This is a genomic window from Paenibacillus sp. An7, from assembly GCF_009870785.1.
GTDB lineage: Bacteria > Bacillota > Bacilli > Paenibacillales > Paenibacillaceae > Paenibacillus.
Window position 1 is genome coordinate 556,420 of the sequence record NZ_WTWX01000001.1, and the last position, 57,671, is coordinate 614,090.

Sequence of the window (57,671 nt, forward strand, 5' to 3'; positions counted from 1 at the left end):
TAACGAACTTTTGGTGTCCACTCTACTTTTCCGCTGTCTTTCAGCAATTTACCCGTTAAAATATTCATGAGTGTCGATTTGCCGACCCCATTCGCCCCTACAATCCCAACACGCTCTCCTGCAAGCAGGCGGAAGGAAACATTCTTAAATAATGTGCGATCTCCAAAATTGTGACTTACATTTTCAACAGTCAATAAACTCATATCTTGCGATTGGCTCCTATCTGTAAGGCAGTATGCCTATATGATCTTGTTCCTATTTCACTCTAATATGGTATCTTAGCACAAGACAGAGCTCCACCGAAACAAGGAGTTTGAATAAGCGCCATAAATTTCTTACGATTATATATGAGAATAAAACTAGAAACTGCCTTGTCCTTCATAACAAGTTCGCTCATAGTAACCAGAGGCAGCCGCTTCTTTCGCATTGTTGAACCTTTCTACCGGTCTATAGGGAAACTCACAACCACTTTTATAGTAATATTTAGAACCTGTCAATTCATCGATCGCACCGATGATCACATCTTTTTTTACTAACCTTCCACTTCCAAAAGCATAATTATTGTAATACTGATCACCCACAGGGATTCCCTGGATAAAAGCCATGACCCCCACATCATCAATCGTGTTGTACCACTCTTCTTGTGGAATGGCAGGAAAAGTGAACTGATATGCATTCCCATTACGGAGTACATGATCATTATGATAGGTAATGGCGCTCGCAAGATGCTCTTGAATTGTGCTGACGATGACCTGTCTTCTTACATTTTCAAAACTTTCTGCATCTTGCAGTAAAGGTACAGAAGTTAGAAATTGCAGCTCATTCCGGTAACCATCTATCCATTGATCTGCACCTTGAGCGTATACGTGTACATAATCATCCAGCGTAAATCGAAATAGGTTGCCATCGTCATCTTCATATACATACAATTTCTTCTCCGTCCAGAGATGCTTTTCTGCCTCATTTCCCGAAATATCCGTGTAAGCAGTCGAGCGATAAAGATAGAACCCGTCATAATCGATAATGAGCAGAGCGGGCAGGTAGGTAAGAAAAGCCTGCTGCGCAGGAAGGTCATTCCCAAGTCCGAAATTGATTGAAATAGTCTGCATGAATCGTTCCAGTAGAAGATCTTTATCCACCTTAAGCAGCTTGACTGAATCATAACTTGCTTCAAGTGATGGGTCCTCGTTTTGATGCATCATTTGACTTGCATCCTGAACCGCAGTCTGAATGGACTGGTTATACTTCTGCTCAAGCCTCATTACCATAAGGTCATCCGTCCCATGTAGAGAATAAACCCAAAAGAAAGGAAACATGATAATCACAAAAAGAATGGAATAATCAGTAATCCTCATTTAGCACCATACCCCCATAATTGGCGGTTACCCTGTTCACAGATTCAGTTCCAAAATGAAGCCACTCCTGAAAAATAGCGCCTGGTGTGCGGTTTGTATTCCATACTTCAACCCGAAAAGAATCACCGCTTGTCAAAAAATACTTCCGGCTAGGATCATCAATTGGAACTAAATTGTCCGGATATAAAACAGGCATAATCTGCTCATTATAATAGCCATCCATAACCGCATCGAATTCACCTGTAAAACCCTGCTGATTGGCGGGGTCATCATACGCTGGGACATATTTTTTATGAAGATGTTCAATTTGGGTGTTATATGTATTTCCAGTTAGAGATAATTCCTGTTGAAACTGGTTATACATCGTGGGAGTGATATATCCTTTTGTTCTCACTGCATCAACAAAGTTCGTGACCGTATTATATACGGTCAGCTGAGAGAGCTCATCCTGTCGATTGGCAGCTTCTGCCGCAGGATATATATAAAGCAAAAGTACAGCAAGCAGTGCGGCAAGCATTTTTGAAAGACTGTCTACCAAGGAGCCATTCCCTCCTTCCAAAAAGAGATCTGCTGAAGAACCCCTGCTGAATCTCTTTCGTACTCTATAAGGTATCTTGAATTCATTTCGATTGTCGCTTCTTCTAGTTCTAGACCATTCACTTTTATTTTGTAGGATTCATAGGACCCTCTGTTCTCCGTACTCCTCGCTTCATTGATAAGTGCATGTATATATCCTCCTGCAACGAATTCCGTCATGGATGATTCACTCACACTCACACTCACACTCTGAATTCTTCCATCTTCGATCGCATGGTGATTACGTCTTCCTTCTGCTGCTTCCTCCATACTGGATAGTAAAGAAAGTGTGAAAATGCTGGCGGCAAGACAAAGGCTAATGACTGCACTTAAAAACAGGATGTCCCGTGTATGTTCTCCCAGCTTGCTCGCCCCTTTTCATCTAATTATGATTGTGTAAATAAGAGTCCACGTACTACGTTGGAACTATCCTTTACCACGGTAGCTTTAAATCTTCCGCTTGGATTTACGTACTCGCTTTTACGTTCATTTAATGTATTTTCAACGGCACCTAATGTTGCCCCCTCAGGCGCTACTACTTCGCCATATGCGGAAGACTCTGTTGTTACATTAAGAGGATATCCGTACCACTGACCTGCTGCATTTTTACCTGTTTTAATGTAAATACCGAATTGGTCTTTTCCTTTGAATTTACGCAGTGCATTGGTTACTTGAGATCCGCTGATGGTCGTTCCGTCATAAACGGTAAACGATGTTTGTGATAATTCAGTCTGAATATCAGCAAAGTTATTTTGAGCCGTCTTGGTTGCCTCCTGAGCAGAAATAAAGAGAATGACGACAATCGTTATTAAAGCAATGGTAAGAAAAATACCTGCTGCTACTTTTAATGCGGAAGATGCGTTATTCATTTTTAGTGCCTCCAAGTTCTAATTTTAATTTTCATTTATATTTTTTGAATTTGTTCGTAATAAACATTCATTTGCGTAAAACTGACCACGATCAGCGGAAGCACCAGATAAAGAAAAATCAAAGCATACATCGGTGTAAAGCCAATGATACGGCCCCATTCTGCTTTCGTCTCGATCGTCTTCGCGTATTCTTGTCTTCTCTGTTCAAAATAAAAGGACATCTGATGATCCAAATCATCGAACGCTTCCTTTATTGTAATCGTACCGAGCGCTAGGATCAGCTTGTCTATAACCCTTTGAAACTCAGGCAAAGTTATTTCTTCCTTTAATTGTTCCAAAGCTTCTTCAGGACCATGTTCATAGTGAAGAAGGCATTTTTGCAGCGGAGTTTTGAAAATTACGGCGAAACGATTCAGCCATTCGAGTATCTCTTCAACCGACATTCGGTCCATATCCCGCAGAATCGAAATTACAGTCTGATACGGATATACTTCATGCCTCATATCCATTCTGCGGAAGCGTCTTTCGGTATAAAGAAGCAACAAAGGAAGATGGCAACCTATGTAAGCTACGATCAGACAAGACAACAGTTCCCACCAATGGAAGACTTCATGACTCCACGCCTCAAGCTTCTCTGCAATCCGGTGTGCTGACGAATTTATATCTTCTTGGAGCAACTTTTTATCCGAGTGACGACGCAAGGAACTCTCAATCTCTTCGTAGGTACTGCTCGCACTCATGTTCAAATCTTTCATTACTCTCTGGTCGAGAGTTGCCCACCAAAGCGAAATTTCCTTCTCGGCTTGCGGTAATTCTCCAAATACAGTAGAGTTCACAACAGGCTGATTTAAGATATGTTCTCTTTCAATATGATGCAAGATACCGACACTGCTTACGGCACAAATAAAACATCCGATAAAGCAAGTAATCCTTCTAACTTCGAACCACTCTAATCTGAGATGGGTATTCGTATCACGAAGAAGTTTCACAAGAGATGCATAGGATCTAGTACCCGTTTTCGGACCAAAAGCAGATGCTAAGTGCCGCATCCATTTCCACTCATACAACCTCTTTTCCCATATCCGCTTCCGGTCCCCTGCCCGGTAACCCGTCTCTTGTGTACGCTGAATCTGCTGCAATAAAGCATAAGAACCGATGATAATGACATAAATAGACAACAGAATAATAAATCCATGTTTGCTTTCATAAAATTCATTCATCGTAGGAAAACTGTTTCTCGCCCACTCTTCTATCGGTTTTGTGAAAAAGACAGGAGCGAGACTAATCACGTTAAGACCTTTTAATAAATAATCCAGCTTAGCAAGTCGTAATATCTCCAGATGAATCTCCTGTGTTAGACTTCCAATTCCCTTAAGATAGATGGAATCTTGTCTTGCCTCCTGATCTCCAAACTCCATTACCATATATGAAATTCCTGCAAATGCTTTTAAAAATCGATTAGGCGCTGTCTCATAATAACGTTCCAAAGCTTCATCTGGATGAACAGATGTTAGTGCAGCATAAATGTGCATCGCATGTCTCGCAGCCTCTCCCTTAGAGACCTCTGCTGCTTCATATAATGCTTCTTCCACCATGCCATGTTGATGGTATCTATGCCTGACTTCTGCAAATAACTCTACCATCTCAGATAAAAGTTTACGTTCTTGTCTAGCGACTGCCATATCTAGAAATAGACTGTTAACTACAATACCTACCAGCAACAACAACAGGAAGAAATGCAAGCCAGGCTGAATTATCATGAGAACGATACCTGAAACAAGGAAGGTAGACCATATCAGAAAAGTCAATTTCATCGTCTCTATACGCAGCAGGTATTCACTCATTCCGTATTGATAACTCAATTTCTTACGGACAAGTTGAATATATCCTGCGACACCAGGAACTTTAGCTGCATAAGAATAAGACTGAACTAGAAAGGTTTTCATGACAGCCCTGAGACTTTTGGGACTCCTAATTTTCTGGTTATCCATTCTATAAGGCGAAAAATGATGTTTACGATTCGTGAGCTGTAAGAAAACGTAAATAATAACCAGACCTAGGATGGATATCGTCAGGATCATGAATAGTACTTGTTTAAGAGACATGGCTGCTCCCCCAATAGGATGCTGCAAATTGTTCGAACCGTGAGGCATCTTCCCTGCTCATCTGCGAGATCATTTCCGTATGATTACGTGACGAAATCGGAGAGACCATATGATACATGCCAGCACGATACTCCACGATATTCCGGTAAGTAAAAGCTTCTCCACCTGAGCGAGATGAAGCTAGATCTGGGACACATTCGGTAATCCGCTCGATATATCTTTCTCCATCCGCATCTTTTTTCAGATGAATGTCAAAATTAAGCACACTCGCTACCTGTTCCTCCGCAATATGTTCATGTCTAAACATTCCTACTTTAAGAAGTGAGTTTCTCAGTGAAAAAATTAAATCAGGAAAGGTCTTCGCATGATGTGTAAACACGGTAAATAGACTGGCCACCTGTGACATTTGAATCATCCAGGCCGCCACTTCGTCACTTGCAACCTCGCCGAGGATATTAACCGTCCCGTCGGTCTTCTTTTGCAGATCGAGCCCCTGTTGACCTGAAATATGATCTGTCTCCCGGAAGCTCAAAATATTACGTTTGCTGTACAGCTTTCGTAAATGAAGTTCAAAAGCCATTTCCTGTACACGAAGGGTATGATAGGGATAAATATGCTCGATCATTGCCATTAACAAGGTTGTTTTCCCGGAGCCTTGCGCACCAGTGACCGATGTGATCCTACAACCTTTCATAAGGTAACGAATGAGTTCGATAACCATATCTGAATTAGCGCCCGTTATTAATTTCGGCAATGTCGCACTCGGTAAATCGAATTTACGAACAAAAAATGCCCACGATTCCGAAAAAGGAGGTCTAACGACTACAACCCTTGATCCGTCCTTCATTTCATTCACCTTATATCCTTTGGATTCTGATAACTGACCCGGATGATTGTACTTGTATATATTCTGACATACTCTTTTCAGCTCACGCTCTGAACCAAACGATAAAAATGATAAATGAATCGTTTTACCTTTATAGAAAATCCAAACACTTTCTGTACTGCGACTGACTTCAGATTCGATTTCGTAATCATGATCTTCCTTAAGAATATGAAGCGGTATATCGGGAATTGGATTTATCTCATGTCCTAATACTCCGCTCACCCCAGCACTCACCCCGTCAATCTGCTGATCCCGAATATCATCAACAACCGAGAATCCTTTATAATGCTGATAAACCCGTTGTACGAGAATATTTACTTTGTCTAAAAAATGCAGTTCGCGATACTCACACTCAAAAATATATATAATGTCTTTTGAAGTAATTTCGTAATATCCGCCTGAGTCTGATTCAGACTGACTTCTTAGTTCTGCCAAATCATATGTATCAATGAGCTTTGATAATGCTTCTACTCCAAATTGCTGCTGGTAAATATAAAATATAATCTCGAATTGATCCTGGATACTTAACTCGCCATGACGGTCAAATGGGATGGCTTCATTAATATTACGTTCTGTCAGTCCATAACTATGAATTAGTACGTCGGCAATTAATTTCTTCACATAATGTTTATCACTGAGGCTACCCGATATACAGTCTTTCAGTGCTCTTCTCATCTCTGCTCTTTGATTTATTTTCCGCTTATATTCCTCTTCGTGCAGTCCTGCATCTGCCAATTGACTATGACTTAACTCATGTAACGCCTGTTTCACATACTCTGTCACATGCTCTAATGTTGCTTCTTCTTCCTTCCCTTTCTTAGGGATGGACTCTGTGATTTTTCGGTTATTCCTTAACTTCATGAATAAGAGTAAGATACAACTGGCAGACAATATGAGCAGAAGGAAAATATTCATTACGCCTTCCCTCCCTCTGTTATGCTCCTCTTTCGAGCTGTTTTAAAATACTGCGTAAACCAGCACTCTCCGTAATCAATTTGGATAATTCACGAATACTCGCAGCAAGTTCTCCCATCTCTCCGGTCTTCTTATCCATATTTATGGTCTGATGAATGTAAGTACCGATATCTCTTCGATTCCATGCATCTCTATACGGTGAGCAATAAGGAATCGGTAAGATTGGATCTTTATAACCAAAACGACGTTTAATATTGGCTGGAGTACAATTAGAATCACGATCGTATAAACCGAGCGAAATAATGATCTTCTTCTGTTCCCATTCCTGCTTCCACTTCGTGTTTGTGAAGAATCTTTCTACTTCTCGCATATTCTGATTCAGATTAACAACTACAACATCACTATCTTTCATGATCTCTCTCTCCTTACTTTCTCCGTTTCCTGCATCCAGTAATATCAGGTCATACGCCGCATTCGCAATTTTAAAAATAGGTGATATCTGCTTCGGGCCTAGATCCAACTCTCCTGTAACAGGGAGTCTATATTTCCCTGGAAGTAAATCCAGCTGGTTCCTGAGAAGAGGTATCGTACAATCTCTAAACTTTTCTTTTGTTAAACTTCCACTGGAATACAAACGATACATAGCATCCCAGCCCGTTGTGGATAACTGATCCATTACAAAATCGGTATTCGTCTCGCGAACCGGCATCCCTAACTCACCGCTTTCTCCTGCATAATCCATATGCATGACAAGGGAACGTACACGTTCAGATAGTCCAATCATATAAGCAACTGACATCATGTTTGATGTGGTACCACTTCGCTTATATGGACTCCAAAAAGTAACAATACTCATGCTCTCTTCCTTTCTATCAGGGATAAGGCTTTTTTCGATTCCGCAAATGTCCATCCGGTAAGCAGTTCAAGCAATAGCGCAAGTGATTTCTTATATTGTCTAGATAAAGGCTTTACACGAATTTTTTTGATATGTTCATTTTCAATTTGCAGTGCCATATCCAGCTCATTCCAATAAATTGATACAGGTGTTCCGTGAAAATGTATAGGAATGTCATTAAAAAATTCCCACGCATACTGATCTATTGTCGTATCCATGATCTGCGTCCAAAGTTTATAAAAGTTCGGTAATTCCTCGACTTGTAGTCTCTCTTGAAGTTTATAAATCCATTCCTTGCCTCTCTCGAGATCCTGCCGACGATACGTACTGACCCACAGTCTTGCATCCGCTGATATCCACTCTTCTTTTGTTAAAAAATCGATCTTTTCAACATCAACCAGAATAAAATCATAATGAGTTATATCCTCATCCACACTAGATAAGTAATCTTCCATTCGCTTATAATTTGTAAACCCGCAAGCTACATCAAATCCTTCAAACTCAGTAATCCACTCCGGTAAAAAGATAGGATCAATGCTATATCTATAGCGTTCATATTCGGTTCCATCCACAAGCAGTACTTTAAAACCCATGTTCGCGAGGATCTTACTAAGATATAATGTTACGTCTGTTTTGCTTGCCAAACCTGCAAATATCCATGTTTTCATTGGTTAGCCCTTCACCCTTCACTTAAGGAGCTTTCGTTCCTGGCTGTGATAAAATTTGATTCTGCTCCGCTAACGGTCCATAAAATTCTTTAGAATTTTCGGGATCTTCAGACGCAGATTCTTTCCATATGTCTGCTTTGCTCAAATCTCCAGAACTTGTCTTGTTCATATCTTGATCTGTGTGCCATGATTCACCCGAAGAGCTTATACCTCCACCTCGTGAAGTCAAAAGATCCTGTTCAATTGATTCTGAAACTACGTTTGTCTGAGAGGAAGCGAGTGCACTTTCTAGTGTCCCTCTTAAGTGTTTTGCTAGAGCCTGTTCCGCATGTTCTACTATATTGGGATTTACCTCAATAAGCTGGAGTACTTTTTCGTTCGCTGGATATGTAGGAATCGCTCTTTCTTGAAACTCTGGTTCTACATAACTTAGTGAATAAAGCGATGCTTTATGTAAGTAGGCATCAACCATTGCACTCGACAAGGTCAGTATCTCTTCCTCCGTCAATGTGAACCACATGGTAGAACCGTTTAGTTTGTCTACCTTTTTCTTTGATAAAACAATATAATCTTGACCTGTGGGAAACTGAATACGAACATCGACCATTTCTCCTGCTGATAATACAGATGGCAGTTTAATGACTGAAATCTCACGGTTTCTTAGGTCAGCTGGTGTGGGTTCTTCTTGGTACACCATGGCTTCGGTAATGACTGTTCCTGTTTTTAGTTCTATTTTTGCAAATGTGCCTCTTATGTCTTCTAGATTATCCATTAGATTCGCTGGTGACTGGTCAGCAGGAATCTGAATCGCTTTTACATCCGAATTCTGAATTAACGTACCCGGCTTCACATCCCGTGCAGCAACATAACCTTTCTTGCTATTTTTCTGTTCACCCTTTAACTGCTGTGTAAGCTCGCCTAGCTTTATCTCATACTGTGCTTCTTGCTTATTCTTCTTCACATTGTCAGCATAAAAATCGTAGAACATGAAACTTCCGAGAAAAAGACTAGCAGCTCCTGCACCTGCAAGGCCGGCATAAATCATTTTTTTGCTCTGTCGTCTAAGTTTTGACACAAGTGAACTCCTATCTACACCCTTACTTTGAGTGCTGTTTCCTAATTTCTTTTTTTGAAAAAGAAGCTTTTTTTCTTCATCGCGGGAACGATGTTCTTAAGTATGTCTGATATAGCTTCATCGACATCATCTTCTTGATCAAATGGGTCTATTTGTAGTGGCAAACTGTATACATATTTTGAATTTAAGTTTTTTCGCAATCTTACTACCGTGCTTTTTCCGGCGAGAGGTACAACATAATTCCATTTTGCTTTCACAGCTGATTCATAACTTCGTGAGAATAAATAGAGATCTGACTGCTTCCACTCTGCTGCTCCTCCAACTACAATCGGTACATCACTTCGCTGCAGTTCTTCCATAGAATAGGGATGACGTTCACATCCTAGATCCAGAACAATATATTGATAATTGCTATTTAAAAGCTGAAGAACCTCTTTCTTGCTTGTTCGGCGAAAATAGTGAACCCCTGATATTTCAAACATCCGCCGTTCTTCTGTTACGCCATCCTCTCCATGAGCTATCGAATCTATTCTCGAAAAAGCCGTAGCTCGCTGAGAAAATTCGATAATGGCTACCTTGCATTTTAATCTAGCCAGATAATGAGCAATGGCTATGGAAGTATGAGTAACGCCGACGCCAGGTCCTGTGCCTATAACCGAGACAACACAAGTTCCGTGTGGAAACACCGCTCCTTGCTCTTGTATGCCAGGTAACGAGCGATGGGATAGTTTGAACATCTCTTCTCTAAGCTCTTCTACTGACTGATATCTGCTTCCTGGATCAGACCGAAGCAGTTTCCGGATGATGGGAATATAAGGACGAAATGCCTCATGTCGAAGCAGTTGCTCTACGCCCGGTATCCATTCGCTGTGTGCTCCCCTTGTTATCAAATATAAGAATAATGCTCCAAGACTATACAAATCGGACCTTACATCCGTCTGACCGCTGCCATACTGTTCAGGTGAGGCAAATCCAATGGTTCCGAGTTTCACTGTATCCTGCTGATGATTCTCCTTATAATTACGAGCAATCCCAAAATCGATAAGTCGAAGTTCTTCAGCCCCCGTGATCATGATGTTTCCCGGCTTCAAATCTCGATATATAATGGCCGGTGATCGGTGGTGCAAGTAATCAAGAACCTCCATTACCTCTTGGATCATCCGAATGATCTTGTCAAAGGGAAGTGTAAAATCATGTTTGCTAAGATATTCAGTGAGTGTTATTCCCTGGATATAATCCATCACTAGATAGGTATATCCGTTTGCATCGGGTTCAAAAAAATCTACAATCTGCGGCAAACGAGGGTGCTGAAGTTCAATCAGCATCTCAGCTTCTGTAACTACATTCCCTTGATATCCCGGATGCGCCATGCTTTCTTTGATTGCCCATTTCTTACCGGGTAGCCTTAAATCTTCTGCCATATATACATGACTCATTCCACCAGAACCGATACTCCTGACAATCTGGTATCTCCCTCCGAGGATAGAACCTCTTTCTAAACGCGAAGGAAATCGCATGATGACCTCCTTATGTACATAAAAAAAGAGAAAGCCCCCTATTGCTGAATTTGCAATCAATACTTGCAAATCCATACAACAGGGATGCTTTCCCTCATTTATCGTACTGGTTAATTTTGGATTCATTATATGACAGAAATGAACCAAATGTAAAGCACTTTTTAAATTGTTTTAAAATGTTCTTTTATAAGGTAAAAGGCATATGTTTATATAGACATAGACATGTCCTTTACCATCGTTTAATACTTAATCATATATAACGTAATCTCGTCCCGATTGTGAAATAGCTGCTTAGCACGCTGAATCTGCATTCGAGAATCTTCAAACATTTGGGTTACTTCCTTAATCAGCGCCATTGGTTTTTTATGCATTAGCTTTACAGTGACGACAGCGGTACCGCCAGGTCTTAAGCTGTAAAGTAAATCGGTAACTAATCTCGCCATCAGTTTGGGACTCCAGCTCATATCACATACAAGAAGATCAAATTCATTTTCCTTAAATTTTACATCTCCCGCATTTTTAGATACATATTTAAGATTAGGATTCTTAAGAAGAACGGGATTCATTTTGGCAGGATCAACTGCGGTAACCTTAAGCCCTCTTTCCAGCAAGAAGGAAGTCCATCCCCCTGGTGCTGCACCGATATCTACTGCATGATGAAACGATGAGAAAGGAATCCCTAATGTCTTTTCAGCCTCAAGCAGTTTAAATTTAGCTCTTGAGATCTGTCCCTCTTCCTTTTGAAAACGAACTGCTCCTCCATTCCAGTCCGACAGGTTATCTGCCGCACAGGACACACCTGCATACAAACGTTCCTCTGTAAGATATACAGATACGATAAGGTCCGCATCCTGCACCACGTGCTGCGCAGGGAGAAGTTCAATGCCTTGTAAGATATGCTGTTTAAATGCACCGGAAGTTCCTTCGTAATGGCTCTGTTCTGTTTTTCTTACCTGCAGACTGAATGTGCCTTCTTGCAGTGCACTATGATTCAGTAAAAACCGAAATAACTGATCATATGCATGGTCTTGATCGGCTAGTCCCACTTCAAAGTGAATAGGGAATAAATGCCTCAGAAAAATGGGAGGCGTGTGGTACAGAAGCTCTGTAACTTCTCCCTGAGGTGCTGACAAAGTAGCTAAAAACACTTCACCAGAGACAAGCATTGTACTTTTTACGGTTCCAAACATTCTCCGAAGTTCTTCTTGTGCATAAGGAGCAAATCCATGGTTTGCTGTACATATAAAACGGGTTGTGATTCCTTCTGCCGTCTGTTCTTGATTACTCAATTCTTATTAACCTCCACTGCATACTCGTATCCAAGGGCGTTCATGAAACCAATCCAGCTCCACAGAAATTCCGTACGTTTCCATTATTGTTTCTTTTGTTAGTACTTCTTTTTTAGGACCCGCCGCAGCGACCTTCCCATCTTTGATAAGCGCAATATGAGTAAATAAGGGCATAATCTCTTCAATATGATGCGTTACATACACAATCGCAATATCTTGCTTTCTTAGATTATCTACGGCCTGTAACATATTCTCCCGTTCGTAGAGATCTAGACCAGCGCAGGGCTCGTCCATAATCAGCAATTTTGGGCGGGCCATAAGCGACCTGGCCAGGAGCACCTTTTTACGTTCCCCTTGTGATAACGTTCCAAAAGGCTGCTGTGCCAAATGGGCAAATCCGATATCCGCAAGTTTGGCATGCGCTTCTTCTTTTACTTCATCCGGGATGTGCTGATAGAAACGCAAAAAAGCGTAAGCTCCGGTAGCGACTACTTCCCATACTGGATCTTTTAACGCCAGCTTTTCTATCAATGTTTGACTAATGTAGCCGATTTCTTTACGGACTTCACGGACATCACATTCTCCATAGGTATAGTCAAGTACATTCACTTTCCCTTTCGTAGGGAACAAGTAACCCATCATCATTTCAAGAATGGTCGTTTTTCCGCTTCCGTTTCTTCCTAAAATGACCCAGTTTTCATTTATACCCATTTGAATGTTTACATCATCTAGTATAAGCTTGTCTCCGCGCTGAAGTGATACATTTTGCATCTCAATCATGAAGATACCACCCTCCTGATTTGATTCAACAAATGCTGAGCCGATTCCATTTTATAAATGTGAGTCGGAAGCTGCTTTTCTCCGCTAAACAATAGTAAAGCAGGTACACTCGTAATCTGATATTGCTGAACCACGTTCTTTATATCTGCTATATTTGCTTCATAGAGGATCCCTTCTGGCAAGAGATACTCTGCCACTTCAAGCATCCGCAAACCCGCCTGACAAGTGCCACATAAAGGAGTATACACATACAGAGCAAAGGCTTTCCCTTCCCATGCCATTCGCAAAATTTCATTCTGTTCAATAGGTTTCATTGTTTGGTTCTCGATGTTTGCGCAATTTGTTCAAGCAGCTCCTGCGGCATAGGGCCATTATGAACTTCGGTACGGTCTGGCTTATTCATGTATAGTAATTCATACATTGCTCTTCGTCCAGCATCACTTGAAGTATGCAAATAAATTACATTCGGATACATCTGCTTATTCACGATAAATGAAGCAATATCAAGACCCGTTGGATTTCCATAACCTAGATCATAATCCAAGGATAAAATATTTACATCATATTCAATAAGAAGCAGCTTACACTCTTCTACATCCCTTGCAAGGGTAAATCCACGCGGACACGTTCGATAATCATCCAGAAATAAGTTCATTCTCCCCTCACCTTTCTAAAACAGCTTTCAAGTTAACCAAGTTCGAATTAACTCTATGTCTTCCTGATGAGTTCCATCTTCACCTGTTTCCGTTTCCAGTACCCATATCGAGCCCTTCACGTCTTTTTGCTGTAACAGCCAGGTAAGTCCTTTCTCCCCTATATATCCTTTACCCACTCGTTCATGGCGGTCTTTATTAGAACGATATCCATACTTCGAGTCATTCACATGAATGGCAACAAGCGCATCAAAATAACCTAGACTTTGTCCCTTTTCAAGCAGTTCTAGATCTTCTGCACCGTTCCAAAACCCGCTCGCATAGGCATGACAAGTATCTAAACAAAAACCAATCAATTCAGCGTAGCGGGACAAGTTACGTATTTGCACCATTTCTTCGATCGTCGTGCCCATAGGCCCATGATCCCCTGCTTGATTTTCGATTAAAATTTTAGATTCGCCTTCCCAGCCTGTTAGAACATCGTCTAAAAACTGAATAATATGACGATACCCAGCAAGCGGATCACTGATCTTTACATGACCAAAATGAACGACAACACCCGCTGAACCACAAGCTTCCGCTATGTGCAGATCATTTTGTAAAGAAGCTACCATTCCTTGATATTGACTATTCCCTTTGATAGGACCCAGAGCCGGATTTGTAGGATAGGGAGAGTGGGCGATAGATCGAAGCCCATGTTTTATACAGAAAGCTTTGCAACGCATTGCTTCTGCCATATCCAAATTTTTCACACGAAGTCCTCGAGGATTTTTCGGAAAGTACTGAAAAGCATTGGCTCCCATATCAAATGCTCTTTGAGCTGCTTTCGAATAACCCCCACGAGTACTTACATGACTACCTATATATAAGTTAGGGTTCAATGCTGACACACGGGGCAGAAAAAGGCTTTCTTCCCGGTAATCTCCACTTTATTAATGATCCCCTCATTACATCTCGTGCAGGTCTCTCCCTCTCGGTCGTAGATACGGCACTGTTCATCATACTTTCCTGTCAAGTCGTCACCTGCATACAGCGGCATTTCCATGTAACCCCCGCCTGCAGTCGCTTCCCGCAGCACAGATTGGATCGCATGATAGAGTCTTGATAAAGCATCCTCATTAAGAAGAACATCTTGGATTTTCGTATCAGGTCTTAGACTGGCAGCATAGGCGATTTCATCGGAATAACAGTTCCCAATTCCAGCAATGACACGCTGATTCACAAGAGTTGTTTTGATCGTACCTCTTCTACCTTTTAATCGTTCTTTGAACTTTTCTAACGTAAAACGATAGTCAAGAGGTTCTGGTCCAAGATCAGACATGAGCTCATCCGTCTCTTTAGCACTCAATAAGTGAAGATAACCGAGTCTCAGACCGATAAAATAAAGAACGATTTCACCAAATTCAATCTCGACTTGAGTTGACCGTTTCGGACGCTCTTGTTCTGTTCCGATATAAAGTATGCCTCCAAGCATGAGATGCAGTACAAGTCTTTTACCCGTACTCATATGAAAAATCAAATGTTTACCTCTGCGCTCGATATAAACAATGCGTTCATTTACAAGTTCTTTTTCAAAAACTTCTGGAGTTACATTTATTGATTTTTCTCGGCTAACGGTAACGTTCGTAATGGATTGATCCAGTATTCGTTCCGATAATAACTTTCGGTAGTTCTCCATCTCCGGTAATTCCGGCATATGAACCTCTTCCTTCCCTTGATGCTATATAAATAGTTTATTCTATGTTCTAGTTAGATGGTGGTTATCAAATTATGAAGATTTTTATGAATTTCATTTGGTTTAATGCCTGTCGCGCGCATATGAGTCTCTAGGTTAGCTTCCGTCGTCACTCCGGTTAGTACAAGAATGGAACGACATCCAGCCGCTTCTCCAGCAGCAATATCAGTTCGCATATTGTCTCCTATCACTGCAACCTCGCTAGCAGGAAGACCAAGACGATCAATGGCATGCTTCATTAGAATGCTGGAAGGTTTTCCGATCACGACAGGTTTCACACCCGATGCGGCTTCAATAGCCGCTCCCAGAGTTCCTGCGCCCGGTGTCAGACCATCGTCTGCTGGCAGCTGTAGATCAGGGTTAGTTAAAATGAATTTGGCCCCTCCCATAATCCAGCGAAGCGCTTTTGTCAACTTTTCATATGTAAATTCACGGTCAATACCCTGAATTACGTACTCTGGTGATTCTTCGGTAATATGAAGTCCTGCAGAGATTAGTGCTTGCTCCAGTCCATCTTCACCAATAAATGCAACCTTGGCACCAGGTGATTCAGAAGCTACATATTCAGCTGCTGCCACCGCAGATGTACACACTTCTTCTCCAGCGGCCTCTATTCCAAGAGATCTTAAATGTTCTGCTACTCCTTCAGGTGTTCTTGATGAATTATTCGTTACATATAGGTAAGGTATGTTGGAGTTTTTTAAATGCTGAATTAGCAAATCTGCTCCATCAATACGATGTTTTCCGTGATAGATTGTTCCGTCTAAGTCTAACAAGTAAGCTTTAGGTGAATTCATAGCTGTAGTACTCCTTTCAAAAGACAAGTTCCTATTCTTATATAAATAAGCATTATGCCCATCGTACAATCTTTTTAAGAGGATTGCAAAGCAGAAATAACACACAATTGCATGTCTTATTTTGCCAGTGTGACTTGTTTCCAAGCCTTATAAAATCAGATTTGGATTAACTCATGTTCCATAGCAAGTCTTGTATTTGGAAATACCGACTGTGCCTCCAAGAGCAGTGGCTCGAGATGTTCTGCATCTTTGTATCTTGAGCTGAAATGAGTCAAAATGAGACTGCTTGCACCCGCTTCTTTTGCCGCCTCAGCAGCTTGAAGGGCTGTACTATGATAATATTCGTGGGCTGTAGACGCAAGTTCATGCAAGAAAGTAGCTTCATGGACAACGACATCAGCACCTGCCGATAAAGGTACCACATTTGGGGTAGGTCTTGTATCGCCTAGAATAGTAATGACTTTACCTGGTTTCGGTGAGCCAAGTACATCTTTCGGATGAACGATAACACCATTTTCAAGTTCGATGCTTTCGCCGCGTTTGAGTCTTCCAAAAAGAGGACCCGGTTTGAGCCCGTGCACAGCAAGTTTCGAAGGATCAATGCTTCCAGGACGATCCTTTTCCATAATTCGGTAGCCATAACTATCAATTCGATGCTCAAGTAACGCCGACTCAACTACAAAATTATCATCTTCAAAAATAATGCCGCCCTCATGTTCCACAATGTTCAGCTCATAATTCACACGGGACTGACTTAACGCAAGTGAAGTCTCCACGTATTTACGAATCCCCGGGGGGCCATAGATCGTAAGCGGTGTTACACCGCCTTGGTAGGCTCTGCTTGACAATAAGCCAGGTAAACCAAAGATATGATCACCGTGTAAATGAGTAATAAAGATTTTTTCAAGCTTACTCAGTTTAAGGGGTGATTTCAAAAATTGATGCTGTGTGCCTTCCCCGCAGTCAAACAGCCACATCGACCGGCGCTCCTCCATCAGACGCAGTGCAATCGAAGTTACGTTGCGCTGTAGCGACGGTACGCCTGCATTTGTTCCTAAAAAATATAATTCCATAATATTACACCTCATCTTACTCTATGAATGATAAAAATCCCCCGATTTAGGATCGGAGGATTCCTTACTTTGTTCTACATTTTCACGCTTTTTCCACGTTAAAATATTGCGCCTCCGGATGGCTGAACACCATCGCTGAAACCGAAGCTTCCGGTTCCATCATAAATCCTTCGGTCAGTTCTACCCCAATATCTTCCGGGTGCATTAGTTCAAACAGAGGACCTTGATCTTCAAGATCAGGACAAGCCGGGTAGCCAAATGATACCCTGATTCCTTGATACCTGGCCCCTAGACGCTGTTTCATCGTCATTTCAGGAGGATCTGAGAATCCCCAAGTATCACGCATCATATGATGAATACGTTCTGCAAGTCCTTCTGCCACTTCTAATGCAATCGACTGCAAAGCATGAAATCTCAAGTAATCGCCTTTTTCTTTCCAAACCTGTGCGAGTTCCGAAATTCCATGTCCTGCGGTTACCACGAGAAAACCGACATAATCCATTGTACCGGATTCTACGGGTTTCAGAAAGTCTGCGAGACACAAATGTGGTTCGACCTTTTGACGTGGAAACTCAAACGTGTGTAATACTTGGCTATGATCTTCTGGGTTGTAGATAAAAATTTCGTTTCCTCTAGACTGAGCTGGGAAAAATCGATATATGGCATTCGCTTTAATAATCCCATCTCGTACAGCAAGGTCCATAATCTCATCAACCGTTTGCTTCAGCTGAACCGCCTTAGGGTCGCCAGCTGCTAGCAATTGTTCTACATTGCCTTTAAGCCCCAAATGATGACCCAGTAGCATCTGCATGTTCACATAAGGAAGAATATGTCCAATTGGATAATTACGAAGCGTGTGTCTTATAAGATCAGGTGGCTGATATACAGGAGCATCTGCTGAAATCTTAGAACTTTCAACCCGAGTAAGTTTAGGAAGAGAGACTACTTTATCTGCTGCAGTTGCTTCCGCTTCTTGTTCTCGCTTCATCTCCATAACCATTACTTCTCTGCTCGCAGGATCCATCAGTTTATTCGCAATATCAAGACCATCCATCGCATCTTTAGCATAGAGAACCATCCCATTATACTCAGGTCTGATCCGGGTTCTAGTAAATTTGCGTGTAAGCGCTGCGCCTCCGACCATAATAGGTACGTCAATACCCGCATTTCGTAAATCCTGTGCAGTCATCACCATTTGTTGTGCGGATTTCACAAGTAATCCCGATAGACCAATTGCATCCACTTTCTCTTCACGGAAAGACTCGATAATTCGTTCCGGTGGTACTTTTATACCCAAATTCACAATCTGGTAACCATTATTAGCTAGAATGATCTCCACTAGATTTTTTCCAATGTCATGTACATCACCTTTTACAGTAGCGAGCATGATTTTTCCTTTTACAGAAGTTTCGTTCTTCTGCATGAATTGTTCCAGGTAGGATACAGAAGCTTTCATCACTTCTGCGCTTTGGAGCACTTCAGCAACAATCAGCTCATTGTTGTTAAACAGTCTCCCGACTTCTTCCATCCCTTTCATTAAAGGGCCATTAATAATCTGAAGGGGGCTTAATTTCGCTCTCGCGAGTTCCAAATCGGGAATAAGGCCTTCTTTGCTGCCTTCAACTACATAAGTTGCAAGACGCTCTTCTAGGGAAAGATTCGAGATTTTTTCTTTTTTCTCTACTTTTTTATTACGAAAAGCCGCTACAAAAGCAGCTAACGTCTCGTCACTGGTCCGGTAAATCAGATCTTCTGCCAATTTTCTATCCTCTGGCGTAATCGAAGCATAACGTTCTACCTTCTCTGTGTTTACAATCGCATAATCAAGTCCCGCCTTTGTACATTCGTATAAAAATACAGAGTTCAGGACTTCTCTACCCGCTTCCGGCAGACCAAATGAAACGTTACTAACACCCAAAATCGTATGCGCTTCAGGCAGTGCTTCTTTGATCAGACGGATTCCTTCAATCGTCTCTCCAGCAGAACCGATATACTGTTCATCTCCTGTACCAACAGGGAAAACAAGAGTATCAAAAATAATATCTTCAGGACGCAGATGATATTTATTGACTAATAGATCATACGAACGCTTCGCTACTTCAAGCTTATCTTCACGGGTAATCGCCTGTCCCCGCTCGTCTATAGTACCTACCACGACCGCTCCGCCATATTTTCGTAGAATAGGTGTTACTTTTTCAAACTTTTCTTCACCATCTTCTAAATTAATGGAGTTAATAATAGCTTTACCCTGAGAGTACTGTAAAGATAGATCTATTACATCAGCATCGGTTGTATCAATCATTAACGGAACTTTCACTTTTTTCACAACCAACTCTAAAAACTTCCGCATATCCTCTGCCTCATCACGGTCAGGGTCTTGTACACATATATCAACAACTTGGGCTCCATTCTTAACCTGGGCGCGAGCGACTTCAGAAGCTTCTTCATACTTCCCTTCGACAATGAGTCGCTTAAATTTTCGTGATCCCAGCACATTTGTCCGTTCCCCTACCATATAAGGGCGATTGTCTTGTTCGATATAAACAGGATCAATTCCCGAGATTGCCGGAGGGTGTGTACCCGATAGCGGACGAGGTTCAATCAAATCCAGCTTGGTCTTTAATGCACGAATATGTTCAGGAGTGGTTCCACAGCATCCTCCGGCAATGTTAAGCCATCCCTGCTCCGCAAAGGCAGCAATTTTCACAGCTAAAGATTCAGGGGATTCATGGTAGTGACCATTCTCATCTGGCAGACCTGCATTTGGATAACAACTCACTGCAGCGCTTGACATAGCAGAAAGGGTACGGATGTGATCTCTCATGAATTCAGGACCTGTCGCACAGTTGAGACCAATCGATATGGGACTCAGATGTTCTAAAGAGACATGAAAAGATTCTATATTTTGACCTGCCAAGGTCGTACCCATAGGTTCAATAGTACCGGATATCATAATTGGCAGTGTTATATTACGAGCTTCAAAAGCATTACGAATTCCAATACTTCCTGCTTTTACGTTCAGTGTATCTTGGCATGTTTCCAGGAGAAGAGCATCAACGCCTCCATCAATCAGCGCTAGAGCCTGTTCTTCATAAGTAGCAATAAGTTCATTAAATGTTACTCCACCTGTTACAGATAAAGTCTTAGTGGTTGGACCCATGGCACCGATCACATAACGCGGAGACTCGGGAGTACTATATTTATCTACAGCCGCTCTTGCCAGCTTTGCAGCAATCAGATTGATTTCTCTCGCCCGATCTTGTATATCATATTCTGCTAAAACCACAGAAGTTGCTCCAAAGGTATTTGTTTCAATAAGATCTGCACCCGCTTCAAGGTAACGTTCATGTATCGTCTGGATGATGTCAGGCCTTGTAAGCACTAACATTTCATTGCATCCATCCAATTCTTCCCCGCCAAAGTCTTCCGAAGTCAGGTCTTCCTGTTGAATCATGGTACCCATAGCACCATCTAAGATCAATATTCGCTTCTGTAATGACTCTTGCAAACTGATTTTATCCACTCCTATACCTCCCGCCAAACGTTACGTCTAATTTTAGCAGAAAAGGTATTTTTATGAAAGAAGATTTGGAAGGCTAAGAACTGCGTCACAACAATGTTTTTAGGATAATAATTAGGATAACTGACAAAAAGTCAATCGACAAAAAGGTAAAGATTCGCTATAATATCAATTAAACCAAGTGGAAAAGAGGGAAAATACATGGCAGAAATCTTAATACGAAACACGAACGAAAGAATCACAGGCGAAGATAATGTTCGTTCCTTCCTCAAACAATATGAAGTGCTTTTTGAAAAATGGGATACTTCCAAACTTCCAGCTGAACTTCATCATAAATTTGTATTAAATGAAGAAGAAAAACAACAGATCCTAGATGTTTACGATACCGAAATTAAAGATTTGGCTGCCCGCCGAGGTTATCAGATTTGGGATATCATCACTCTGTCAGAAGCCACTCCTGATCTGGAAGAGAAGCTTGCCAAGTTTGAAGAAATTCATACACATTCAGAAGATGAGATCCGTGCCATCGTTTCTGGTAAAGGGATCTTTATCATTAAAGGTGACGAACAAACAGGCTACTTCAACGTAGAGCTTGAGCCAGGTGATGTTATTTCTGTTCCTGAAAATACCCCTCACTTCTTTACACTTATGGATAACAAACAAATCATCGCTGTTCGATTGTTTATTGAGCAGAACGGCTGGGTCGCAGATCCGTACCCAGATCCTAGCTTTATCAAGGCCTAACTCATATGATAAGCAAATATACCACCCTGAGAAATCACTCCTAGGGTGGTTTTTATGACTATTCTCCAGTAACTTCTACTTGTTTCGATGGCATGGAGTGCATTCCTCTTGCTGTTACATGAGAAGTAACTTTATATACTCCTTCAACCGGAAACTGATAAACTGCGGTATATTTTCCTTCCCCTTCGTATGTCGCCGCCACTTCAAGTCCCATACTGCCTTCTAACGAAATTTCAAACGTTACATCGTCTGCATCATCTATGTATTCATCTTGTTGAGTAACGATGGCTTCCAATTGTACAAGGTCAGCGACCGTTACTGCTTCCACTTCAGGAACAACAAGTTCTACGTTTATGGGCTGGGCCAATTCCATTTGCGTAAATTCGTTTTTTTCCTTTTGGCATCCGCTTAATAACATAAGAAAGATCATCGTAGAACATAGTAGTACAATGAATCGTCTCATCTTTATAAATCCTCTCTTCGATTTTTATGGTATGTAGATAAAAGAAAACCGCTTCTGTTTTAATCAAACAGCCAAGCGGTTCATGGAAGTAAAATCTAAAGTTGTTCTTTTATGATAATAGTTCGTAAATTTCAGTAAGATGTTTAATTTCAACATCAGGGTTAAAAGATTGGTCGTTTGTTTTTCCATTACGGTTAATCCATACTGCTTTAATTCCTGCGGAAAGCGCACCCTTAATATCAGTAGTCAGCTTGTCTCCGACCATTAACGCCTCCTCAGCGGACACATCAAGCTGGGATAAGGCATGATGAAATATCGAAGCATCCGGCTTCCCTTTACCAAACTGCCCAGAAATAATGATGTGATCAAAATAAGGGACCAAATCAGGAACACCATCGAGCTTCTCTTGCTGTAAAGAAGGACATCCATTGGTGAGAAGCAGCAGCTTCACTTTACCTTTCAGTTCGGTGAGAACTTCGAGAGTCTCATCATACATATAAGGACGAGATCTTCTCTCTTTACCAAATTTGTCGGCTAACTCTGCACCTAGTTCGCTATCATTCACACCAAGTGCCGCAAGACCGTTTGTCCAAGCGTCTTTGCGATATCCGGGTACTAATTGCTCGAGCTTTCTGAATTCTGGCTGTTCCCCGGCATTAAATTTCGCCCATAGTCCCTCAAAGGGATTGATGCCAATCATTTTCGTAAATGGATATGTTTCATAAGATTCATACAGCTTTCTAGCTTCGTCTCTTACCGATACTTCAAGTTCATGAGGATCTACACCGCATTTTTTTGAGGCATAGAGACATGTTTCGTAGAAAGCTTCTTCTACACTTTTTTCATCCCACAGCAGGGTATCATCCAAGTCGAACATTACTGCTTTAATTGACATCTTGCTCTCTCCCCCTAGAGTCGATCGATTTATTTAGCTTCTTTAAGAGCTTTCTTATCCTCTACTGGAATCTGATGTGTCTGTGCAAAGGTAATGAGTCTTTCGCCCATTGCATCAGTATCATACAAATTAAGCAAACGACTGAAAGCCCAGTTACTGCCTTTAGCATTGTGTTCAATAATAATTGAACCTTTATCTACCACAATGCGTTTGATGTCTTCTACACCAAGCGAACGTTCTCTGCTCAGCTTAATGGTCTTAATCCGTTTCTTACCTACTTTAAGATAAGGACGACGTAAGAAATACATTAATGCTAGTCCAATATATAGTATAAATACAAACCAATCAAACCCAGAGATACCGTCTTTTGTAACGCCACTGAGTGTTAGAAACATAAAAGCAAGTACGACGAGTACGAAAGGAAAGATAAACGCTCTTCCTTTAAAAATATCTTCATTTTCCATTCCGGAGCCAAGGACGGGTTGTCCCTTTTTTTTGCGATTCTTATTTACTTTGTGTTGATTCCTTTTGACTGCTCTTTCAAATGAACTTGCCATGTAAATCCCCCTTTAAAATCTGTACAATGCAGTTATTCTATCATGGTAGTTATATACTAACTTTCCACTCATAACTATGATTAAACCTATACTTTTATCACGGGAATCATATTAGTTTAGTATAAAGGAAGTTCTCTTCCTTCCTCTAAATTGCTCCCCTTAAAAAAGCACAATCTACTTAACTTTGCCATGTAAATAAAGGGTTGTCAAGGTATATACCTGTATGGCTGGACCTCGTTATGTAAACAACAAAAAAAGGACACAATTGTGAATTGCGCCCTTGCCGGTCGTCCATTAAAAAATGATATAAATAGCATAAAAATGAACTGTATGTGAAAGTGAACTGAATTAATTAACAGATAACATAGAGATAACATTCAAAAAATATAACGCATTCCCCCTACTCTACATGAGGTAAACTTAATACTTGGCCTGTTTGAATATCACTTGTTTCCATCACATTCAGTTGCTTAATTCGTTCTATATATTCTCTAGTATCCATGTGATACGGTTTATGTTCTAAAGCAATCGACCATAAGGAATCCCCTGTAGATACAACAAACTCTTGATAGGAAACAATTTTACTTGCATTAGTAAACACCGTCATAAAACCGGTTAGACATAAAAAAACAACACTAATAATAATGGCCAGACGAACCAAAAAACGTCTATTGTTAACAATTAATTGATGCAATAACTTACCAAACAAAGTATGATCCTGAGTTCCTTCAGTGTTGCTATAGATACTACTGTATGTACTGTATTTAAGCATATATATCGTCCTCCAAACATTTGTTCTCATTTCTATATTGATCACTATAACACGAACATGTGTTTTGGACAATAGCTTTTTAGAACAATTGTTCGTTCTATTTTTAGAACTAACGTTTGTACGAACGGAGGTTCTATGCTATAATTTTCCCAAACGTTATAAAGTGGAGTTGATACGGTATGTCGAAGGTGTCCAGCAGGCAATTAGCAATCTTGGAGTTTATACGAAATGAAGTTCGATTAAAAGGATATCCACCGTCCGTAAGAGAGATTGGTGAAGCTGTCGGACTCGCGTCCAGCTCCACTGTTCACGGACACTTGGATCGTTTGGAGAAGAAAGGTTTAATTCGCAGAGACCCTACGAAACCTCGTGCAATCGAGCTGTTAAGTCATGATGAGTTAGATGAGACAAGCCAGTTTGCTCAGACGGTTGTGAGAGTTCCTGTCGTTGGTAAAGTAACTGCAGGTATTCCTATTACTGCAACAGAGAATATTGAAGACTATTTCCCTCTCCCTATGCAATATGTTGGAGAAGAGAAAGTATTTATGTTGAATGTTGTAGGCGATAGTATGATCGAAGCTGGTATTGTCAATGGGGATTATGTCATTGTTCGTCAGCAGCAAACGGCTAACAATGGTGAAATCGTCGTAGCAATGACAGAAGATGATGAAGCTACAGTGAAGACTTTCTACAAAGAAAAAGATCATGTTCGTCTTCAGCCTGAGAATCCTACATATGAACCTCTCCGGCTTACAAAAGTAACGATACTAGGTAAAGTTATTGGTCTTTTCCGTGATTTTCATTAATTTTTAAAAAAATAAAATAATTTAATTTGCACTTATATTTTTAAAGCAGAGATCTTATAACGCAGATCTCTGCTTTTCTCGTTTTACTCCACTACTAATCAACAGGATCAACTTACCTCACATTGATAAATCCTTTTTCCCATTCCATTCTTAATTCATTTCCAAACTCTCTTACCTCCGTATCTGTTACATTCAGTCGGCAGTCTATTCTGGAATCATATAATCGTAATCGATATGTATTTTTCTCTTTCCGCTTTTCCCACTCCAATCCATAAAGGTGATTCTCAAAAGACATATATAAATTATTTAGTAAAAAATCGTTTAACATATCCAGCGGAAAACTCGATGTCACTTCAATGTAATTTTCAATGGTGATATTCGTCCAACCAAAGACGAAGTCATATACTTTTTCATGGTTTAGATAATACTTAAAATTCAGCTGACAACCTTCAAATTTCCCTGGAATACACTTAACAAAAGTAAATTCAACATCAGTACCATCGCTAAATATATCTCGTAAAATCGCCATTTTATTCCCCTTTACATTATTGGTCCGTGTCTAAGTATGGAGATCCCTTCATTCTGAAAGGGTTGTAGCTGTGATTTTATCAAACTCTTGCTTTCGAGTGTTAATGAAAAATAAAATCTGTTATCAATATCTACAAAAAAACCCTTGGCGCTTAGAGCGCCAAGGGTTACAAGTTTTAGTACAGCGTCAAATATTGATCGCGTTCCCATTGATGAACTTGTGTTCTATACATATCCCACTCGATTTCTTTCAATTCATAGAAATGAGCAAGTGCGTGCTCGCCTAGTGCGTCCGTAACTACTTCACTGCGGATCAATTCATGCAGTGCTTCTTTCAGGTCAGCTGGCAAGGAAGGAATGCCTTCTTCAATACGCTCTTCTTCTGACATGATGTAGATATTACGGTCAATTGGAGCTGGTAATGATAGTTCACGTTTGATACCGTCAAGACCTGCTTTCAGCATTACAGCAAGTGCAAGATAAGGGTTTGCTGCTGGATCCGGGTTACGAACCTCAACACGAGTACTTAGACCGCGTGATGCTGGAATACGGATCATCGGGCTGCGGTTACTTGCTGACCATGCTACGTAACAAGGTGCTTCATATCCAGGAACCAAACGTTTGTAAGAGTTCACCGTTGGATTCGTGATTGCTGCCATAGCGCGAGCATGTTTCAGGATACCTGCCATGTAATGGCGAGCTTCTTTACTCAGACCAAGTTCATCAGACTCATCATAGAATGTATTTACATTACCTTTAAATAAGGACTGGTGGCAGTGCATCCCTGATCCGTTCATACCAAATAGAGGTTTTGGCATAAAGGTTGCATGCAGACCATGCTGACGAGCAATCGTTTTTACTACGAGTTTAAAAGTTTGAATCTCATCCGCTGCTTTGACAGCTTCTTCATATTTGAAGTCGATCTCATGTTGTCCTGGAGCCACTTCATGGTGAGAAGCTTCAACTTCAAAGCCCATCTCTTCCAAAGTAAGTACGATCTCACGACGGCAGTTTTCACCAAGATCCATTGGAGCAAGGTCAAAATAACCACCTTGGTCATTGAGTTCTGTTGTCGGATTACCGTTTGCATCCGTACGGAATAAGAAGAATTCAGGTTCAGGTCCCACGTTCATGGAAGTGTAGCCCATTTCTTCCGCTTCTTTAAGTACACGTTTTAAAATACCACGCGGATCTCCTGCAAATGGAGTACCATCTGGCATATATACATCACAGATAAGACGTGCAACACGGTTCTCAGCAACCCAAGGGAATACAACCCAAGTGTCTAGATCCGGGTACAAGTACATATCCGATTCTTCAATACGAACATAACCTTCAATGGAAGATCCATCAAACATCATTTTATTATCCAATGCTTTTTGTAACTGGCTTACTGGAATTTCAACGTTCTTGATCGTACCGAGCAGATCAGTAAATTGCAAACGGATAAAGCGTACATTTTCTTCTTTTGCAATACGAATAATGTCCTCTTTAGTAAAACTCACAAAATCCTCTCCCTTTTCTTCATATAAGTTATCAGCTTCAATGAGTGCATGCAGGACAGCCGATCCGTTTTCTAAAGTAATAGCACGATTGCTATTGCTTTAGAAAATGTTGGTTCCCCATTCATTGTCACAGGCGCACTTCCACATGTCAAGAAAGTGAACCTGGAGTCCTATTTCAACTTATCACCTAAGTTTCGGCTCACGAAACTTACTTTTTGTTAAAGAAGCGTGACAACTCACCTTGAATTAAGGAAACCTGACCTGGACGTTTACCAGCAACCAGCTGTTGCTTGAGCATCCGGTGCAGCTGAGAATCCGATAGCTCTCTTCGTTTCACTTCGGTGTCAGGAGTAATAACCGTTGCTTCCTCTGATTCTTTTGTAACTGGGTTCATTACTTGCTTAATCCCCGCAATATTGACCCCTTTTTCAATTAAAGCTTTAATTTCAAGCAATCGTTCTACATCGTTAAAAGAGAAAAGACGCTGATTTCCTGATGTACGCGCTGGGACGATTAAATTATGCTGCTCATAATAGCGAATTTGTCTTGCAGAAAGATCCGTAAGTTTCATAACGATTCCAATAGGAAATAAGGCCATATTTCTGCGGATTTCATCACCCATGTCGTTCATCTACCTTCCAAGTATTCTATATACCATCATTGTACATTTATATGATATGAAGTGTCAATGATATGTAAGGAAAACTCACAGTAAACTACGATCTTTCATTGTTTGCAGTGCCATAAGAACGCCGTATTTCACATGAGAGTAAGTAAGACCACCTTGCATATATCCTATGTAAGGTTCTCTAATCGGTGCGTCTGCGGATAGTTCAAGGCTTCCACCTTGAATAAAAGTTCCTGCTGCCATGATCACTGGATGCTCATAACCCGGCATGTCCCAAGGTTCTGGTACCACATGACTATCGATTGCTGAAGCTTTCTGGATTCCTTGTACAAAAGCAATGAGATGGTCTGGGCCATCAAAAGAAACAGCCTGAATGAGATCGGTCCTCATCTCATGCCATGCCGGTTTTGTGATAAAGCCAACCGCTTCAAACATAGCCGCAGCAAAAATACTCCCCTTGATTGCTTGTCCAACAGTGGAAGGAGCTAAATATAAACCTTGGTAAATTCCTCTTGTCGTCCCAAGCATCGCTCCCACTTCTCCGCCGATTCCTGGTGCTGTAAGGCGGTAAGCAGCAAGCTGAACATACTTTTCTTTTCCGCAAATATAGCCACCGGTTTCGGCAATACCACCGCCCGGATTTTTAATCAGAGAACCTGCAATTAGATCAGCGCCTACTTCTGTAGGCTCCTTCTCTTCCGTAAATTCTCCATAACAATTGTCCACAAAAACAATGACGTCTTCTTTTAACGCCTTCACTTTTTGAACCATCTCTTCAATTTGTGCCACCGTAAAAGAGGATCTCCAGTCATAACCTCTGGATCGCTGAATACCGATCACTTTTGTACGTTCACCAATGGCTGCTTCCACCGCACTCCAATCAATGTTACCCTCAGCAGTAAGTGCAGTCTCCTGATACGTAATTCCAAAATCATGTAATGACCCTGTGCCATCTCCAGCTTTTCCTATGACTTTATGTAACGTATCATACGGTGTGCCTGTTATATACAGCAGTTCATCTCCTGGACGAAGCACTCCATAAAGCGCTGTAGCAATGGTATGTGTTCCCGAGGCAAAATGCGGCCGCACTAATGCTGCTTCTGCCCCGAAGACTTCAGCATACACTTCATCCAGCACTTCACGTCCGCGATCATTGTATGCATATCCAGTAGATCCTGCAAAATGATAATCACTAACTTGCTTCTTCTGAAAAGCTTCAATGACTTTCCACTGATTCTTGTCGATGATTCGGTCCACTTCTCTGAGTCTACCTTCAATCTTTTCTTCAATCTCTTGCCCTAAACGTACAATTTCTTCTGAAAAAACGGCCTTCATGTTCTTCTTCTCTCCTCATGCGTACAAATCTGACATGATATGCACTTTATTATGTTAGATGATATTCCAGTTAAATCACGTCAAATTATTAATAAATGAAATTTTAAACTTCAATAAAATCTTTTAGCAAGTATCCGTGCTTCTCATATTCCCCTTGCTGAACTTGTACTTCATATATAACATCACTTTCATCATATTCTGTGTTAATTACATCACCCACACGATAAATAACGGAAGTAATGTCTCCTCTTTCTGCAGGTACACGGAACTTTACCGTTTCTCCTGCCAGTTCCTCTTGGATCATCTCACGAATACTGAGTAAATCCGCTTCATCAAAGGCACTAATCTTCTTGTACCCTTTACCTGATGGCAGCATTTGAAGCTGTTCTGGTGTACACGCGTCTTTTTTATTAAATAGTACAATCTGCGGTTTATCCGCCGCTCCAAGCTCTTCAAGGATCTTATGAACTACTTTCATCTGGTCTTCTCTCATCTCGGACGATGCATCCACTACATGGAGGATGAGATCAGCCTCATTCACTTCTTCAAGAGTAGCGCGGAATGCAGCGACTAAATCATGCGGTAAATTTTGAATAAATCCAACCGTATCGGTTAGAACAATTTCCTTGCCGTTTGGAAGTTCCATCGTACGAGAAGTAGGATCTAGGGTAGCAAACAATTGATTCTCAATATACACATCCGCTGCTGTCAGTTGTTTGAGCAGGGTGGATTTCCCCGCGTTCGTATAACCAACAAGAGCAACCTGAATAACTCCGCTCTTTTTGCGGCGCTCTCTGTATAGTTTCCGATGACGCGTCACTTCTTCCAATTGACGTTTCAAATCGCTGATTCGATTACGAATATGTCTACGATCTGTTTCAAGCTTGCTTTCCCCCGGTCCACGGGTACCAATTCCGCCGCCTAGACGTGATAAATTCTTACCATGACCGGACAAGCGCGGAAGTAAATAAGAGTGCTGTGCGAGTTCGACTTGGATAATACCTTCTCTTGTGTTTGCTCTTTGGGCAAAAATATCAAGGATGAGCTGAGTACGGTCAATGATTTTGAGATCAAGGCTTGCTTCCAGGTTCCTTACTTGAGCACCCGAGAGATCTTGATCAAAAATAGCCGTAGTTGCCCCAAGCTCATCCGCGACGAGTCTAAGTTCTTCCACTTTCCCTTTTCCGATAAACCATTTGGTATCTGCTTTTTCCTTGTTCTGCGAAATTACACTGAGTACTTCAACTCCAGCTGTCTCAGCCAGTTTAACAAGTTCCTCCAGAGAATACTCTGGGTTAATCCCGCTTTTTTTTACTTGATCTGTCACAAGACTAACCAAAATTGCTTTATCTTTAATATCCATATTTGTTTCGTGCGTGGAGTTTGCCATCATGTTTGCTCCTTATTGTTCATATCGTTTGCTTGTATTATTGCCTTTGTATTTATTTGGTCTCCAGTTTTAAATCCTCTGTTCGTATCGTCATCAGCTCAAGCTTTCCTGGGCTTCCTGATGAATATTGATTTAGCAGCCGAACCGCCTGATGACGAATGGACTTTTCAATAATATTCCGAACATATCTTGCGTTGCTAAAAGCATGAGAGGTATCATTCTTTTCCTCTAGTAAATGTTGTTTTAACTTGAGTATGGACTGCGGCATTAAAATATAATCCCGTTCTTTCGCCATAAGTTCTGATATTTGGATCAATTGATCAAGGGAGTAGTCAGGAAACTCAATCTGAATGGGAAAACGAGAAGGCAAACCAGGATTGGTTTGCATAAAAAAGTCGATTTCCTCTGAGTATCCGGCCAGGATGAGGATAAATTGATTTTTGAAATCTTCCATTCCTTTTACTAATGTATCAATCGCTTCTTTACCAAAATCTTTCTCTCCACCGCGAGCGAGACTATAGGCTTCATCAATAAATAAAATACCACCGAGCGATTTTTTCACAAGATCCCGCGTTTTTTGAGCGGTATGTCCAATATATTCACCCACAAGATCGGCCCGTTCTACCTCTACTAAATGTCCTTTGGTGAGAACCCCCATCTTCTGAAATAGTTTCGCAACAATTCGAGCCACTGTTGTTTTACCTGTACCCGGATTTCCTTTAAAGACCATGTGGTAAACATGAGAACCGCTAATAAGACCCGCCTCGGTCCTCATTTGTGCAATTTGCAAAAACGCATAGATTTCGAACACAAAATCTTTTATGCTATCAAGTCCCACAAGTTCGTCTAACTCTTTTTGAATATCCTGGTACATGGCGAATTGAGGATTATCCTTGATCTGAGCCTGTGTTGTATCCACCTCCGCTGCTGGGCCGCCCTGTACACTATACAAATCGGTGTGATTACGAAGTACCACATTAATTTGCCGGGAAGGTCTGCCTTCCTGACCCCCTCCAGCTGCCATCGCTCTTCCATTCATCAAACGCTCACCTCTACTCTTCAGGGGCTTAACTTCCTCTACTTAAGGTATTCTAGCGAAGCGGATGTTATTAGAAGTTTTGCGAAAGTAGGTTGTTAGAAAGAGAGCATAATCTGATCCATCTTCCACTTCGAATAAGCAAGAGTTTCTCTTATTTGGTTAGGCCAAAATGGCATGGCAACGGATTCAGCTAGTGAAATCATGGGTTGATCATAATCAAGGAATGCAGCTATTTCAAGTGATCTCATACCATGAAAATCATGAGTAATAATGACCGAAGAATGGAAGCCATGTTCATTCATGATACGTTTGCTGTATAGTAAATTCTCGTACGTACTCGTAGCTTCATTTTCTAAAAGAATGTACCTCGGGTCTACTCCCTGCCGAACAAGATACTGCTGCATCCCTTCAGCTTCCGTGTATCTATGCTCAGAACTATCAAGCCCTCCGCTCACGATGAAATAAGTAAAAGTCCCTTTTTCATATAACATCAGCGCATGGTCCAATCGTTCCTGCAAACCAGGACTCGGTACATCTCCCCAAAGCGAGGCTCCAAGTACAATTCCGACATCTACCTTTTGTCCGCTTATATTTGTTTCGCTTGGCGTAAGGATTCTCCACTGGGTATACCCGATCCAAATTATAAAGAGAACAGCAAGCAGAAGGATTGTCTTAAAAAATCGCTTTCTAGCCTTCGTGGCGTAGATAACCTCTTTTAATCTTTGTCTCTTACTTAACTTCTCTATCTTCATGTTTACTCCTTAAAGTCACCATTTTCAAATAAATTTGCCCGATCGTTCAAGGACATTTTGAAATAAGGAAAGGAATGAGCATCGATCGTCTGAAGAAGATACTGAGCCGTTCTCGTTGATAATTCATAATCTGCTGTTGTAATGTGACCTTTCTCCAGCGCATCATCCAGTTCATCTTCATCCAGTAAAAATATTTCTCCATCTTTGAGGACAATCACATCAAGATATAAATCATCAAACCAGGGTACTCCTTGATCCGTAATCCCCTGATTACGACACGTATCAATGTACCATTCAACAATTTGGTCCTCATCATCAAACATAGCTGTCACAACATAGTGTTCATCTTTTGGAAAATACTGAAGCCAAGAGTAACCTTTATCTGCCGTACAAAACGTATATCCGCCGTAAGTCTTCCACAGCGGTTCCTTCAAATCATGAATCGTATAAAGGGATAAATATCCTGTGAATTCTTCGCTCTCCACATAGCGGCAAGCAAATTGCCGATTGGTAATTCTACGCCAATTGGCTCGATCTCCGAATTTTCTTTTCATCCTCATCCCTCTTCATTCATTACTCACATCCTGGCGGATGCCTTTCATTATGGATAAAGTGATCCCTTCACTGCATCCAAGTTCTTAATTTATATCATTTCGTATTCAATCAAGAACGATCTACAAGGTATTTACAGCTTACCATATTTAAGATATACACTCAAAGCCGCTTCCCATAGAACAGAAAGAAGCCAGCAGGTGTCATTACCTGCTGGCTTCTTTTGAATTCAAATCATTTATTTAGGGTGTAGTTCCATCTTGTTTATTGGTATCGGCTTGAGGGGTTGTGGCTCCATTCGTAGAAGGAGGGGTTTCACTAGCAGGAGGAGCCGTTTCCTCTGGAGCGGTAGTTTCATTTCCCCCACCGGAATCGTTGTTTTCACCACGATCAGGGGTTTCCGCTTCACCGCCGCCGCTTTCATTTCCTGCATTATTTCCATCACCATTGGCATTCCCATTGCCGTTGCCCGTGTTGCCATTTCCGCTGTCATTACCATTTCCTTCATTAGAACCATTACCCGTGCCATTTCCATTACCATTTCCGTTATTGTCACCATTATCATTACCATTCTGGTTTTCGCCAGAGTTTTCATCTCCCTCATCAGGAGTGGCTTCTGGCTGCTCTGGTTCTTCTGGTATTACCTCTTCTGCTTCAATGAAGAGAGTAACCGTATTCGATGGAGCGGAGTCTTCTCCGTTCACTGGGTTAATGGCTGTTACATAGTACTCATAAGTGAGCCCTGGTAATGCTCCCGTATCGGTCGCACTTGTTTCTGAGATTCCATCCAGGATTCGGGTAAATGAACCTTCTGAAGATTCTTTACGATACACGCGGTACTTCTCACCCTCCGCTGATGATCCTTTCCAGCTAAGAGATACCGCTTTTTGGTTAACATCATACGAAGCACTCAGACCGCTGACGGATACATTTACTTCCGGTTCTTCTACCGGAGGAGCCACTGGCGTGTCAGGAATTTCATTCTTTGGTGTGAAGAATTCTTTCCGTTCTACCCCTTCCAGTGCCTTTTCCATAACCGTACTAAAGAAAGTTGCAGCAAGTTTACTGCTGTTTTTCAGCATGTGTTTTGCATCTGGATTATCATATCCCATCCATACGGCTGCCGTATATTCCGGTGTATAACCAACAAACCATACATCACGGTTTGCACTGTTTCCAGAAATACCGCTTTGAGTCGTACCTGTCTTACCAGCAACGGGACGGCTCAGTCTAGCACTTGTACCCGTACCGCTGTTCACAACTTCTTGCAACATCTGGGTCATTTGATAAGCTGTTTCTTCACTCATCACTTGTTCTTTATCATCTTTATGCTCATAGATTGTTTTGCCATCACTATTTACGATCTTCGTAATTGCATAACCTTCCTGGTACTGACCGCGGTTAGCAAATGCGCTGTAGGCTGCAGCCATTTCAAGTGTATTCGTCCCTTTGTTCAGACCGCCAAGCGCCATCGAAAGGTTACGATCATCTTCGGTCATCGTAATACCAAGCTTTTTAGCAAAGTCGTAACCTGTACCTACACCAATTTGGTTAAGCAACCAAACTGCTGGGATATTCTCTGATTTTGTAATCGCATCTGCCATTCCAATCGTGCTGGAGTATCCATGTAAGTTCTTCGGACAGTAATTACCAAAACATTGCTGTTCATTACTCAAACTAGAGTTTTTCGTAAATTTCCCTGTCTCAAGGGCTGGTGCATAGGATGCAATCGGTTTAAATGCCGATCCTGGCTGACGATAACTGCTTGTTGCTCGGTTGAAGCCTTGACGCTGATAATCGCGTCCTCCTTGAAGAGCAACGATACTTCCTGTCTCATGATCCATAATCACCATGGATCCTTGAACTTTCTGATCATCAGGACTATCTTCAAACAAGTTATCGTTTTTAAAAGCTTCTTCGACCGCTTCTTGAGCCTGTGTACTCATCGCTGTATAAATTTGATATCCGCCAATATTCAAATCATCGGTAGTTTTGCCTGTTACCTCTTCGGCTTCTTTCAGCACATAGTCGACATACGAATCATATTTACGTTCTTCTTTTGGTCTTTCGTATGTGTATTCAACTTCCTTCGCTTCTTCCATCTCTTCCTTCGAGATATATCCTTGCTCATACATCAGGTCAAGAACTACACCGCGACGAGCTTTGGAATCAATGGGGTTCCCTGAAGGATTATAAGCAGACGGTCCTTTTGGAATCGCAGCCAGTGTCGCTACTTCCCATAGTTCCAGTTTTTCCAGATCATCTTTACCAAAATAAAACTGCGAAGCTGCTTTAATTCCATACTCCTGATATCCAAACCATACCCGGTTCAAATACATGGTAAGAATCTCGTCTTTGGTATACTTCCGTTCAATCGCGAGAGCAATAGACACTTCTGTAGCTTTACGGAAGAACGTTTTATCCCGAGTTAAGAATACGTTCTTCGCTAACTGTTGGGAAATTGTACTGCCCCCTTCTACTAATGAACGAGCCATGACGTCTTTTACCGCAGCACGGGCAATGGACCAAAGGTCAACCCCTTTATGTTCATAAAATCTGCGGTCCTCTGTAGCAACAAATGCATCTTTTACAATCTGGGGAATTTCTTCTTCTGTAGCCGGTTCCCAGTTTTCTATTGACAGCTCACTAATTTCATTACCTTGTGAGTCATAAACTTTCGATGTTTCGTTCACGGTCATTTTATCCAGATTCGCAGTTAGAATGCGTTCTCCGCTAACCATAATGAACAAGTACCCAGCCAGTGCAATGAATATGGCAAAAGCTGCTGTGAAAAACAAAGTCCATCCTACACGTTTACCTGTAATTTTTTTCTTCTTAGATCCGGCTTTCTTATCGCTTGGTTTCTTTTTATTATTCTTATTGTTGCGATTGCCGGATCTGGACAGTGTATCGTTTGACATGATACCTCCCTGACTCCTTTTTCGGTACGCATGGTGCATGCTACCTTCTGTCTTTTTCTTTACCTTTTGTAGAAACATGGAAAAATACCGCAGGAAGTAAAAGAACAACCTTTACAGGTTGCTCCGCCAATTCCTTATCACTATTAACATTTTCATTTTAAGAAAGTTTCATGCTTTATTCTTCGTTGTTTCCATTTTGCATCAGTGAAATGTTGCGCTGAGGTGTAAATGTGGATATGGCGTGCTTATAGATCATTTGCTGGCGTCCGTCACTATCGACAACTATCGTATAATTATCAAATGCCTTTACCGTACCTCGAATTTGAAAACCGTTGACTAGAAATATGGTTGCTGGAATGTTTTCTTTCCGCATTTGATTCAAGAACGTATCCTGGATGTTGATGGACTTAGTCATTTAGCCGTACCCCCAATAATTCTATTAGATTGTTTTGAAGATGATGTTACTTCAAATTCAGCTTTTCAGCTATTATATCACGTATCATAGCGAAACTCGTAGGAAAATTTGCTGTATCCGTCATATCTACCCAGTGAATATCTTTCATATGTCTGAACCAGGATAGCTGTCGTTTGGCGAAGCGACGCGTATCTCTCTTCAGTTCACTTACTGCGGTTTCTAGTGGAACTTCTCCTCGAAGATAGGAAGCAATCTCTTTATAACCGAGACCTTGCATAGAAATGCAGCCTGGTCCCACACCATGGTCTAGCAGCGCAGCTACTTCCTGTACTAAACCTTCTTCCATCATTTCATCTATACGGTCTTCAATACGTTTATATAGCATTTGTCTATCCATTGTCAAACCGACGATACACAGATCATACGGAGATTCCTTTTTTTGTGCTGCAAGCTGATCGGATTGTCTTGTGCCTGTCATATGATAAATTTCAAGTGCTCTGATCACACGTCTTACATCATTAGGATGTAATCTTTCGGCACTCGGTGGATCAATTTCTCTTAATTTCTCATGGAGTTTCTCCGGTCCGTGTACATCCGCATAATCAAATTGTTCCTTACGGAACTCTTCATCAGAGCCCACTTCCGAGAACTGAAAATTATAACACACGGATTCCACATAAAGGCCTGTGCCTCCTACGATAAAAGGCAACTTTCCTCTCGCATGAATATCTTCGATCAAATGACGGCAGTTCGCCTGAAATTCTGCCACCGAATAAGGATAGTCCGGCTCATGAATATCAATAAGATGATGAGGAATTCCATCCATTTCTTCTGGTTTAATCTTCGCTGTCCCAATGTCCATCTGCCGATATACCTGCATAGAATCACCTGAAATGATCTCGGCATTAAATGTTTTGGCCAGTTCTATACTCATTTTTGTCTTTCCCACCGCTGTAGGGCCTACAAGGACAAGCAGCTTGGGCTTATTGCTCATTGTCAAGTTCAATCACTCCGTACACTATTTTCGACCTCGAACGATCGGGTTTTTGAAACCCAAGTCTTGTAAATTCACCGCTTCCGGCTTTTTCTTTCAATACGATTCGCTTTCTTGCGACCCTGCGCGCCTCTATTATACTTTCTAACTGCAGCGCAGCACGATTTGCGAAGGGGCGAAGCGGGTTTATACCGCTCGAATCCAGCATCGGCTGACGAAACATAGGATCGAAATAAATAACGTCAACACTTTTATCTTCCATCTGCTTAAGCAAACTCAGGTGATCACTATGTTTTAGTTCAATCGATCTTAATGCCTCATTTACCTCAGGCTTGCCTGTACGGTAGTACTTCATTCCTTCAAGTAATAATGTATATAAGGAATGCGAGCTTTCACAAGCAATCACGTGACCGCTTTTTCCAACAGCTACAGCAAAAACCAGGGCATCCGAACCTAACCCGGCTGTACAATCAAGTACGGTATCCCCTTCCTTGATGTCACATGCCGTGAGCATTGGATCACTTTCCCCCCGTAAAATACGCCTTGCCCTGACATAACCCATACTCGGGTGAAAAGAAAGTTCTGGCTCATTTTGACGGCTGAGACGTGCTCCATCTTTTACGACGACAACAACCTCATCATCCTTATACTCTTTTGCAATGAGGGCTATAGACGTTTTATTTCTTGGGACATATAAGGATCCAGTAGCTTCTGCCAGCTGCATTGCTCTTTTCACTAGATCCCCATTCACTGTTTCCCCCGTTGTAATTAACATAACTTCTCCGTTCCTTATACCAATTTACATAACTCTTTTAAACATTTTTTCTAAATCATACGTTGAAAAGGAAACGACAATGGGTCTTCCATGTGGACATGTGTATGGCTGCTTACACGCTGCGAGTCTTTCAAGCAAGACCTCGGCCTCTTTTTCAGTCAATTTCTGATTTGCCTTAATTGATGCCTTACATGAACACATAATAGAAGATGCTTCCCGCAGTTTCGATAAGTCAATGGACCTTTCCGATAACACCCATTCTGCCATTTCTAGTATGATTGATTCTTCACTTCCTTTTGGAAACCAGTAAGGGTAGGAAGTAACACGAAAAGTCTGCCCTCCAAAATGCTCGAGATAGACACCTGCTTTCTCAAACCACGTCAGCTTCGTTTTCAGCTGTTCTGTTTCTGAAGGGGTAAACTCAAGTGTGATCGGAAGCAGCAGTTCCTGAGATGCCTCTACTGGATTACCAAACTGCTTGTAATAAAACTCATAATTTATTCGCTCATGAGCAGCATGCTGATCGATCAAATAAAGCCCGCTGTCATTTTGCGCAATTAGATACGTTCCGTGATGCTGACCAATCAGAGAAAGTTCAGGAAACTCAGGAAGCTCTGGACTCTCCGAAGACTGATGATGAGCATCATTCGGCTTGTTACTTTTCGATGCAGCGATATCGCGATAATAGTCTTTAAATGACTTATTTAGCTGAGATTGTCTCCGTTGTTGACGCTCATTTCTCACTTCTGAAGAAGTCTCTGAATAGTGAAAGGGTGAAGGAGTCTCCTGCTGCCCATCCGGCTGAATGTAGTCTTCATCCAGATCATCTTTTAAACTCTTAGAAGGAAGTACCTGATCCTTAGCCCGATCCTGCCCATCATAGGCAACCACGCGCTCTCTCATTTCAGTAGCAGGTAACTCTTTTTCTTCAGTTATAGGCAATTGCTTCGCAAAAGAACCCGAGAACTGTTTGGTTTCTGCACGATCTTCAATCTTACCTCTTGGAAAATGGAATTGTTCCTGCACTGTAGAAGTGCTGCCCGGTTTTCCAATCGTTTGCTTAACCACCTGCGGTATTAACACTTCCTTCCGCAGAGCAGCATGTACAATTTCCTCTACAAAAGCGTAAAGTTCAGCTTCCTTACTAAACCTTACTTCAAGCTTAGCCGGGTGCACGTTCACATCAACCAGCGAAGGGTGCATCTCAAGCTGCAGTACGGCAAGCGGAAACCGATTAATAGGCAGCAGGGTATGGTACGCTTTAAGCAGCGCTTGATTCAGTCCATAGTTTCGAATATATCTTCCGTTTATAATCGTTGATATTCCGTTACGGTTGGCTCTTGTAAAATCGGGCCGGCTCACAAATCCGCTAATCTTATAATCGAGGTTTTCTCCATTTACCGGAAGCATCGTTTTGGCCGCAGAAGTTCCATATATAGCAGCAATCACCTGAACTAAATCTCCGTTCCCAATCGTTTGCAGCAGCATATTCCCATTATGTCTCAGGGTAAATGCGATATCGGGATGCGATAACGCCATTCGGTAGATCGCATCCGAAATATGACCAAGCTCAGTCTGAATGGTCTTCATATATTTCAGTCTTGCGGGTGTATTATAGAACAGTTCTTCTACTGTAAAATCAGTGCCTTGAGAAGCGGTAATATCCTCATGCCGGATTAATTTACCGCCTTCAATTACAATCTCTCTTCCCCGCCCGTCATCCTTATTTGAGCTGACAAGACGAACTTTAGACACGGCAGCGATACTCGGAAGTGCTTCTCCTCGAAATCCTAAACTCGTAATTTCAAACAGATCTCTGCCATTCTCGATTTTACTTGTTGCGTGACGGTAAAAGGCGGTCTCCATATCATCGGGATCTATGCCGCCGCCGTTATCCGTGACACGAATCGTTTGAAGTCCCCCTTCATAAACAGAGACGTCAATTCGAGTACTGCCTGCATCAATCGAATTTTCTACAAGCTCCTTTACTACAGAAGCGGGTCTTTCTACTACCTCACCTGCAGCAATCTGGTTTGCAATATGTTCATCCAGGACATGAATTTTAGCCACCTTTTAACCCTCCCTTTACTTCAAACTATATTTGAAATTATAAATCATTTACTTTCTTTTTTAGGTCATTCACAAACTGCATCGTTTCCAGCGGGGTCATATTCATTAAATCCGCTGTTTTGAGTTTCTTAATGATTTGCTTCACAGCTGGGTCTACCTCTGCGTGGGTTGCTTTTTTCTTCGGAAGAATGTCTTCTTCATCAAAAATCGAGAGCTGAACTACTCCCGTATCTTGCGTACTCACTACAGCTGTCTCGAAGATCGGTGATTCCATGACATATTCATCTGTCTTACGTCCATCCGACTTGGAGGATAGACTAGAATGCGTATTATCCTCAATAGTTGCCGCCTCAGTAGTTGCCGCGCTTTGTGCTCTGCCAGCAGCAGCCTCTGCCCGTGCATTCTTCTCATGATCATGCTTGTCCATCGTACCCACCGTCTCATGAATGAGACCTTTTGCCCGCTCGATAATCGAGTCAGGCAGACCTGCAAGTCTAGCAACGTAAATACCGTAACTGCTGCTCGCAGCTCCCGGAATTAATTTGCGCAGGAACTGCACTTCATCTTCTTTTTCCTGAACAGCCATCGAGTAGTTGCGAAGAGAAGATAGACTATCCTCGAGATGAGACAGCTCATGAAAATGAGTCGATACAAGTGCCTTACAGCCAATATGATCATGCACATATTCAATCACAGACTGAGCAATGGCCATTCCTTCACTTGTAGAGGTACCCCGGCCAAGCTCATCAATAATAATCAAACTCCGCGGTGTTGCTTTTTCAGTCATGATCTGAATATCAGCCATTTCCACCATGAATGTACTTTGACCTCCAATGAGATCATCACCTGCGCCAATTCTTGTAAAAATCCGGTCCATAATCGGAACTTCTGCCGATGCAGCAGGTACAAATGAACCCATTTGCGCCAAAATGGAAATCAATGCAACCTGCCGCATGTAGGTGCTTTTTCCTGCCATATTAGGTCCAGTGATTAGCAAAATACGCGGATCTTCTTGTTCCATCACCGTATCATTAGCCATAAACGATCCATCTCTCATGACGGATTCTACGACCGGATGTCTGCCTTGCGTAATCTTCATATTAAATGCATCCGTAATAACTGGCTTTACAAAACCTCGCTCTGCACTCACCGTAGCAAGGGATTGATAGACATCAATCTCTGCGACTTGTTCGGCAAGACGCTGAAGTCTTTTTATTTCACCTGCCAGCTTATCCCGGAGTTCAATGAATAGAGAATATTCGAGTCCTACCATTTTTTCTTGGGCTTCCAGAATCAGTGACTCCTTCTCTTTCAGCTCCGGAGTAATATAACGTTCCGCATTCGCAAGCGTCTGCTTCCGCTCATACCTTCCTTCAGGCAAGGAAGCGACATTTGATTTGGTCACTTCAATGTAATAACCGAATACTTTGTTGTATCCAATCTTAAGAGAACGAATCCCTGTTGCTTCACGCTCTCTCGCCTCAAGCTCAGCGATCCAGCGTTTCCCGTTCACACTCGCATAACGCAGCTCGTCAAGATGCTCATGATACCCTTCACGAATCATTCCCCCGTCCCGTACGGAAACAGGCGGCTCATCCACAATAGCTTCCTCGATGAGTTCCTTTAGGTCAGAACAGTGATCTAAGGAGCCCGCGATCTTTTGCAATGTTTCAGATGGGGAGTTCAGACATAATTCAATCAAAGCAGGAACCCTGGCAAGTGATACTTTTAGTGCATTCATATCCCGGCCATTCGCATTCCCAAATGCAATCCGTCCGACAAGACGTTCGAGATCATAGATTTCTTGCAGTTGATCCCGAATATCCTGACGTAAGATAAACTGATGATACAGCTTGTCTACCGCTTCTAGACGCTCTTCAATTTTGCTTTTTTGCAAAAGAGGTTTATCAATCCAGCGGCGGAGCATTCTCGCGCCCATGGAGGTCTCCGTCTTATCAATGAGAGACAGCAGGGAGCCTTTCTTCGACCGATCACGCACGGTTTCTACAAGTTCTAGATTCCTTCTAGTAAAAGGATCAAGGATCATATAGTTATCAGGTTCATACGTCGATACCTCTGTAAGCTGACCAAGAGAGCGTCTTTGCGTCTCATGAAGATACGAGAATAAAGTCGCGAGACAGTGCTGGCGTTCTTCACCGAGTCTAGCCCATACCGTTTCTCCAAACTGTTCAATAACATAGTCAGCTTTATTCTTTTCATATTCTGTATAGGTAACTGGACGATTTCCCGTCATCAGTTCACTCTTTACCGTATGAAGAAGGGCCGCATCACCAAGAATCTCTGACGGTTCATAAATCCCAATCTCGTCTTTTAACCACTTCTCAGAATAAAGAGCTGATGTTAAATAAAGTTCGCCCGTAGATAGATCACATGCAGAAATGGCGATCATTCCGTTTTTCTGTGTGAGGCAGACCATATAATTATTGCTTTTATCACCTAGCGTCTTGCCTTCCATTACCGTTCCCGGCGTAATGACACGCACAATTTCTCTGCGTACCATCCCTTTTGTTGTTGCTGCATCTTCCATCTGTTCACAGATGGCTACTTTATACCCTTTTTCAATCAGACGATGTATATAGTTATCAGCAGAGTGATAAGGCACTCCGCACATCGGTATTTTTTCGCCAACTCCGCCTTCCCGGCCGGTAAGAGTGATTTCTAGTTCCTTAGCCGCAAGTGTTGCATCATCAAAAAACATTTCATAAAAATCACCTAAACGAAAAAAAAGAAACGCATCCTGCGCTTGTTCTTTTACTTTCAAATATTGCTGAATCATCGGCGTATATTGTGCCATGATATTTATCCACTCCTGCTACACGTTGTAAAGCTTACATATCTTTGATCTAAGATACGGCTTTCTATCGTTCAGATCTCTATTATAACAAAAAGACTAAGCATGTCATGGCTCTAGCGGAATATTCCACAAGGGCCGGATATCTCTTGTTTCATCCCACGTCTTTCCTTCGTATAAAGCAGACACTAGCGGACTTATATATTTATGAAACCTGCGGTAGTCAGGAAGGAGAATCATTTCTTGCAAAAGGGGCTCCATAACAGATCGGAGCATGACACGATCCCCTTCATAAAAGGCGGCATGGATTTCTGGCTGATCGAGCGGCCGCAGGTTTAGTCTGCGGTACTGAGAGGCAATAAGTCCTGCCATAGCCACGACCCCTTTTGCGATCATGGGAGAGATTAGAAAGCTTGGCAGCGTACGATATTCAAATCCTCCGTAGGGCTGAACTCGAAAATCTCCCAGGTATCCATAACGCGGCCTTCTCCCGGCACTTCTCGGATCTTCTAGTATAGCAACAGGCAGTGCTAAATAATTGTCGAGTGCTCTTAGGAGCTCAAAGCTCAGCATCACCCGGCTAAAATGCACGTGTCCTCCTAGAGGAATCCCTTTTACAGGCATTCCTCCTGCACACCAAATTAAAGAACGATCGGTGATTAGAGAAGACGCCGTACGAAACGCATGCATCAGGTGTGTTATGAGTTCTCTCGGTTCCGCACTCGGATTTGGGCGGAGTTCGGCTACAGGATAGATCCTTCTTCCATCCCGAGAAATAGAGTCGCATCCCGCTTCTCCCTGACGATCCAAGAACTGAGAAGCAGGCACCATAGATCTGTCTTCACGTAATAGTAGAAACTCAGGGTCCATACCAAGTACCGGTACAGTGCCCGCTTTTACTTCTGCTTCCAAAGCGAGTTCTGTTTCCCTTACATCCTGTTCGTACATCAGACGGATGTCATCATTTATGAGCCAAGGGTAATCGTTGACACTCGTGATGACAGCTCCTTTCTCCGATGCTTCCAGTACAATCTCGGCGTGCACTAAATTCAGCGCATAGGCTGCCTTTACGGCGGCACGTTCAATTCTTCTATAACGGGACGTTTCTTCTATTCTTAATACGGACGTCTCTTTCACTTGTTTTATCCCTGTGTATACGATCTTCCGAACTCGCACTGCCTTCAGCTGACTAACTAGCACTTCATAATATACTTTAAAATGATTTTCTTGCTCTCTATGTAGAGAGAGGGTGGAACCGAGACCCGAACGTTTCAGTCTTGCAGTTCGTTCTGCAATTGACATCTGCTCATATAGAGGTATATTCCGGATTACTGCCATCCCGCTTCCACCCTTCTCCTTCAGGCTAAAAAAATAAAAAAAAGGAGGGCTGCCGCCCTCTACGCCGAAGAGTTCGGCGCATATGATGCACTATACAGATCGGAAAAGCAATTACAGTTCATCATCCAGTGAGTCTGGATCTAGTTCATCAAAATCGGCTTCGATTGTACCAAAATCATAATCTTTGTCATCGTCCCCACAGCCATGAGGACTAACAAGCACATTGACTTTGGTTTCGGCAATCAGTTCGACAGCGAATTCGCGTTCCACCCGAATAAGTACACTCTCCCCATTTGAAGATACACTTGCTTCTACGCAGCTCGGCTCCTGTGTTGACTCCGCAGAAACCTCTACTGTAGAAGCACGGTGTTTCGGATCAAGGTACGAAAGTGGAACATTCTCTACATAAGACACTGTTTCCTTAGCAACATCGGTTTGAGAGTTTTGGTCATAAGAATACCAAATATTGATATCGTAAGTACCAATCACTTCAATTCCGTCACCAGCCGCAACCGCCTCGTACTCGTGATTTATAATCCATGCACCTAAAATACTGGTAGGATTATGTGGCGGAGTCACAGTATGTGTTACGGTAGAGAACTTACGACCTTTGCCGCAGATCGCTTTCGTTATAATCTCTCTACATTGTTGTTTATGACCTAATGACATCTTTGAACCTCCTCCATACAATCATTCCATTTATATGTATGCAGGACATGGGCATTTGTTGATTGATTAAGTCACTTATTTTTTCTATTAATAAAAGATTTATTTATAAAAAGCTATTCTCCTTTTGCTGACACGGAAAAGGAGCTTTATCTTTTTTCGCAATTTTTAAATATAATCCAAGTTCTCTGCACAGTTGTCTAATCGCTGAACGGAGTTCAAATTCCTCCCTTGTAGTTGGGAGGTCCATTACGCGAAACTGCTCTTCCATCTCTTGCAGCAGTTTTTCGGTACGTCCCGTATAGAACTCGGTATGAACATCGGCGCTTAGCTGATCAAATAATTCTGCTACCATCTCGGCATGTGTCATCGTTGTATATACTTGTGAGATCAGATGCATCATATGCTGAATGGAATCTAGCTGCGCCTTTCGCATGTAAAAATAAACCGTCCATTCTTCGTTTGGATGAATAACCTGATTTTCAAGATACATTTTAGAAGCTGCAATTCCGCTTAATATCACTTTTTCTGCTTCAATAATCTCTTTCCCATCCCAAACATAAGAGGGGTCTTTCAGGGTGTTAGCAAATTCATTGAAAATCACAGAAAATAATGCGTCAATGTCGTGTCTTATATTTAACAGTTTATTATCCGGTTTCGGCATGTAAGCCATATTCACAACCATAGCCGAACCGAGACCAATAATAAGCATCAGAATCTGAACTCCGATAACTTCAAGGCTCATTTCCCCTCCGCTAAATACCCGAAATACAACAACGGAGCCGGTGACGATTCCTTCTTTAAACCCTGCTCGTACAATCGCAGGAAAAGCGGTCAGTATATATGCAGCCAGCACCCAGTAGTGAAATCCAAAAACTGCAAACAGAACAGATGCAAAAAGAAGCCCGACTACCGACGCGAAAAAACGTGCCGAAATGGTTTTCAGGCTTCTTTTGCGAGTTACGTCCACTCCAAGTATGGCGAGTAGACCTGCCGAGGTCGGACTATGCAAGCCCGCCGCATCAGCAATCAGAACAGCCATAAGAGCTGCAATAGCTGTTTTAATAACGCGAAACCCCATGTATGATATCTCTCCTCTATCTCTATCGGATCGTAGGTATTTATCGTACATGATTTTTGTTAGCCAAACAATGTAACTTATTCGGGTGACGCTAAATCTACACATTTTCGTGTCTTTTTTACATTATTTGTTCCATTCGTGCTATAATTCACGCCCTCCCATCAGTTTACGTTCAATCCAGGCTACAAGTTGGTACATCACCGTAGCAACAACAGCGATAACGATAAGACTCGACATGACGAGTGTAAAGTTAAACACCTGGAAACCATATATAATGAGATATCCAAGTCCTTCCTTTGCAACAAGAAATTCTCCGACGATAACCCCGATCCAAGCAAGCCCCACATTCACTTTTAAAGTAGAGACAATTGCCGGAAACGAAGCAGGAAAGATAACTTTTCGAAAGATTTGCTTGCGATTCGCTCCAAAAGTACGAACAACCTTCACATAATTCGGATCTACTTCATTAAAGCTGTTATACACAACGAGCGTTGTAATAATAACGGTAATGGAAATGGTGGTCATGATGATTGCGGTAAAACCCGCACCAAACATCACGATAAAGATCGGCCCGAGAGCTACTTTGGGCATACTATTAAATACGACGAGGTATGGATCAAGAACCTTGGACAAGAAAGGGGACCACCAGATCAAGATGGCAATGAGCGTTCCTAGGATGGTACCTAGCAGAAATCCAACCACCGTCTCAAAGACAGTAACGGATAAGTGACTCCAAATTTCACCGCTGGCTACATCCTTACCAAGCTGTCCAAAGATTTTCGAAGGATAACTGAAGAGCAGTACATCAATCCATTTCATTCTTCCAGCGACTTCCCATAATAGAAACATCATAATGAGAATACCAATCTGCGTAAGACTGACTTTACGGCGTAAGGATTTTCGTTTGCGACTATACTGACTGTGAATTTGCGTAAGCCAGTCCTGCCCTTGAGATGGATTCAGACCTTCTTGCTCCTTCATCTGTTATCCTCCTTTCCATCTGTGTCTTCAAGTTCTTTCCATATCTCATTAAATAGTTCATTGAACCCAGCCTGTTCTCGTGCATAAAAAGGCTGCGCCTTTCTGATTCCGTCCGGAATTATAAATATTTTGCGAACTCTTCCCGGATTTTTATCAAGTACAATCACTTTATCACTTACAGCAATCGCCTCAGATAAATCATGTGTCACGAGAATAGCCGTCTTACCCTGCGCTCGAAGTGTGTCAGAGATCAGATCTTCTAGCTGGAGCTTCGTTTGATAGTCTAGTGCTGAGAAGGGTTCATCCAGCAGGAGCAGGTCAGGGCTTGTTGCCAACGTCCGCACAAGGGCTACCCGCTGCCGCATCCCCCCTGATAAGGAGGAAGGGTAGAGGTTTTCTGTCCCTGCGAGGCCCATATTTGCGAGCATCTCGCTTGTTTTTTGTGCGGAATCCTTCGTAAGCTGTCCTGTAATTTCAAGACCAATAAGTATATTCTCCTTAATGGTCCGCCAAGGGTACAAGTAATCCTGCTGCAGCATATATCCAACCTTGGGGGAGGGGGACTTGATTAGATCTCCAGATAACCTGACTTCTCCTTTTGTAGGAAAAAGAAGGCCTGCGATCATCGAGAGTAACGTTGTTTTGCCGCAGCCGCTCGGACCGACAAGACTAATGAACTCGCCCTCATTTATCTCTAAATGAAGGGATTCAATCGCGAGCTTTGCTCCTCTCTCGGTCACATATACATGGGTAATATCTTTCATCTCTATTAAATTCATTTACTCACTTCCTTTGATAAAAGGGCTTCACTTGGAAGAGATAACGTCATTTGCAAAATCGTTATTCACAATGGCAGAAGCGGGAACTTCCTCTTTCAGCTCTCCTGCATTTTTCATAACTGCAAGCAAGTTATTCCATTCTTCCTCATCAATGACTGGGTCAGTGGCATAAGTTTCTTGAGCTTTATAGCGCTCTATACTGCTGGTAACTATCGATGGATCCGCATCTTTAAAATAAGGCATGATCACTTCCGCAATTTCTTCGGATGAGTGCTCGTTCACCCAGGTCTGTGCTTTATGGAGACCTCTGGTGAATTTGGTTACCGTCTCTTGGTTCGCCTTGATATAGCTTTGCTTTGTCATAAATACCGTATAAGGCAAATGCCCGCTCTCCACCCCGAAGGAAGCCACTACTTTCCCTCTACCTTCCTTTTCAAAGATGGATGCCTGCGGTTCAAAGAGCTGCACATAATCTCCGGTTCCTGAAGCAAAAGCGGCTGCAATGTTTGCAAAATCGATATTTTGGATGAGCGTCAAATCCTGGTGAGGATTGATCCCTTTTTTACCTAGTGCAAACTCCCCCGCCATCTGCGGCATCCCGCCTTTTCTTTGACCGAGGAACTCGCTGCCTTTAAGCTGCGACCAGTCAAAGTCACCTTGCTGATCTCTTGCGAATAAAAAGGTTCCATCGGTTTGCGTTACTTGAGCAAAATTGATGACAGGGTCTTCTGCTCCCTGTTGATACACATAGATCGACGTTTCCGCTCCCACCAAGGCAATATCAATGGACCCTGCCAAAAGAGCAGCCATGGTTTTGTCTCCACCAGCGGTCGTTTGAATCTCTACATCAAGTCCTTCTTCCTTAAAAAAACCTTTAGCGACAGCTACATATTCTGGTGCATAGAATACGGAACGAGTAACCTCTCCTACCCGTACCTTTACATCCCCGCTGCTTTTACCGCCCGTACACCCGCTCATAACGACACTCAACAGGAGAACCGGCAGCAAAAGCAGCTTCCACCATCCTTTTCCTTTCATCTTAGAACCCTCCCCTAAGTAGCAATGCAATTTATGAGTATACGTATGCAATGAACCTACAAATGGTTAATGAATTCGGGGAGATCACCCGCCCGTTTCCATATATTTTACATGTTGATGTGAAAAAAGCTGACAGATCATAATGACCGTCAGCTTTATCTTCTATCTTTTGAAAAATGACATGAATCGATTTATATAACACATTTCGTTGCCTTAATTTCATCTGGAACACAATTCAAGTATATATCTCTCTATCTAAATTCTATAAAGAATAAATTTCTTTATATTTTCCCTCTAAATAATCGGCAAGATAATCTGGATTCAGTTCCTCTCCCGTAATTGCGAGAATAAGTTCGGATGGTTTTCGTGATTTACCGTACTTGTAAACTTTTTCGGTAAGCCATTCTTTAATCGGTGAAAGATTTCCTTCTCGAAGATGACGATCAAATTCCGGCATTTCTTTTCGCATCGTGTTAACGATCTGCGCAGCATACATATTCCCCAGTGAATACGACGCAAAATAACCAAAATCTCCGCTCGACCAGTGTACATCCTGTAAAACACCCAATCCATCGTGAGGAGGTGTCACACCGAGGTACTGTTTATATTTATCATTCCATACGGCAGGAAGGTCTGAGACTGATAAATTCTCGTTAAATAACATCTTCTCTATTTCATAACGGATGATGATATGCAAGTTGTAAGTTAGTTCGTCTGCCTCAATACGGATCAGTGAACTCTCTACTTTATTAATTGCGCGGTAAAAAGATTCGACACACACATCTTTCAGCTGCTCTGGAAAATAAGACTGTAATACCGGATAGTAGCGCTCCCAGAAAGGAAGACTACGGCCAATCATATTTTCCCAGAGTCTCGATTGAGATTCATGAATTCCCATGGAAGTTCCTTCTGCAAGAAGGGTGCCTGCAAGTTTTGGATCGATATTTTGTTCATATAGCGCATGACCGCCTTCATGAAGTGAGCTGAATACGGCGCTTGCCACATCTTTTTCATAATAATGCGTGGTAATACGTACATCCCCTGGATTAAGCCCTGTAGCAAATGGATGTACGCTTTCGTCGAGTCTTCCGGCTTCAAAATCGTAGCCCATTTCCCCTAGAATATAGCGGCTAAATTCTTCTTGTTTCTTGATATCGAAAGACTGATCTAGAAAGGAAGTATCCGGTTTATGTACGGAATTTTTGATTTTTTCTTGCAGGGAAACAAGGCGCGCTTTTAGTCTACTGAATACTTCATCCAGTTTTGCTACCGTGAGATCCGGTTCGAACATATCAAGCAACGTATCGTAGCGCGTATCTTTCACACCGAAATAATCTATGAATTCTCTCTTCATTTCTACGATTTGGGATAAGTAAGGTTCAAATGCAGCGAAATCTCCGTTTTCTTTTGCACTCTCCCACTGCACTTGTGATTTAGGCGCAAGCACGCTGAATGCCTGGAATTTATCCGGCGGTACGGACTGCATACGATTCATTTCCAGCTTTACATCCTCAATCAGACGCTGATCTTGCTCTTGAAGCTGCTTAAATACATCCTCGTTCGTTAAATAAGTGATGAGTTCTTTCATTTCATCTGAGATCGAAATTTTGAATGCTTCCGTTGCCAGCATACCAATGGTCTCAGAACGTGTATCTACACCCTTACGTGGGGCCCCCGTAGCTAAATCCCAATCAAGTAGTCCGATAGCCTCGTAATAACTTTTTATTTTTCGATTCATATTCAAAAAGTGTTCAAACTTAGCCTGGATATCGTGATTCATTTCAATGCACCCCATTTACATTATTATCTCTTCCTATTGATCATACTTTTTGTAAGTCGTATAATCAACTTTACAAAGTTGATTACTTATCTTGTGGTATAGGAGGGAACGAGTGACTATGAAAATCAAAGTAAACAAGGCTGCAGAAGAGCTTCTTAAGAAAAAGCTTGATGACAAGCCCGGTGTCATTCGTTTGTTTTACGACACGGAAGGCTGCGGTTGTGTAGTAAGCGGCGTTCCTGCATTCCATATTGTTTCAAAGTCGGAAGATTTGGATATTACAATTGAGAGCAACATCCCGGAGCTCACCTTTATACTTGACAGCTCAAAGGCTGTTTTTTTTGAGGATGAACTTATTTTATCAACAGATCCTGGTGATCGTTCTTTGAGACTATCCAGTAACGGACAACATTATGGGATGTATCTGTTTCCGAAGGATACTCGTTTACAAAACCAGGACTAAGCAGTTAAACCCTATTTCAAGCTCGTAATTACTAAGGAGGAAGTAACATGGACAACATCAAGGATATGCTGGAACATAACAAGCAGTTTGTAGAAAACCGGGACTATGAGGCCTACATATCAGATAAGTTTCCTCAAAAGAAAATGATGATCGTTACTTGTATGGATACACGGTTAGTCGAGCTTCTTCCTAAGGCTATGAATTTCCGTAATGGAGATGTAAAAATCATTAAAACAGCCGGTGCTATTATTTCTCATCCATTCGGCAGTGCAATGCGCAGTATTCTTGTTGGCTTGTACGAGCTTGGCGCAAAAGAAGTCATTGTTGTTGGGCATCATGAATGTGGTATGGCAGCACTTAATAGTGATGATATGCTCCATCACATGACGGAAAGAGGAATCTCCAATAAGGTTCTTGATACAATTGAACATTCTGGAATCAATCTAAAAAACTGGCTCCGCGGATTTGATAACGTACAAGAAGGATTGATGGAAACGGTAGAAATGATTCGCAACCACCCTCTCCTTCCTTCCGATGTACCGGTTCACGGTATGATTATCGATCCTAAAACAGGTGCGCTGGATCTCTTAGTCGACGGAAATAAAAATCTGGCAGTAAAATCTTAAATTTATAGAGAAATCTTAAATTTATAAAAAAACAAGACCCTGTGCATTGCATTTCGTAATGTACGGTCTTGTTTTTTTATTACATTTTCGTGACATACCTTATACAATCTTCTCTCTTAAACCGAAGAACGGTTGTCAAACCATACAGTATTAGTGTACACTTTTATTCATATTATAGTTATAGAAAACGCTTAATTCCATGTTTGATGTAGCTATAACTTAGTAAAGGAGACATGTCCACTTGAACATACTGTCCTATGGTTTGCTCGGGTTACTCACACGTGACGAATCTTCCGGTTATGATCTTATGCTAAGAATTCAGCCGCACTGGCAAGCAAAGCATAGCCAAATTTATCCCATTCTGTCCCGAATGGAAGAGGATGGACTATTATCGGCTCGGTGGGTTGAACAAACAGACAAACCGGATAAAAAAATGTACCGTGTCACAGACAAAGGTATTCAGAAATTATTGGACTGGATGTACACTCCCGTGTCCACCCCTGCTTTAAGAGATGAACTCAATCTTCGTATGATCTGCTTTCAAGTCACGAACCCGATTGTGATGAAGCGATGGGTAGATGAACGCAGAGATTGGTTTGAGTCCCGGCTTGCATACTATGAAGCATTGCTTGCAAATTTACCTGAAGAAGCAGTACAGCCAGGCAGCCCTTACTTTGGGGAATATATTGTCAATACGAAAGGAACCATGACGGCAAAAACCGGTATTGAATGGTGCCACTGGGTTAACGGCCTCATGAATGCTCATTTTCAAGAACGCCAAGCAACCCATACACATTGATGTTCAAAAAAATGAAACCAATATTTTTCTCAAACGTAAATAACTTATGTCACAAAAATTACATTCCAGGAGGGTTTTTCACTCATATGAAAAAATGGTTCAGCACGAAACGTCTATTAATGGTAATGATGGCTTTTACACTGATTTTCTCTACTCTTGCAATTCCGGATCATGCCGATGCACGCCGCGGTGGATTTAAATCAGGTACCAAGTCCTACCAAAGCAATCCTACCCGTTCTAATAACAGCACGAACTCAACTACTAAAAGCACTACTGCAAATAACTCTGCAAATACAGCAGCCAAGAAGCCAGGATTTTTCGGTGGTGGATCATTGATGAAAGGTCTAATGATTGGTGGTCTTGCAGGTATGCTGTTCGGAGGTCTTTTCGGTAACATGGGATTCCTTGGCGACATCCTAGGACTTGCAATTAACCTCTTAGCAATCTATGTTATTGTTATGCTTGGAGTAGGTATCTATAGATCTATTAAGAAACGCCGTTTGGAGAATGAAAGATCAGGTAATAACAACGGCGGAAACGGACGGTATTAAGAAGTATGGTTATTACAATGGATGAGATCGTGAATGCAATATGCATCCACACTGCAGAACGTAAACAAATTAAGCCAACAGATGTTCAAGTCGAACTTAGTTGGGATGAAGATACTGGTTACAGTGCAGAGATATGGGCTCAAGGTCGCAGCCAGTTCATCGTTGAAGCGAATATGATTGAAGCCATCCTGCGATATGTTCACCAAGAATATAACATTCGTGCTTATCGTGAAGATGTTACCCTTGAACTTGATGAAGAAATTACGGCTACGATTCGTACTTAGTCAGGACAAAGCAGTATCATATACAGTAGAAAAAGCGGTCTTAGCGTCATTGACATGACACGAAGACCGCTTTTTTTATTTTACATCACTGACTTCTTAGTGGAGCGAACATTCTAATGGAACCACGAACAAAAAAAACGATTCTTACCAGCTAGAGAAAGCTAGTAAGAATCGTTAAGTTCTTGTGTAGGTAAATCAATTTCATAACTCATTTAGAGAGTCATGAAATTGATTTAAGTAAAAGATATTTATGTATGTTAGTTATTATCAGTTGTTATTATCTACCAGTGTACTCAGATCCATGATCAGCTAGATCCAACTGGATTGGAGTGTAACTAAAAGTTACTACTGCTAGACCCAGCAGGAGTGCTACGGAAAGAAGGGCTTTTTTCATCGGATAAGTCTCCTCTCATAATGATATCGTTTAATATATCATAACACAGCTTTAACTGAGAAACACTACCAAATTTTCTAATTACTTCAAATAACGATATTGCTTTTTTAAAATATTTATCATTGCCTAACTGATCCGCTGCAAAAAGAATATGCAAAGTTAGATCAATCGCAGCAGAGTGTTCTTGTCTTCTGTGTCTATACAAAGCTAACTGATACTGATAAGCCAAGTAATGCGCTGCCTTAACCTTCTCTTTGTAGTGAGTATAGTCTTTTATATGTTGACTTAACTGATTAATTTCTGTTTCCACATCGTAATTGTATTGATTCGCGGAACGAAGGATATTTATTAATCCTTGCAGAGCTTGGTCGGGCGTTTTAACTAAAAATTCAACATACTCAGGTATTCTTTCTTGTTTACCATCCAGTACATCAAGTTGCAATGTATTCGCTGAAGCAAAAAATTTGAAATCTTCTATAATAAACTTTCCTGTATCCGTAGAATCATTAAGCCAATCCAGATTCGCATACAATGATATGTACTCTCTCGATTTGTTAAGTTCACCTAGTTTCTGATAGGACAAACTTTTCATCAAAGAACTATAACCAAAATAATAAATGATATGTTGTTTAAATTCATGAGAAGTAGACTCCATTTCAACGAGTTCCTTGTGAATTTCTTTTGCCAAAGTCATCAATTCGTCTGAGAACGAAAGCACTTCCTCCCAATTCTCTAATGTATAGTTGATCTGAATCAACTTCACCAGTGTGTCTAAGTCGAGAGATTCACTATAAGGATAAGGTTCGTGCATCATTTCCCTCCTCATTATTTAATATCATATTTTTACTATATTTTACATTACATATAACATCAGGTCAATTATACGTAATCTTATTAATTTTAATAGAGACTTTTGGCTTATTTCACTATTTACACAAGATAAATGTTGCCGTTTTCATTTCAAAGACTATAATTAAAATCAAATACATCCTGTCACAAGAGAGGAGACATTCAGTGCGACCACAAAGTTATGACTTTGCTTTTACACAAGCAGCGATCGGTATGGCTCTCATTTCGTTAGATGGAACCATCCTAAATGCAAATCCGGCACTTTATGATCTCTTGGGATATACCCAGCCAGATATCATTTCATCTCTCCCTCTTCCTTTCATGGAAGACGACATGATTATTCATATCATTCAAGTGGGACAGTCCCTTCCATTGGATCTTCGTACCCCCAGTCATACACGGTATGAACAAGAATATGTTCATCCTTCAGGCCAAAAAGTTGCTCTTCACATCCATGTTTCAATGGTTCTGGATAACAATCAAGTTCCTATATATTATTTGGCTCAATTTGAAAATATCACGAAGATTAAAGATATCGAGGAGCAGCTACAGGTAGCGAAGACCGCTTTACATGATAATGAGAACTTTCTTCAACAGATGTTAGAAGAGCTTTCTCTCCCTGTGCTGATAACGAAACACGGAATTATTAAGTATGTGAATCCCGCTGGATTGCAATTGATCTATGCTGAAAGTTTGGATGATGTACTCGGGAAGAGTGCCGATCTATTTGTAGATACCTCAAGTCATAGCACTCTCTTCGAACGAAGAGAAAAATATTATAGCACCAATGAATTAGGATCTGTTCGCTATCTAATCCGATGCTTAAATGGATATAAGAAATATGTTGAAGGATTTTCATTACAGATTACCTTCAAAGGTCAAGATGCCGTCATCGGAATTTTCAAAGATATCACAAAACAAGAAGCAGAGAAAGAACGCACGATGCAATCCGAAAAGCTATCGACTGCCGGCCAATTAGCTGCGGGAATTGCCCATGAAATCCGTAATCCACTTACGGCGATCAATGGATTTATGAAACTGCTCCGCTCCTCTAAGGAGGACAAGTCGGATCAATATATTTCGATTATTGAATCCGAGTTAAAACGTATTGAATTCATTGTGAACGAACTTCTCGTTTTATCCAAGCCTCAAAAGAACCATACCAGCGCACCGCTAAATATTATGTCTTTAATAGATCAAGTAATTACATTAATGAATGGACAAGCTTCTCTTAAAAACATCGAGATTGTTACACAATACCCTGAGAGACCCTTCGTTTTAATTATGGGTGTGGAGAATCAACTGAAGCAAGTATTCATTAACTTACTTAAAAATGCACTGGAAGCGATGAATCATGGAGGAATGATCCATGTTTATCTTCAGGTCAATGATAAAGAAGTCCAAATTCATGTTCAAGATCAAGGATACGGCATGACCAAAGATCAGATAGAGGCCCTAGGAAAGCCCTTTTATACAACGAAAGATACAGGAACGGGCCTTGGGTTTATGATTACACAAAATATTATCCATAATCATGGCGGAGCTATTACAGTAGACAGTATTCTTAAGCAGGGTACCACTTTTACCGTATCCCTACCTATGATCATGATTTCAGATAAAGAAGATTTTTAATCTGTATAGTAAGAAACACTAAATCTACAACCGCTTACATAGAGAACTGTCTCAAGTTGTCCACGTTTTGGATGTGACGAGACGGTTTTTTCTTTTATTTATTCCTCTCATTCTTTGTGAGTGGCATCTATCTTACATATATCACAGTATGGGCATATCGCCCAATCTTATCTATTCCGCCATGGACAAGGTACTTTCAAATCTGCTTTTTCGTACAGTATCCTAACAGCAGATAGATGTCCGTCTATCTTCCTAGTCGAGCCACAAGAGGTGAAAAACATGCCAATAAAAAATGGCACACAGTATATCGAACGTATAGATCAACAAAATTTAAACCTATGGTATCAAGGAAAAAGAATCACAGGACCTTACTCAAAACACCCTTTGTTCAGCGGACTCATGAAAACACAGGCTGCATTATACGACTTACAGTGTGATCCTGAGTATCAAGCTGAAATGACTTATCCCTCTCCACTCACGGGAGAACCTGTCGGGCTTTCTTTTCTGCCCCCTGTTCATCTAGATGATATCAAAAAAAGAAAACACATGATGGACCTTTGGTCTGCGAAACATCATGGTTTTTTAGGCCGCTCTCCAGACTATATGAATACAGCGATCATGTCTTTATATACAGCAGCTGATATTTTAGAAGAGCATAACCCGGCATACGCGAATAACCTTCGTAATTATTATACTTACTGCAGGGAAAATGATATCACTTTGTCTCACGCTTTTATTCAGCCATTCGCTAGTAAAGTATCAGGACAAGTGGATTTGCTTGAGGATTCGATTACAGCTAAAGTTATAGAAGTAAATGATGAAGGTTTTATCATCAGCGGTGCCTTCATGATGGCAACACAAGGAGTCACTTGTGATGAGATGCTCGTATTTCCTACCCCTACCCTGTATCCTCTTGAGGAGACAAACCCCTACGCCTTCGCTTTTTCCATCCCGAACGACCTGAAAGGTATCACCTTTATTTGCCGAGAAAGCAATGCTTCCGAGTCTTTCTACAATCACCCGCTCAGTGCAAGATATGAAGAGATGGATACGCTTGTTATCTTCGACCGTGTACTCGTACCACATGACCGAATGTTCTATTATGGCGATGAAAGTATCGGTTACCGTTTATTCAGTGATGGAAATTTCCATACACATATCGGACATCAAATTGTATCTCGGTATATAGCAAAAACAGAATTCTTCCTCGGACTTGTAGAATCACTGGCACAAGAACAGAATGTAAGTTTAGATGCTAACATCATTGGCCAAACAGCAAAGATTATGACCATGCTTGAAACGTTTAAAGCGCTTAGAATTGCAGCAGAAGAAGGTGCAAAACAAAACCAGTATGGTTATTATGTGCCAGCATCAAGTCCTCTTCTGGCTTCTAGCATTCTGTTTCCATCTTTCTATTTAGAAATGGTGGATATGATTCAGCGGCTTGGCTCTAGTGGTATTATTATGATTCCATACGAAGAAGATCTCTCTTCAGAGATTGGAAGCTATGTCTATGAGTATTTACATGGTCTGGAGTCCACATCTAAAGATCGCATCGCTCTATTCAGACTGGCATGGGAACTTGGAGCTGGCTCATTCGGGGGACGGCAAAGTCAGTTTGAGCGCTTCTTTTTCGGTAATGCTCAAACCGTTAATTTCCGGATGTTTAACAGTTACGACAACCATGAAGATTATCAGCAGTTGATTTATGACTTCTTAGGGATAGAAAAGAAGGAAACAGTTAAAGAA

The 57,671-nt window shown here is 41.5% G+C and carries 55 protein-coding genes (2 of these 55 only partly in view); 9 read left to right on the plus strand and 46 right to left on the minus strand.

What is annotated here, in order from left to right:
- From GQY27_RS02495 to metH, 20 genes are all read right to left on the minus strand, one after another.
- Positions 1-203 carry the 5' end (the start) of an ABC-F family ATP-binding cassette domain-containing protein gene (locus GQY27_RS02495; RefSeq protein WP_160031916.1) on the minus strand. The gene continues 1,348 nt to the left of window position 1, outside the view, so the window shows 203 of its 1,551 coding nt (coding positions 1-203); its start codon is at positions 201-203; its stop codon lies beyond the left edge, outside the window.
- Positions 204-359: 156 nt separating this feature from the next.
- Positions 360-1,355, minus strand: a complete 996-nt coding sequence (locus GQY27_RS02500) for a hypothetical protein (protein ID WP_160031917.1) — start codon at positions 1,353-1,355, stop codon at positions 360-362.
- Positions 1,342-1,893: a hypothetical protein gene (locus GQY27_RS02505; RefSeq protein ID WP_160031918.1), complete on the minus strand. Its 552-nt coding sequence runs from the start codon at positions 1,891-1,893 to the stop codon at positions 1,342-1,344. Before GQY27_RS02505 ends, GQY27_RS02500 begins: the two co-directional genes overlap by 14 nt.
- Positions 1,887-2,138, minus strand: a complete 252-nt coding sequence (locus GQY27_RS02510) for a hypothetical protein (RefSeq protein WP_160031919.1) — start codon at positions 2,136-2,138, stop codon at positions 1,887-1,889. The genes GQY27_RS02505 and GQY27_RS02510 overlap by 7 nt, the downstream gene beginning before the upstream one ends.
- A gap of 179 nt (positions 2,139-2,317) precedes the next feature.
- Positions 2,318-2,800: an ABC transporter permease gene (locus GQY27_RS02515; RefSeq protein WP_160031920.1), complete on the minus strand. Its 483-nt coding sequence runs from the start codon at positions 2,798-2,800 to the stop codon at positions 2,318-2,320.
- Positions 2,801-2,835: 35 nt separating this feature from the next.
- Positions 2,836-4,905: a hypothetical protein gene (locus GQY27_RS02520; protein WP_160031921.1), complete on the minus strand. Its 2,070-nt coding sequence runs from the start codon at positions 4,903-4,905 to the stop codon at positions 2,836-2,838.
- Entirely contained in the window at positions 4,895-6,706 is a 1,812-nt protein-coding gene (locus GQY27_RS02525; RefSeq protein WP_160031922.1) for an ATPase, T2SS/T4P/T4SS family, read from the minus strand. The genes GQY27_RS02520 and GQY27_RS02525 overlap by 11 nt, the downstream gene beginning before the upstream one ends.
- A gap of 19 nt (positions 6,707-6,725) precedes the next feature.
- On the minus strand, positions 6,726-7,562 hold the full coding sequence (locus GQY27_RS02530) for a hypothetical protein (protein WP_160031923.1): 837 nt from the start codon (positions 7,560-7,562) through the stop codon (positions 6,726-6,728).
- A complete protein-coding gene (locus GQY27_RS02535) occupies positions 7,559-8,269 on the minus strand; it encodes a ParA family protein (RefSeq protein WP_160031924.1) in 711 nt (236 codons plus the stop codon). The genes GQY27_RS02530 and GQY27_RS02535 overlap by 4 nt, the downstream gene beginning before the upstream one ends.
- Positions 8,270-8,291: 22 nt before the next feature.
- The gene (locus tag GQY27_RS02540) at positions 8,292-9,344 is read right to left on the minus strand and encodes an SAF domain-containing protein (RefSeq protein WP_160031925.1); all 1,053 of its coding nucleotides are present in this window, start codon (positions 9,342-9,344) and stop codon (positions 8,292-8,294) included.
- A 41-nt stretch (positions 9,345-9,385) separates the two neighbouring features.
- Positions 9,386-10,861 (minus strand): protein kinase domain-containing protein, encoded by a 1,476-nt coding sequence (locus GQY27_RS02545; protein WP_328802934.1) that lies wholly within the window; start codon positions 10,859-10,861, stop codon positions 9,386-9,388.
- Positions 10,862-11,100: 239 nt separating this feature from the next.
- On the minus strand, positions 11,101-12,150 hold the full coding sequence (locus GQY27_RS02550; protein WP_201450661.1) for a 23S rRNA (cytidine(2498)-2'-O)-methyltransferase RlmM: 1,050 nt from the start codon (positions 12,148-12,150) through the stop codon (positions 11,101-11,103).
- A 6-nt stretch (positions 12,151-12,156) separates the two neighbouring features.
- Positions 12,157-12,930: an ABC transporter ATP-binding protein gene (locus tag GQY27_RS02555; RefSeq protein WP_160031926.1), complete on the minus strand. Its 774-nt coding sequence runs from the start codon at positions 12,928-12,930 to the stop codon at positions 12,157-12,159.
- On the minus strand, positions 12,927-13,244 hold the full coding sequence (locus GQY27_RS02560) for a thioredoxin family protein (protein WP_160031927.1): 318 nt from the start codon (positions 13,242-13,244) through the stop codon (positions 12,927-12,929). Before GQY27_RS02560 ends, GQY27_RS02555 begins: the two co-directional genes overlap by 4 nt.
- Positions 13,241-13,585, minus strand: a complete 345-nt coding sequence (locus GQY27_RS02565; protein ID WP_160031928.1) for a cyclic-phosphate processing receiver domain-containing protein — start codon at positions 13,583-13,585, stop codon at positions 13,241-13,243. The genes GQY27_RS02560 and GQY27_RS02565 overlap by 4 nt, the downstream gene beginning before the upstream one ends.
- Before the next feature lie 27 nt (positions 13,586-13,612).
- Positions 13,613-14,464: a deoxyribonuclease IV gene (locus GQY27_RS02570; RefSeq protein WP_160031929.1), complete on the minus strand. Its 852-nt coding sequence runs from the start codon at positions 14,462-14,464 to the stop codon at positions 13,613-13,615.
- A complete protein-coding gene (locus GQY27_RS02575; protein ID WP_160031930.1) occupies positions 14,461-15,279 on the minus strand; it encodes an Fpg/Nei family DNA glycosylase in 819 nt (272 codons plus the stop codon). Before GQY27_RS02575 ends, GQY27_RS02570 begins: the two co-directional genes overlap by 4 nt.
- Before the next feature lie 53 nt (positions 15,280-15,332).
- Complete coding sequence (gene nucF / locus GQY27_RS02580; protein WP_160031931.1) at positions 15,333-16,115, minus strand: 5' nucleotidase NucF; 783 nt, start codon at positions 16,113-16,115, stop codon at positions 15,333-15,335.
- Positions 16,116-16,270: 155 nt separating this feature from the next.
- Positions 16,271-17,188, minus strand: coding sequence for a ribonuclease Z (gene rnz, locus GQY27_RS02585; protein WP_160031932.1), 918 nt, complete (start codon positions 17,186-17,188; stop codon positions 16,271-16,273).
- Between the two features lie 82 nt (positions 17,189-17,270).
- A complete protein-coding gene (gene metH, locus GQY27_RS02590; protein ID WP_160031933.1) occupies positions 17,271-20,711 on the minus strand; it encodes a methionine synthase in 3,441 nt (1,146 codons plus the stop codon).
- Between the two features lie 198 nt (positions 20,712-20,909).
- Here metH and mtnD point away from each other — a divergent pair, with 198 nt between their 5' ends.
- Positions 20,910-21,452, plus strand: a complete 543-nt coding sequence (gene mtnD / locus GQY27_RS02595; protein WP_160031934.1) for an acireductone dioxygenase — start codon at positions 20,910-20,912, stop codon at positions 21,450-21,452.
- A 58-nt stretch (positions 21,453-21,510) separates the two neighbouring features.
- Here the strand turns inward: mtnD and GQY27_RS02600 are convergent, their stop codons facing one another.
- From GQY27_RS02600 to yneA, 4 genes are all read right to left on the minus strand, one after another.
- Complete coding sequence (locus tag GQY27_RS02600) at positions 21,511-21,915, minus strand: FixH family protein (RefSeq protein WP_160031935.1); 405 nt, start codon at positions 21,913-21,915, stop codon at positions 21,511-21,513.
- Between the two features lie 109 nt (positions 21,916-22,024).
- On the minus strand, positions 22,025-22,810 hold the full coding sequence (locus GQY27_RS02605; RefSeq protein ID WP_160031936.1) for an HAD family hydrolase: 786 nt from the start codon (positions 22,808-22,810) through the stop codon (positions 22,025-22,027).
- Positions 22,811-22,839: 29 nt separating this feature from the next.
- A complete protein-coding gene (locus tag GQY27_RS02610) occupies positions 22,840-23,367 on the minus strand; it encodes a methyltransferase (protein WP_160031937.1) in 528 nt (175 codons plus the stop codon).
- Positions 23,368-23,767: 400 nt separating this feature from the next.
- Positions 23,768-24,139: a cell division suppressor protein YneA gene (gene yneA, locus GQY27_RS02615; RefSeq protein WP_160031938.1), complete on the minus strand. Its 372-nt coding sequence runs from the start codon at positions 24,137-24,139 to the stop codon at positions 23,768-23,770.
- A gap of 179 nt (positions 24,140-24,318) precedes the next feature.
- On the opposite strand from yneA, the gene lexA reads away from it, so the two are divergent.
- Positions 24,319-24,945, plus strand: coding sequence for a transcriptional repressor LexA (gene lexA, locus GQY27_RS02620; protein WP_160031939.1), 627 nt, complete (start codon positions 24,319-24,321; stop codon positions 24,943-24,945).
- 112 nt (positions 24,946-25,057) lie between these two features.
- Here the strand turns inward: lexA and GQY27_RS02625 are convergent, their stop codons facing one another.
- The 21 genes from GQY27_RS02625 to GQY27_RS02725 all read right to left on the minus strand — a co-directional run bounded on the left by GQY27_RS02625 (position 25,058) and on the right by GQY27_RS02725 (position 50,324).
- Entirely contained in the window at positions 25,058-25,474 is a 417-nt protein-coding gene (locus tag GQY27_RS02625; RefSeq protein ID WP_160031940.1) for a hypothetical protein, read from the minus strand.
- A 175-nt stretch (positions 25,475-25,649) separates the two neighbouring features.
- Positions 25,650-26,978, minus strand: a complete 1,329-nt coding sequence (gene glnA, locus GQY27_RS02630) for a type I glutamate--ammonia ligase (RefSeq protein WP_160031941.1) — start codon at positions 26,976-26,978, stop codon at positions 25,650-25,652.
- A 208-nt stretch (positions 26,979-27,186) separates the two neighbouring features.
- The gene (locus GQY27_RS02635; protein ID WP_160032050.1) at positions 27,187-27,600 is read right to left on the minus strand and encodes a MerR family transcriptional regulator; all 414 of its coding nucleotides are present in this window, start codon (positions 27,598-27,600) and stop codon (positions 27,187-27,189) included.
- Positions 27,601-27,684: 84 nt separating this feature from the next.
- Positions 27,685-28,941: a methionine gamma-lyase family protein gene (locus GQY27_RS02640; RefSeq protein ID WP_160031942.1), complete on the minus strand. Its 1,257-nt coding sequence runs from the start codon at positions 28,939-28,941 to the stop codon at positions 27,685-27,687.
- A 103-nt stretch (positions 28,942-29,044) separates the two neighbouring features.
- Positions 29,045-30,331 (minus strand): GTPase HflX, encoded by a 1,287-nt coding sequence (gene hflX / locus GQY27_RS02645; RefSeq protein ID WP_160032051.1) that lies wholly within the window; start codon positions 30,329-30,331, stop codon positions 29,045-29,047.
- A 52-nt stretch (positions 30,332-30,383) separates the two neighbouring features.
- Positions 30,384-31,370, minus strand: a complete 987-nt coding sequence (locus GQY27_RS02650; RefSeq protein ID WP_160031943.1) for an AAA family ATPase — start codon at positions 31,368-31,370, stop codon at positions 30,384-30,386.
- 95 nt (positions 31,371-31,465) lie between these two features.
- A complete protein-coding gene (locus tag GQY27_RS02655) occupies positions 31,466-32,122 on the minus strand; it encodes a YdcF family protein (protein WP_201450662.1) in 657 nt (218 codons plus the stop codon).
- 2 nt (positions 32,123-32,124) lie between these two features.
- Positions 32,125-32,676, minus strand: a complete 552-nt coding sequence (locus GQY27_RS02660) for a ribonuclease FAU-1 family protein (protein ID WP_160031944.1) — start codon at positions 32,674-32,676, stop codon at positions 32,125-32,127.
- Between the two features lie 240 nt (positions 32,677-32,916).
- A complete protein-coding gene (locus GQY27_RS02665) occupies positions 32,917-35,595 on the minus strand; it encodes a transglycosylase domain-containing protein (protein WP_160031945.1) in 2,679 nt (892 codons plus the stop codon).
- 175 nt (positions 35,596-35,770) lie between these two features.
- Entirely contained in the window at positions 35,771-36,010 is a 240-nt protein-coding gene (gene hfq / locus GQY27_RS02670; RefSeq protein WP_160031946.1) for an RNA chaperone Hfq, read from the minus strand.
- A gap of 46 nt (positions 36,011-36,056) precedes the next feature.
- Positions 36,057-37,010 (minus strand): tRNA (adenosine(37)-N6)-dimethylallyltransferase MiaA, encoded by a 954-nt coding sequence (gene miaA / locus GQY27_RS02675; protein ID WP_160031947.1) that lies wholly within the window; start codon positions 37,008-37,010, stop codon positions 36,057-36,059.
- A complete protein-coding gene (locus GQY27_RS02680; protein WP_160031948.1) occupies positions 36,994-37,779 on the minus strand; it encodes a class I SAM-dependent methyltransferase in 786 nt (261 codons plus the stop codon). Before GQY27_RS02680 ends, miaA begins: the two co-directional genes overlap by 17 nt.
- Before the next feature lie 24 nt (positions 37,780-37,803).
- Positions 37,804-39,849 carry a DNA mismatch repair endonuclease MutL gene (gene mutL, locus GQY27_RS02685; RefSeq protein ID WP_160031949.1) on the minus strand — a complete coding sequence of 682 codons (2,046 nt, stop codon included), beginning with the start codon at positions 39,847-39,849 and terminating at the stop codon, positions 37,804-37,806.
- Between the two features lie 37 nt (positions 39,850-39,886).
- Entirely contained in the window at positions 39,887-42,664 is a 2,778-nt protein-coding gene (mutS, locus tag GQY27_RS02690; protein ID WP_160031950.1) for a DNA mismatch repair protein MutS, read from the minus strand.
- A 105-nt stretch (positions 42,665-42,769) separates the two neighbouring features.
- A complete protein-coding gene (locus tag GQY27_RS02695; protein ID WP_160031951.1) occupies positions 42,770-43,999 on the minus strand; it encodes a putative amidoligase domain-containing protein in 1,230 nt (409 codons plus the stop codon).
- Positions 44,000-44,110: 111 nt separating this feature from the next.
- Positions 44,111-44,668, minus strand: coding sequence for an outer spore coat protein CotE (gene cotE / locus GQY27_RS02700; RefSeq protein WP_160031952.1), 558 nt, complete (start codon positions 44,666-44,668; stop codon positions 44,111-44,113).
- A gap of 103 nt (positions 44,669-44,771) precedes the next feature.
- Complete coding sequence (locus GQY27_RS02705) at positions 44,772-45,746, minus strand: aromatic acid exporter family protein (protein WP_160031953.1); 975 nt, start codon at positions 45,744-45,746, stop codon at positions 44,772-44,774.
- A 141-nt stretch (positions 45,747-45,887) separates the two neighbouring features.
- Positions 45,888-46,727 (minus strand): ABC transporter permease, encoded by an 840-nt coding sequence (locus GQY27_RS02710; RefSeq protein WP_160031954.1) that lies wholly within the window; start codon positions 46,725-46,727, stop codon positions 45,888-45,890.
- The gene (locus GQY27_RS02715; protein ID WP_160031955.1) at positions 46,724-47,506 is read right to left on the minus strand and encodes an ABC transporter ATP-binding protein; all 783 of its coding nucleotides are present in this window, start codon (positions 47,504-47,506) and stop codon (positions 46,724-46,726) included. Before GQY27_RS02715 ends, GQY27_RS02710 begins: the two co-directional genes overlap by 4 nt.
- Before the next feature lie 27 nt (positions 47,507-47,533).
- Positions 47,534-48,544, minus strand: a complete 1,011-nt coding sequence (locus GQY27_RS02720; protein ID WP_160031956.1) for an ABC transporter substrate-binding protein — start codon at positions 48,542-48,544, stop codon at positions 47,534-47,536.
- A 262-nt stretch (positions 48,545-48,806) separates the two neighbouring features.
- On the minus strand, positions 48,807-50,324 hold the full coding sequence (locus GQY27_RS02725; protein WP_160031957.1) for a carboxypeptidase M32: 1,518 nt from the start codon (positions 50,322-50,324) through the stop codon (positions 48,807-48,809).
- A gap of 118 nt (positions 50,325-50,442) precedes the next feature.
- Between GQY27_RS02725 and GQY27_RS02730 the strand changes: the two genes are divergently transcribed.
- The 5 genes from GQY27_RS02730 to GQY27_RS02750 all read left to right on the plus strand — a co-directional run bounded on the left by GQY27_RS02730 (position 50,443) and on the right by GQY27_RS02750 (position 53,047).
- Positions 50,443-50,787 carry an iron-sulfur cluster biosynthesis family protein gene (locus GQY27_RS02730; protein ID WP_160032053.1) on the plus strand — a complete coding sequence of 115 codons (345 nt, stop codon included), beginning with the start codon at positions 50,443-50,445 and terminating at the stop codon, positions 50,785-50,787.
- A 47-nt stretch (positions 50,788-50,834) separates the two neighbouring features.
- Positions 50,835-51,413 carry a beta-class carbonic anhydrase gene (locus GQY27_RS02735; RefSeq protein ID WP_160031958.1) on the plus strand — a complete coding sequence of 193 codons (579 nt, stop codon included), beginning with the start codon at positions 50,835-50,837 and terminating at the stop codon, positions 51,411-51,413.
- A gap of 241 nt (positions 51,414-51,654) precedes the next feature.
- On the plus strand, positions 51,655-52,212 hold the full coding sequence (locus GQY27_RS02740; RefSeq protein ID WP_160031959.1) for a PadR family transcriptional regulator: 558 nt from the start codon (positions 51,655-51,657) through the stop codon (positions 52,210-52,212).
- Positions 52,213-52,298: 86 nt separating this feature from the next.
- Entirely contained in the window at positions 52,299-52,763 is a 465-nt protein-coding gene (locus GQY27_RS02745) for a hypothetical protein (RefSeq protein ID WP_160031960.1), read from the plus strand.
- A 5-nt stretch (positions 52,764-52,768) separates the two neighbouring features.
- Positions 52,769-53,047 (plus strand): YxcD family protein, encoded by a 279-nt coding sequence (locus GQY27_RS02750; RefSeq protein WP_160031961.1) that lies wholly within the window; start codon positions 52,769-52,771, stop codon positions 53,045-53,047.
- Between the two features lie 335 nt (positions 53,048-53,382).
- On the opposite strand, the gene GQY27_RS02755 is transcribed toward GQY27_RS02750, so the two are convergent.
- A complete protein-coding gene (locus GQY27_RS02755; protein WP_160031962.1) occupies positions 53,383-54,255 on the minus strand; it encodes a hypothetical protein in 873 nt (290 codons plus the stop codon).
- A gap of 200 nt (positions 54,256-54,455) precedes the next feature.
- On the opposite strand from GQY27_RS02755, the gene GQY27_RS02760 reads away from it, so the two are divergent.
- Together GQY27_RS02760 and GQY27_RS02765 are read left to right on the plus strand one after the other, a co-directional pair.
- On the plus strand, positions 54,456-55,922 hold the full coding sequence (locus GQY27_RS02760; protein WP_236570442.1) for an ATP-binding protein: 1,467 nt from the start codon (positions 54,456-54,458) through the stop codon (positions 55,920-55,922).
- Between the two features lie 279 nt (positions 55,923-56,201).
- Positions 56,202-57,671 carry the 5' portion of a 4-hydroxyphenylacetate 3-hydroxylase family protein gene (locus tag GQY27_RS02765; RefSeq protein WP_160031963.1) on the plus strand. It continues 30 nt past the right edge of the window, so 1,470 of the gene's 1,500 nt are visible here — the first part of the coding sequence; its start codon is at positions 56,202-56,204; its stop codon lies beyond the right edge, outside the window.

What these genes read in the sequence shown, in the direction of transcription:
- GQY27_RS02500 (WP_160031917.1), bottom strand. Translation starts at nt 1,355, where the DNA reads ATGAGGATTACTGATTATTCCATTCTTTTTGTGATTATCATGTTTCCT.
- GQY27_RS02515 (WP_160031920.1), bottom strand. Translation starts at nt 2,800, where the DNA reads ATGAATAACGCATCTTCCGCATTAAAAGTAGCAGCAGGTATTTTTCTT.
- GQY27_RS02520 (WP_160031921.1), bottom strand. Translation starts at nt 4,905, where the DNA reads ATGTCTCTTAAACAAGTACTATTCATGATCCTGACGATATCCATCCTA.
- GQY27_RS02525 (WP_160031922.1), bottom strand. Translation starts at nt 6,706, where the DNA reads ATGAATATTTTCCTTCTGCTCATATTGTCTGCCAGTTGTATCTTACTC.
- GQY27_RS02530 (WP_160031923.1), bottom strand. Translation starts at nt 7,562, where the DNA reads ATGAGTATTGTTACTTTTTGGAGTCCATATAAGCGAAGTGGTACCACA.
- GQY27_RS02535 (WP_160031924.1), bottom strand. Translation starts at nt 8,269, where the DNA reads ATGAAAACATGGATATTTGCAGGTTTGGCAAGCAAAACAGACGTAACA.
- GQY27_RS02545 (WP_328802934.1), bottom strand. Translation starts at nt 10,861, where the DNA reads ATGCGATTTCCTTCGCGTTTAGAAAGAGGTTCTATCCTCGGAGGGAGA.
- GQY27_RS02555 (WP_160031926.1), bottom strand. Translation starts at nt 12,930, where the DNA reads ATGATTGAGATGCAAAATGTATCACTTCAGCGCGGAGACAAGCTTATA.
- GQY27_RS02560 (WP_160031927.1), bottom strand. Translation starts at nt 13,244, where the DNA reads ATGAAACCTATTGAACAGAATGAAATTTTGCGAATGGCATGGGAAGGG.
- GQY27_RS02565 (WP_160031928.1), bottom strand. Translation starts at nt 13,585, where the DNA reads ATGAACTTATTTCTGGATGATTATCGAACGTGTCCGCGTGGATTTACC.
- GQY27_RS02575 (WP_160031930.1), bottom strand. Translation starts at nt 15,279, where the DNA reads ATGCCGGAATTACCGGAGATGGAGAACTACCGAAAGTTATTATCGGAA.
- nucF (WP_160031931.1), bottom strand. Translation starts at nt 16,115, where the DNA reads ATGAATTCACCTAAAGCTTACTTGTTAGACTTAGACGGAACAATCTAT.
- rnz (WP_160031932.1), bottom strand. Translation starts at nt 17,188, where the DNA reads ATGGAATTATATTTTTTAGGAACAAATGCAGGCGTACCGTCGCTACAG.
- mtnD (WP_160031934.1), top strand. Translation starts at nt 20,910, where the DNA reads ATGGCAGAAATCTTAATACGAAACACGAACGAAAGAATCACAGGCGAA.
- GQY27_RS02600 (WP_160031935.1), bottom strand. Translation starts at nt 21,915, where the DNA reads ATGAGACGATTCATTGTACTACTATGTTCTACGATGATCTTTCTTATG.
- GQY27_RS02605 (WP_160031936.1), bottom strand. Translation starts at nt 22,810, where the DNA reads ATGTCAATTAAAGCAGTAATGTTCGACTTGGATGATACCCTGCTGTGG.
- GQY27_RS02610 (WP_160031937.1), bottom strand. Translation starts at nt 23,367, where the DNA reads ATGGCAAGTTCATTTGAAAGAGCAGTCAAAAGGAATCAACACAAAGTA.
- yneA (WP_160031938.1), bottom strand. Translation starts at nt 24,139, where the DNA reads ATGCTTAAATACAGTACATACAGTAGTATCTATAGCAACACTGAAGGA.
- lexA (WP_160031939.1), top strand. Translation starts at nt 24,319, where the DNA reads ATGTCGAAGGTGTCCAGCAGGCAATTAGCAATCTTGGAGTTTATACGA.
- GQY27_RS02625 (WP_160031940.1), bottom strand. Translation starts at nt 25,474, where the DNA reads ATGGCGATTTTACGAGATATATTTAGCGATGGTACTGATGTTGAATTT.
- GQY27_RS02635 (WP_160032050.1), bottom strand. Translation starts at nt 27,600, where the DNA reads ATGGGTGATGAAATCCGCAGAAATATGGCCTTATTTCCTATTGGAATC.
- GQY27_RS02640 (WP_160031942.1), bottom strand. Translation starts at nt 28,941, where the DNA reads ATGAAGGCCGTTTTTTCAGAAGAAATTGTACGTTTAGGGCAAGAGATT.
- hflX (WP_160032051.1), bottom strand. Translation starts at nt 30,331, where the DNA reads ATGGCAAACTCCACGCACGAAACAAATATGGATATTAAAGATAAAGCA.
- GQY27_RS02650 (WP_160031943.1), bottom strand. Translation starts at nt 31,370, where the DNA reads ATGAATGGAAGAGCGATGGCAGCTGGAGGGGGTCAGGAAGGCAGACCT.
- GQY27_RS02655 (WP_201450662.1), bottom strand. Translation starts at nt 32,122, where the DNA reads ATGAAGATAGAGAAGTTAAGTAAGAGACAAAGATTAAAAGAGGTTATC.
- GQY27_RS02660 (WP_160031944.1), bottom strand. Translation starts at nt 32,676, where the DNA reads ATGAAAAGAAAATTCGGAGATCGAGCCAATTGGCGTAGAATTACCAAT.
- GQY27_RS02665 (WP_160031945.1), bottom strand. Translation starts at nt 35,595, where the DNA reads ATGTCAAACGATACACTGTCCAGATCCGGCAATCGCAACAATAAGAAT.
- hfq (WP_160031946.1), bottom strand. Translation starts at nt 36,010, where the DNA reads ATGACTAAGTCCATCAACATCCAGGATACGTTCTTGAATCAAATGCGG.
- GQY27_RS02680 (WP_160031948.1), bottom strand. Translation starts at nt 37,779, where the DNA reads ATGTTAATTACAACGGGGGAAACAGTGAATGGGGATCTAGTGAAAAGA.
- mutS (WP_160031950.1), bottom strand. Translation starts at nt 42,664, where the DNA reads ATGGCACAATATACGCCGATGATTCAGCAATATTTGAAAGTAAAAGAA.
- GQY27_RS02695 (WP_160031951.1), bottom strand. Translation starts at nt 43,999, where the DNA reads ATGGCAGTAATCCGGAATATACCTCTATATGAGCAGATGTCAATTGCA.
- cotE (WP_160031952.1), bottom strand. Translation starts at nt 44,668, where the DNA reads ATGTCATTAGGTCATAAACAACAATGTAGAGAGATTATAACGAAAGCG.
- GQY27_RS02705 (WP_160031953.1), bottom strand. Translation starts at nt 45,746, where the DNA reads ATGGGGTTTCGCGTTATTAAAACAGCTATTGCAGCTCTTATGGCTGTT.
- GQY27_RS02710 (WP_160031954.1), bottom strand. Translation starts at nt 46,727, where the DNA reads ATGAAGGAGCAAGAAGGTCTGAATCCATCTCAAGGGCAGGACTGGCTT.
- GQY27_RS02715 (WP_160031955.1), bottom strand. Translation starts at nt 47,506, where the DNA reads ATGAATTTAATAGAGATGAAAGATATTACCCATGTATATGTGACCGAG.
- GQY27_RS02720 (WP_160031956.1), bottom strand. Translation starts at nt 48,544, where the DNA reads ATGAAAGGAAAAGGATGGTGGAAGCTGCTTTTGCTGCCGGTTCTCCTG.
- GQY27_RS02725 (WP_160031957.1), bottom strand. Translation starts at nt 50,324, where the DNA reads ATGAATCACGATATCCAGGCTAAGTTTGAACACTTTTTGAATATGAAT.
- GQY27_RS02730 (WP_160032053.1), top strand. Translation starts at nt 50,443, where the DNA reads ATGAAAATCAAAGTAAACAAGGCTGCAGAAGAGCTTCTTAAGAAAAAG.
- GQY27_RS02735 (WP_160031958.1), top strand. Translation starts at nt 50,835, where the DNA reads ATGGACAACATCAAGGATATGCTGGAACATAACAAGCAGTTTGTAGAA.
- GQY27_RS02745 (WP_160031960.1), top strand. Translation starts at nt 52,299, where the DNA reads ATGAAAAAATGGTTCAGCACGAAACGTCTATTAATGGTAATGATGGCT.
- GQY27_RS02750 (WP_160031961.1), top strand. Translation starts at nt 52,769, where the DNA reads ATGGTTATTACAATGGATGAGATCGTGAATGCAATATGCATCCACACT.
- GQY27_RS02755 (WP_160031962.1), bottom strand. Translation starts at nt 54,255, where the DNA reads ATGATGCACGAACCTTATCCTTATAGTGAATCTCTCGACTTAGACACA.